The 57,671-nt window shown below is 45.4% G+C and carries 56 protein-coding genes (2 of these 56 running past the window's edge); 24 read left to right on the top strand and 32 right to left on the bottom strand.

The window, feature by feature from the left end; all coding sequences use genetic code 11:
* Positions 1-309, bottom strand: the 5' end (the start) of a protein-coding gene (locus DFP75_RS13250) for a hypothetical protein (RefSeq protein WP_110576441.1). 756 nt of this gene lie to the left of the window's left edge; only the first 309 of its 1,065 coding nucleotides appear in the window; its start codon is at positions 307-309; the stop codon falls past the left edge of the window.
* Between the two features lie 259 nt (positions 310-568).
* On the opposite strand from DFP75_RS13250, the gene DFP75_RS13245 reads away from it, so the two are divergent.
* Together DFP75_RS13245 and DFP75_RS13240 are read left to right on the top strand one after the other, a co-directional pair.
* Complete coding sequence (locus DFP75_RS13245) at positions 569-841, top strand: type II toxin-antitoxin system Phd/YefM family antitoxin (RefSeq protein ID WP_110576439.1); 273 nt, start codon at positions 569-571, stop codon at positions 839-841.
* On the top strand, positions 822-1,094 hold the full coding sequence (locus DFP75_RS13240) for a Txe/YoeB family addiction module toxin (protein ID WP_110576437.1): 273 nt from the start codon (positions 822-824) through the stop codon (positions 1,092-1,094). Before DFP75_RS13245 ends, DFP75_RS13240 begins: the two co-directional genes overlap by 20 nt.
* Here the strand turns inward: DFP75_RS13240 and DFP75_RS13235 are convergent.
* Both DFP75_RS13235 and DFP75_RS13230 read right to left on the bottom strand, forming a co-directional pair.
* Positions 1,091-1,429, bottom strand: coding sequence for an antibiotic biosynthesis monooxygenase (locus tag DFP75_RS13235; protein WP_245927057.1), 339 nt, complete (start codon positions 1,427-1,429; stop codon positions 1,091-1,093). The two genes, DFP75_RS13240 and DFP75_RS13235, sit on opposite strands and share 4 nt — an antisense overlap.
* A gap of 25 nt (positions 1,430-1,454) precedes the next feature.
* On the bottom strand, positions 1,455-1,913 hold the full coding sequence (locus DFP75_RS13230; protein ID WP_110576435.1) for a YehS family protein: 459 nt from the start codon (positions 1,911-1,913) through the stop codon (positions 1,455-1,457).
* 240 nt (positions 1,914-2,153) lie between these two features.
* On the opposite strand from DFP75_RS13230, the gene DFP75_RS13225 reads away from it, so the two are divergent.
* Both DFP75_RS13225 and DFP75_RS13220 read left to right on the top strand, forming a co-directional pair.
* Complete coding sequence (locus tag DFP75_RS13225; RefSeq protein WP_110576433.1) at positions 2,154-2,771, top strand: LysE family translocator; 618 nt, start codon at positions 2,154-2,156, stop codon at positions 2,769-2,771.
* 164 nt (positions 2,772-2,935) lie between these two features.
* Positions 2,936-4,069: an acyltransferase family protein gene (locus DFP75_RS13220; RefSeq protein WP_110576431.1), complete on the top strand. Its 1,134-nt coding sequence runs from the start codon at positions 2,936-2,938 to the stop codon at positions 4,067-4,069.
* Between the two features lie 81 nt (positions 4,070-4,150).
* Here DFP75_RS13220 and DFP75_RS13215 read toward each other — a convergent pair whose 3' ends face one another.
* The 5 genes from DFP75_RS13215 to DFP75_RS13195 all read right to left on the bottom strand — a co-directional run bounded on the left by DFP75_RS13215 (position 4,151) and on the right by DFP75_RS13195 (position 9,036).
* Positions 4,151-5,212, bottom strand: coding sequence for a class I SAM-dependent methyltransferase (locus DFP75_RS13215; protein WP_110576429.1), 1,062 nt, complete (start codon positions 5,210-5,212; stop codon positions 4,151-4,153).
* Complete coding sequence (locus DFP75_RS13210; RefSeq protein ID WP_110576427.1) at positions 5,202-5,810, bottom strand: gamma-glutamylcyclotransferase family protein; 609 nt, start codon at positions 5,808-5,810, stop codon at positions 5,202-5,204. The genes DFP75_RS13215 and DFP75_RS13210 overlap by 11 nt, the downstream gene beginning before the upstream one ends.
* Positions 5,811-5,980: 170 nt before the next feature.
* Positions 5,981-7,507, bottom strand: a complete 1,527-nt coding sequence (locus DFP75_RS13205; protein ID WP_110576425.1) for a DHA2 family efflux MFS transporter permease subunit — start codon at positions 7,505-7,507, stop codon at positions 5,981-5,983.
* A gap of 10 nt (positions 7,508-7,517) precedes the next feature.
* Positions 7,518-8,582, bottom strand: a complete 1,065-nt coding sequence (locus tag DFP75_RS13200; RefSeq protein ID WP_110576423.1) for an HlyD family secretion protein — start codon at positions 8,580-8,582, stop codon at positions 7,518-7,520.
* A gap of 22 nt (positions 8,583-8,604) precedes the next feature.
* Complete coding sequence (locus DFP75_RS13195; protein ID WP_110576421.1) at positions 8,605-9,036, bottom strand: MarR family winged helix-turn-helix transcriptional regulator; 432 nt, start codon at positions 9,034-9,036, stop codon at positions 8,605-8,607.
* Positions 9,037-9,240: 204 nt separating this feature from the next.
* Here DFP75_RS13195 and DFP75_RS13190 point away from each other — a divergent pair, with 204 nt between their 5' ends.
* Complete coding sequence (locus DFP75_RS13190) at positions 9,241-9,990, top strand: SDR family oxidoreductase (RefSeq protein ID WP_110576419.1); 750 nt, start codon at positions 9,241-9,243, stop codon at positions 9,988-9,990.
* A gap of 13 nt (positions 9,991-10,003) precedes the next feature.
* On the opposite strand, the gene DFP75_RS13185 is transcribed toward DFP75_RS13190, so the two are convergent.
* The 7 genes from DFP75_RS13185 to pdxR all read right to left on the bottom strand — a co-directional run bounded on the left by DFP75_RS13185 (position 10,004) and on the right by pdxR (position 19,032).
* A complete protein-coding gene (locus DFP75_RS13185) occupies positions 10,004-11,668 on the bottom strand; it encodes a tannase/feruloyl esterase family alpha/beta hydrolase (RefSeq protein ID WP_110576417.1) in 1,665 nt (554 codons plus the stop codon).
* 166 nt (positions 11,669-11,834) lie between these two features.
* Positions 11,835-12,725, bottom strand: a complete 891-nt coding sequence (gene cyoE, locus DFP75_RS13180; RefSeq protein ID WP_110576415.1) for a heme o synthase — start codon at positions 12,723-12,725, stop codon at positions 11,835-11,837.
* A gap of 71 nt (positions 12,726-12,796) precedes the next feature.
* A complete protein-coding gene (gene cyoD, locus DFP75_RS13175; protein ID WP_110576413.1) occupies positions 12,797-13,117 on the bottom strand; it encodes a cytochrome o ubiquinol oxidase subunit IV in 321 nt (106 codons plus the stop codon).
* Complete coding sequence (gene cyoC / locus DFP75_RS13170; protein WP_110576411.1) at positions 13,117-13,740, bottom strand: cytochrome o ubiquinol oxidase subunit III; 624 nt, start codon at positions 13,738-13,740, stop codon at positions 13,117-13,119. Before cyoC ends, cyoD begins: the two co-directional genes overlap by 1 nt.
* Positions 13,741-13,742: 2 nt before the next feature.
* Positions 13,743-15,722 carry a cytochrome o ubiquinol oxidase subunit I gene (cyoB, locus tag DFP75_RS13165; RefSeq protein WP_110576409.1) on the bottom strand — a complete coding sequence of 660 codons (1,980 nt, stop codon included), beginning with the start codon at positions 15,720-15,722 and terminating at the stop codon, positions 13,743-13,745.
* Entirely contained in the window at positions 15,722-16,780 is a 1,059-nt protein-coding gene (gene cyoA, locus DFP75_RS13160; RefSeq protein WP_110576407.1) for a ubiquinol oxidase subunit II, read from the bottom strand. Before cyoA ends, cyoB begins: the two co-directional genes overlap by 1 nt.
* A gap of 776 nt (positions 16,781-17,556) precedes the next feature.
* Positions 17,557-19,032, bottom strand: a complete 1,476-nt coding sequence (gene pdxR / locus DFP75_RS13150; RefSeq protein WP_110576402.1) for a MocR-like pyridoxine biosynthesis transcription factor PdxR — start codon at positions 19,030-19,032, stop codon at positions 17,557-17,559.
* 105 nt (positions 19,033-19,137) lie between these two features.
* On the opposite strand from pdxR, the gene DFP75_RS13145 reads away from it, so the two are divergent.
* The 3 genes from DFP75_RS13145 to DFP75_RS13135 all read left to right on the top strand — a co-directional run bounded on the left by DFP75_RS13145 (position 19,138) and on the right by DFP75_RS13135 (position 22,785).
* Complete coding sequence (locus DFP75_RS13145; protein WP_110576400.1) at positions 19,138-19,788, top strand: pyridoxamine 5'-phosphate oxidase family protein; 651 nt, start codon at positions 19,138-19,140, stop codon at positions 19,786-19,788.
* Positions 19,789-20,033: 245 nt separating this feature from the next.
* Entirely contained in the window at positions 20,034-21,155 is a 1,122-nt protein-coding gene (gene srmL / locus DFP75_RS13140; RefSeq protein ID WP_110576398.1) for a PheS-related mystery ligase SrmL, read from the top strand.
* A 223-nt stretch (positions 21,156-21,378) separates the two neighbouring features.
* Positions 21,379-22,785 carry an alanine/glycine:cation symporter family protein gene (locus DFP75_RS13135; protein WP_110576396.1) on the top strand — a complete coding sequence of 469 codons (1,407 nt, stop codon included), beginning with the start codon at positions 21,379-21,381 and terminating at the stop codon, positions 22,783-22,785.
* A 109-nt stretch (positions 22,786-22,894) separates the two neighbouring features.
* Here DFP75_RS13135 and DFP75_RS13130 read toward each other — a convergent pair whose 3' ends face one another.
* On the bottom strand, positions 22,895-23,110 hold the full coding sequence (locus tag DFP75_RS13130; protein ID WP_110576395.1) for a DUF2798 domain-containing protein: 216 nt from the start codon (positions 23,108-23,110) through the stop codon (positions 22,895-22,897).
* A gap of 149 nt (positions 23,111-23,259) precedes the next feature.
* Between DFP75_RS13130 and DFP75_RS13125 the strand changes: the two genes are divergently transcribed.
* Together DFP75_RS13125 and DFP75_RS13120 are read left to right on the top strand one after the other, a co-directional pair.
* A complete protein-coding gene (locus DFP75_RS13125) occupies positions 23,260-24,150 on the top strand; it encodes a LysR family transcriptional regulator (protein WP_110576393.1) in 891 nt (296 codons plus the stop codon).
* A gap of 83 nt (positions 24,151-24,233) precedes the next feature.
* A complete protein-coding gene (locus tag DFP75_RS13120) occupies positions 24,234-25,040 on the top strand; it encodes a TSUP family transporter (RefSeq protein WP_110576391.1) in 807 nt (268 codons plus the stop codon).
* 270 nt (positions 25,041-25,310) lie between these two features.
* Here DFP75_RS13120 and DFP75_RS13115 read toward each other — a convergent pair whose 3' ends face one another.
* The gene (locus DFP75_RS13115; RefSeq protein ID WP_110576389.1) at positions 25,311-28,220 is read right to left on the bottom strand and encodes an FAD-binding and (Fe-S)-binding domain-containing protein; all 2,910 of its coding nucleotides are present in this window, start codon (positions 28,218-28,220) and stop codon (positions 25,311-25,313) included.
* A gap of 246 nt (positions 28,221-28,466) precedes the next feature.
* Between DFP75_RS13115 and DFP75_RS13110 the strand changes: the two genes are divergently transcribed.
* Complete coding sequence (locus DFP75_RS13110; RefSeq protein WP_110576387.1) at positions 28,467-29,246, top strand: FCD domain-containing protein; 780 nt, start codon at positions 28,467-28,469, stop codon at positions 29,244-29,246.
* A gap of 5 nt (positions 29,247-29,251) precedes the next feature.
* Here DFP75_RS13110 and DFP75_RS13105 read toward each other — a convergent pair whose 3' ends face one another.
* A complete protein-coding gene (locus tag DFP75_RS13105; RefSeq protein WP_110576573.1) occupies positions 29,252-30,541 on the bottom strand; it encodes an MATE family efflux transporter in 1,290 nt (429 codons plus the stop codon).
* Between the two features lie 406 nt (positions 30,542-30,947).
* On the opposite strand from DFP75_RS13105, the gene DFP75_RS13100 reads away from it, so the two are divergent.
* On the top strand, positions 30,948-31,151 hold the full coding sequence (locus DFP75_RS13100) for a hypothetical protein (RefSeq protein ID WP_110576385.1): 204 nt from the start codon (positions 30,948-30,950) through the stop codon (positions 31,149-31,151).
* A 1-nt stretch (position 31,152) separates the two neighbouring features.
* The gene (locus tag DFP75_RS13095; RefSeq protein ID WP_110576383.1) at positions 31,153-31,578 is read left to right on the top strand and encodes a group II truncated hemoglobin; all 426 of its coding nucleotides are present in this window, start codon (positions 31,153-31,155) and stop codon (positions 31,576-31,578) included.
* 145 nt (positions 31,579-31,723) lie between these two features.
* On the opposite strand, the gene norR is transcribed toward DFP75_RS13095, so the two are convergent.
* Positions 31,724-33,304: a nitric oxide reductase transcriptional regulator NorR gene (norR, locus tag DFP75_RS13090; RefSeq protein ID WP_181417030.1), complete on the bottom strand. Its 1,581-nt coding sequence runs from the start codon at positions 33,302-33,304 to the stop codon at positions 31,724-31,726.
* A gap of 205 nt (positions 33,305-33,509) precedes the next feature.
* On the opposite strand from norR, the gene hmpA reads away from it, so the two are divergent.
* The gene (gene hmpA, locus DFP75_RS13085) at positions 33,510-34,700 is read left to right on the top strand and encodes an NO-inducible flavohemoprotein (RefSeq protein WP_110576378.1); all 1,191 of its coding nucleotides are present in this window, start codon (positions 33,510-33,512) and stop codon (positions 34,698-34,700) included.
* 26 nt (positions 34,701-34,726) lie between these two features.
* On the opposite strand, the gene DFP75_RS13080 is transcribed toward hmpA, so the two are convergent.
* On the bottom strand, positions 34,727-35,464 hold the full coding sequence (locus DFP75_RS13080) for a sulfite exporter TauE/SafE family protein (protein WP_245927060.1): 738 nt from the start codon (positions 35,462-35,464) through the stop codon (positions 34,727-34,729).
* Between DFP75_RS13080 and DFP75_RS18620 the strand changes: the two genes are divergently transcribed.
* Entirely contained in the window at positions 35,370-35,600 is a 231-nt protein-coding gene (locus DFP75_RS18620) for a hypothetical protein (RefSeq protein WP_245927061.1), read from the top strand. The genes DFP75_RS13080 and DFP75_RS18620 overlap by 95 nt on opposite strands.
* 66 nt (positions 35,601-35,666) lie before the next feature.
* On the top strand, positions 35,667-36,569 hold the full coding sequence (locus DFP75_RS13075) for a LysR family transcriptional regulator (protein WP_110576376.1): 903 nt from the start codon (positions 35,667-35,669) through the stop codon (positions 36,567-36,569).
* A 90-nt stretch (positions 36,570-36,659) separates the two neighbouring features.
* Here the strand turns inward: DFP75_RS13075 and DFP75_RS13070 are convergent, their stop codons facing one another.
* On the bottom strand, positions 36,660-37,301 hold the full coding sequence (locus tag DFP75_RS13070) for a glutathione S-transferase family protein (protein WP_110576374.1): 642 nt from the start codon (positions 37,299-37,301) through the stop codon (positions 36,660-36,662).
* Positions 37,302-37,480: 179 nt separating this feature from the next.
* Here DFP75_RS13070 and DFP75_RS13065 point away from each other — a divergent pair, with 179 nt between their 5' ends.
* Positions 37,481-38,458, top strand: coding sequence for a helix-turn-helix transcriptional regulator (locus DFP75_RS13065; protein ID WP_110576372.1), 978 nt, complete (start codon positions 37,481-37,483; stop codon positions 38,456-38,458).
* A gap of 30 nt (positions 38,459-38,488) precedes the next feature.
* Here DFP75_RS13065 and DFP75_RS13060 read toward each other — a convergent pair whose 3' ends face one another.
* The 5 genes from DFP75_RS13060 to DFP75_RS13040 form a co-directional block, all read right to left on the bottom strand.
* The gene (locus tag DFP75_RS13060) at positions 38,489-39,649 is read right to left on the bottom strand and encodes a GNAT family N-acetyltransferase (RefSeq protein WP_110576370.1); all 1,161 of its coding nucleotides are present in this window, start codon (positions 39,647-39,649) and stop codon (positions 38,489-38,491) included.
* 40 nt (positions 39,650-39,689) lie between these two features.
* Positions 39,690-40,490 (bottom strand): shikimate dehydrogenase, encoded by an 801-nt coding sequence (aroE, locus tag DFP75_RS13055; protein WP_110576369.1) that lies wholly within the window; start codon positions 40,488-40,490, stop codon positions 39,690-39,692.
* Positions 40,491-40,530: 40 nt separating this feature from the next.
* Positions 40,531-41,475, bottom strand: a complete 945-nt coding sequence (gene hemF / locus DFP75_RS13050; protein ID WP_110576367.1) for an oxygen-dependent coproporphyrinogen oxidase — start codon at positions 41,473-41,475, stop codon at positions 40,531-40,533.
* Positions 41,476-41,579: 104 nt separating this feature from the next.
* On the bottom strand, positions 41,580-42,518 hold the full coding sequence (lpxM, locus tag DFP75_RS13045; RefSeq protein WP_110576365.1) for a lauroyl-Kdo(2)-lipid IV(A) myristoyltransferase: 939 nt from the start codon (positions 42,516-42,518) through the stop codon (positions 41,580-41,582).
* 81 nt (positions 42,519-42,599) lie between these two features.
* Positions 42,600-43,163 (bottom strand): TetR/AcrR family transcriptional regulator, encoded by a 564-nt coding sequence (locus DFP75_RS13040; RefSeq protein WP_110576363.1) that lies wholly within the window; start codon positions 43,161-43,163, stop codon positions 42,600-42,602.
* Positions 43,164-43,303: 140 nt separating this feature from the next.
* On the opposite strand from DFP75_RS13040, the gene lpdA reads away from it, so the two are divergent.
* Complete coding sequence (lpdA, locus tag DFP75_RS13035; RefSeq protein ID WP_110576361.1) at positions 43,304-44,707, top strand: dihydrolipoyl dehydrogenase; 1,404 nt, start codon at positions 43,304-43,306, stop codon at positions 44,705-44,707.
* 68 nt (positions 44,708-44,775) lie between these two features.
* Here lpdA and DFP75_RS13030 read toward each other — a convergent pair whose 3' ends face one another.
* Positions 44,776-45,129 (bottom strand): hypothetical protein, encoded by a 354-nt coding sequence (locus DFP75_RS13030; RefSeq protein WP_110576359.1) that lies wholly within the window; start codon positions 45,127-45,129, stop codon positions 44,776-44,778.
* A gap of 214 nt (positions 45,130-45,343) precedes the next feature.
* Between DFP75_RS13030 and DFP75_RS13025 the strand changes: the two genes are divergently transcribed.
* Genes DFP75_RS13025 through DFP75_RS13010 form a run of 4 tightly spaced genes read left to right on the top strand, consistent with a single transcriptional unit; the run spans position 45,344 to position 49,576 of the window.
* Positions 45,344-46,318, top strand: coding sequence for a dihydrodipicolinate synthase family protein (locus DFP75_RS13025; RefSeq protein ID WP_110576357.1), 975 nt, complete (start codon positions 45,344-45,346; stop codon positions 46,316-46,318).
* A gap of 4 nt (positions 46,319-46,322) precedes the next feature.
* Positions 46,323-47,273, top strand: coding sequence for a 4-hydroxyproline epimerase (locus tag DFP75_RS13020; protein ID WP_281270076.1), 951 nt, complete (start codon positions 46,323-46,325; stop codon positions 47,271-47,273).
* Positions 47,270-48,517 (top strand): NAD(P)/FAD-dependent oxidoreductase, encoded by a 1,248-nt coding sequence (locus DFP75_RS13015; RefSeq protein ID WP_110576355.1) that lies wholly within the window; start codon positions 47,270-47,272, stop codon positions 48,515-48,517. The genes DFP75_RS13020 and DFP75_RS13015 overlap by 4 nt, the downstream gene beginning before the upstream one ends.
* 39 nt (positions 48,518-48,556) lie before the next feature.
* Entirely contained in the window at positions 48,557-49,576 is a 1,020-nt protein-coding gene (locus DFP75_RS13010; protein ID WP_110576353.1) for an Ldh family oxidoreductase, read from the top strand.
* Positions 49,577-49,597: 21 nt separating this feature from the next.
* On the opposite strand, the gene DFP75_RS13005 is transcribed toward DFP75_RS13010, so the two are convergent.
* Together DFP75_RS13005 and DFP75_RS13000 are read right to left on the bottom strand one after the other, a co-directional pair.
* Positions 49,598-50,269 (bottom strand): GntR family transcriptional regulator, encoded by a 672-nt coding sequence (locus tag DFP75_RS13005; protein WP_110576350.1) that lies wholly within the window; start codon positions 50,267-50,269, stop codon positions 49,598-49,600.
* A gap of 140 nt (positions 50,270-50,409) precedes the next feature.
* On the bottom strand, positions 50,410-50,826 hold the full coding sequence (locus DFP75_RS13000) for a TonB-dependent receptor (protein ID WP_281270075.1): 417 nt from the start codon (positions 50,824-50,826) through the stop codon (positions 50,410-50,412).
* Between the two features lie 241 nt (positions 50,827-51,067).
* Between DFP75_RS13000 and DFP75_RS12995 the strand changes: the two genes are divergently transcribed.
* The gene (locus DFP75_RS12995; protein ID WP_110576348.1) at positions 51,068-52,534 is read left to right on the top strand and encodes an NAD-dependent succinate-semialdehyde dehydrogenase; all 1,467 of its coding nucleotides are present in this window, start codon (positions 51,068-51,070) and stop codon (positions 52,532-52,534) included.
* A gap of 91 nt (positions 52,535-52,625) precedes the next feature.
* Positions 52,626-53,903, top strand: a complete 1,278-nt coding sequence (gene gabT / locus DFP75_RS12990; RefSeq protein WP_110576346.1) for a 4-aminobutyrate--2-oxoglutarate transaminase — start codon at positions 52,626-52,628, stop codon at positions 53,901-53,903.
* Between the two features lie 80 nt (positions 53,904-53,983).
* Here gabT and DFP75_RS12985 read toward each other — a convergent pair whose 3' ends face one another.
* The 3 genes from DFP75_RS12985 to DFP75_RS12975 all read right to left on the bottom strand — a co-directional run.
* Positions 53,984-54,967, bottom strand: a complete 984-nt coding sequence (locus DFP75_RS12985) for a TRAP transporter substrate-binding protein (protein WP_110576344.1) — start codon at positions 54,965-54,967, stop codon at positions 53,984-53,986.
* Between the two features lie 216 nt (positions 54,968-55,183).
* Entirely contained in the window at positions 55,184-56,641 is a 1,458-nt protein-coding gene (locus DFP75_RS12980) for a mannitol dehydrogenase family protein (protein ID WP_245927056.1), read from the bottom strand.
* A 17-nt stretch (positions 56,642-56,658) separates the two neighbouring features.
* Positions 56,659-57,671, bottom strand: partial view of a TRAP transporter large permease gene (locus DFP75_RS12975; RefSeq protein WP_110576340.1) — the 3' portion only. The gene runs 262 nt beyond the window's last position; only the last 1,013 of its 1,275 coding nucleotides appear in the window; its start codon lies beyond the right edge, outside the window; its stop codon occupies positions 56,659-56,661.

Raw genomic sequence — 57,671 nt, 5'->3', positions numbered from 1 at the left:
ATGATCAACCGTCAATGTTGCATGACGTAAACGAAATACTGAAGAAGCGCCTCTGAAGTCACCTTCAATAAAGCCTTTCAGTTTATGGTCGCCTTCTTGGCGGCTAGTGGTAAAGTTCAAGCGTGACTGGCTAGCACTACTTTCAAACGTGCTACGGCTCTCATCGGGATTGTTGAAAACACCCTCAGCTTTAATATAACCACCTACACTAAATTGAGTACCGTTAAAATCACCCAATTCAAGCGCAAAACCTTGAGAAGATAAGCCTGCAATAATGACCGCTTGTGCGACTTTATTTTTCATCAACATATGGATACCACCCTGTTCATTCACAGTTATATTTATAATTAGAGGGTCAATATCGCAAAACAATGCGTATCCAGATATCCATATAGTGCAATCTTTGTACACTGGGAGTAGTAACATTAAAAAGAAGCAACTTAACTAGGTAGGCCGGTTTTTAAGGTTACAATTTCGAAGCACTCTCTTTCCGATTCAATTTCAGAGTTCATATTTTAATCAATTTGATATATTATTGTACGGAATTACCGTACTTAATGGTGGAACCATGGACTCTATTAGCGTAAACAAATTCAGAGACAATTTAAAAAGTGTTGTCGAAAATGTCATTAATCAGCATGAGCCAGTAAAAGTCACTCGTCGTTCAGGTGAAGATTTTGTAGTGATAAGCGCAGAGGACTGGGAACGTGAACAAGAGAGCTTGTATGTACTACAAAACAAAGGTTTGACTCAGCAAATTAGTGAATCAATTGAGACTCATGCCCAAGGAAAGGGTCGCCAAGCAACAGATGGAGAGCTTAATGAGATCCTTGGTCTTTGAAGGTAATACATGGCATGCGTATGAAAAAATGCGCGAACAGGATAAGAAACTACACAAATCTCTATGCAAACTCTTAAAAGAGATGCTCAGATTTAATGATCCCAGCTCTGGGCTAGGCAAACCAGAAGCGCTAAAGCATAACCTGTCTGGATTATGGTCAAAGCGTATCTCTCAGAAAGACCGACTCATCTATCGCTTCGATGACAAATCGATCTATATCTTCGCCATTGGTGGGCATTATGATCAGGGTTAAACCCATTGATTCTCTATCACATCGTAATGACGGACAAAGGTATCCGGATCTAACTCATATTCAGCATCTTCAGGATAAAGTTTGGCAACGTCAATATCCTGACCAGCAAACGCAATAATTGACTCACGAGTCGGCCAATATGTAATTAAAGTCACTTCGAAGGTTAACTCATCCACTTCTCGCCCAAAAATTTGCGCGCCTTTAAAGCCTTCTGTAGCCGATGTATCTTTCACACCCGTTTCATATAAGTAGGCAATGAAACCGTCTTTTTTAGACATTGGGCAACGGGCTTTCCATTCTCTTGCGATCATCGTCATGAATCCAATTTTTGCCATATTTATCTTTGTGTTAAAAACTGCTTCAAGCCCTAAATTGCTTTTGCAATCCCATTAAGAAATTACGCAAGATTTGGTCTTTGCATTCACAGTAGTGGCGGTTATCTGGTTTACGAAAGAAAGAACTTAGCTCATGTTTGCTAAGGTTGAATTCCGCTAGCGACATAATATCGAGGATTTCCTCTGCCTGCAGGTTCAAAGCAATACGTAATTTCATGAATACCGCGTTGTTGGTCAAACGCTTCTCAGGCACGGGTTGTGGGCCTTCTCGTTTGCCACGTTTAGTATTAATAAAGCCGTTCAAAAACGTCGCCATTTCGACATCAACCATTTCCACATAGCCAGCATCGTCTTCTTTCTTTAACCAGCTAGTCACTTGCTCTTGTGATGCCATGCCATCCGCTGCAGCAAAGATATCTACTATCTCTAGCTCCTTTAGGTCAAAAGTGTAGCGAAGGCGGCGTAAAATATCGTTATTGTTCAAAATGATTTCCTAGTGTTAGGGGTGCGAATATGACTAAGGCGTGACTCTAGCAGAAGTCGTGAGATATACCTATCGATGTCACTAGATCTGCAAAGATATCAGCAATTTTATACAGGTATCTGTCTTCTATTTTCGTTACCTTAGGTGGACATCAAGCAAATTACGGCATAAATTTTAAGGTCGTTTTTGATGTAACAACAGCCCACCAAACTCACGACTCTTATTAAAAGGATATTAGTTATGGTTAGTATGGAGTTTTTACTTACGTCTTTAATTTTAGTACTTATTCCTGGTACTGGTGTTATTTACACCATTTCTACTGGGATTTTTCTGGGTGTTCGTGCCTCATTCGCGGCAGCACTTGGTTGTACCTTGGGTATATTACCTTCGATGCTGGCCAGTATTTTTGGTCTTGCTGTAATTCTTCATACCAGCGCTTTGGCTTTTCAGGTGATTAAGTTTATCGGCGTTGCTTACTTATTGTATCTCGCTTGGAGTATCTGGAAGGACAGCGGAGAAATGCAACTAGAGAATAAACAAGAGCTGAAAGTAAACTTGCTACAAGTTGCTTTGAAAGGCTGTTTAATCAATGTCTTAAACCCAAAACTAACCATCTTCTTCTTAGCATTCTTGCCTCAATTTATTTCTTCTAGTGTGGGCTCAGTAACCAGCCAGATGCTACTTCTTGGTGGTATTTTTATGGCCATGACATTCTTTATTTTTATTCTGTACGGAATGCTCGCGAGTAAAGTCCGCCAATACCTAATCGGCTCTTCAAAAATCACCAAATACTTACAACAGACCTTTGCAGCAAGCTTCGCGCTTTTAGGCGTAAAGCTCGCACTTACCGACCGCTAGACTACACAGAGGATTTCACCTCGATCTACCGATAAAATCGTAATAATTTCGTCGAAAATGCATGTTTAACGTAAAATTTTAGATTCTGCCTGCTGGCTATATTGATTAGTAATGGAACTGGCGACTTAATAGCTTATATTTCTCAATTTCATGGATGTAAGCCAGTGAACATTACCCAAAAACCTACACTGATGGATATCGAGGTTTCCAAGAAGCCTTCGGTTGATGAATCAAGTCCAGTCAAAGCAAAAAAATCGACTCGGATCATTGAATTTGATTATCTGCGCGGATTGGCCATTGTGCTCATTGTAATGGGGCATTCTGTGACCAATACCAATGACGGTTTCCCTGTCTGGTTAGAAAATTTAATACGTGGTGGCACAGGCGTCTTTGTATTTATTTCGGGGTTTTTCTTTCACCATATTTTCGCCCAACGCTTTGATTATAAAAACTTTATGTCAAAGAAAGTGAAGAATGTGTTGGTGCCATTCCTGTCTGTTTCAGCGTTTGCTCTTGTAGCCAATTTCTTCGTTTTTCTGTTCGTAGATCACGCAAATGTGATGGAAGCTTTATCAATGTGTTGGGAGCTCATACAGCAAGGTTTTGTGCTGTTTCCCCATTGGTACATCCCTTTTATTATGGTGACTTTTCTTTGCTCTGGGCTGCATTTTCGTTATTTAAAATTGCCCTTATTCACTCAGTTGTCTATCTTGGCATTATTTTCACTCACTGCCGTCGTTATTCATCGACCAGATGGCAACATCAATGTGCTGCAGTCTGTTGTGTATTTTACCCCTTTCTATTTAGTGGGCATGCTTTACTCGCAATATTTAGATTGGATGAAAAAACACTATCGCTACTTTTTGATCGCTGCGATTATCGCTGTGGTCACAACAGTTTGGTTGCAAACTAGTGTGTTATTCCATGCCGGTGGCTATCACAAACCAGCATTTGAATGGGCAGGCATCGATTTACAATTTATTCAAAAAATGGGCCTGTGCGTGTTATTTGTTGGATTTTGCTCGCATCTTGTCTGGCCAGCACTTGGCAAGCATTTAATAATGCTCGCCTCTATTAGCTTTGCGATTTTCTTTTTGCACCCCTTGCTCAGTATGATCTGGGGTAATACCAAATACATATTACTCAATGCTGGGTATATCGAGCCCAACACCACTCTGGCTTATAGCCTAATTTCATCCGTGTGTTTATTCGTTTTTCAGTTCTATGGATCGGTGTGGTTGATAGGAAAGCTGAAACGCTTATTTGGCTCAAAAAGCCGATTATTGATTGGCGCTTAATGAATGAACGCAACCTTCTAAACACAAAAAAACGCCCATTTTCACAAATGGGCGTTTTTTGTTGTGCAAAAGCCTATAACGTTATTTTTTCTTTGGTTGGCGGCCATGGTAAATAGCAAAGCCTTTGTCTCGATACAGACGAGTATGAGACCCCAGCGCCGCATCTAAAATTGGCGGGTAACGCAAGAAATCGTTGGCAACCACAAATAATTCACCATTTAAGGTAAGGTGCTGCTTAACCGTCATAAAGAAGCTTTCCGCTATGCTGTAGTCGGTATTGACCCCCGTATGAAACGGCGGATTTGTCACAACATAGTTAAAGCGGCCTTTTACTTCACTCAAGCCATTTGAAGCGATCAAAGTCACTGCGTCGCTGATTTGGTTAGCAGCAAAAGTCAGTTCGGTCGCTTTCAAGGCTAATACACTGTCATCTAGAGCGGTAATGCGTGCGCCTGTTTTGTTATGCAACCAAAGTGAAATGATGCCATCACCACAGCCGAAGTCGAGTATACGCGCACTGGCGACATCGCTCATGAAACGATGTTCATTTAATTGGTTCAACAAAATCCCCGTGCCTTTATCAAGCTTGCCATGGCCAAAAACGCCCGGCAAACTGCACAAAGTTAACGTTTGTCCTGCGACGTCTTGTTGCCAAGTCACAATCCAATCTTCGAATACAAATGGCTTCGCAGGGCGACGCTTGTAGCCGGTGTAAAGCAAACAATGTTTGGCCCCGTCAACCTTACCTACTTCATCTAAACCAGCCTCTAAACGCTTCATAGAGGATTTCACGCCACTCTTATTGTCGCCCACCAGCCAAATCTGACCACCCTCTTTTAGTACAGGCAAAACCGCTGCAATCAGGTAATCAAGCAACTCTTTGGCTTTTGGCTGATAAATCACGACATGATCAAAATCACTGCCATTTTCCAATGCCCATTGAGCAGACAGGAATAACTTTTCCTCTACAAAGCCGACTCGCAACAGAGCATCGTAAAAAGTTTTAGATTGGCACCAAGCAGATACATCCGCCTTTCTGCTCAGTTCCAATGGGTAAGTGTCTTCAGGGTTAGCAAATAAAATCTTGCCAACCAATTCTTCTTCGTTGCGCGCCAGTAATTGGCTCGTCGAGTTAAGATTCATAAGTTACAGATAGCTCTTTAATAGAAAGGGTGGTTACAGGTGCGAGTAAATTATTTAAGCGCTCTGTAGGAAGATCGGGTTGTACTCTTGGGTAACGTGGCGCTTGTCGGTCATTTAGCAAAGGCGACGTCCAACCTTGAGTTAAGACTAAAAAGTCCTGTGTAAACGCATCACCATGCTCCAAACAGCCAGACAGAATAACATCCAGATAGCTCAAAGCAATTGGGCATTCCTGATGCGGTTCTACCACATCATGGGTGTGATAAACCCAATAAGTGCCCGCTGGAAGTGGCTCATCTTGGTAGGTGGTAAGTTGCTCAGCATCAATCTGTGCTCGCTGATAACCTCGTTCACGTTCATCGAACAAGGGAAATTGATCAAAAGGCACTTCAACCAAAACCCCATTGCAGGCTTTTTCTGGAGCATGAACAACAGCCACTGAACTCATTCCGTAATCGACAGACATCACTGACCAATGGCGTTCAAAACCATGAAGTTTCACTGGCCATACGTTACCAGTTTCTCCTGTTTTTGCGCGGCTTTCTCCATTGATTAGGCTGCCATAGCCCAAAATAAAATGTCGATCTAATGAGCTCATATTCACCTCCATACAGAACCAGTTATCGCATGATAACGTGTGCCTCTAGACAGTGCTAGCTTATGTCCAAATTGATCAATATGACGCCATACTAAAAGGCGCTAGTGAGAATAAAAAAGCCCTGAAAAATCAGGGCTATTTAGGTGCGATCTAGAGTTGTTGCTGTCTATTTAAGCGGGTGACTTTTTCGCAGGGCTTTTCAGTAGAAAAACCAAAGGTACTGCCGCAACGGTTACCCACATCATTAAACGAAAATCTTGCAAGTACGCCAGCGTCGTCGCCTGAACGGTCACAACTTGATTTAACGCCGCCAAGCCCGCTGTCGTGGCAGTATTATATGCCCCACTTTCTTGAGCCATTTGCAGCCCAAGGTTAAATGGGTTGATATAGTCTGCAAATGCCGCATGGTTAATTTGCGAACGTTGCGCTAAATAGGTTGTTACCACCGAGATGCCAATGCTGCTACCAATGTTACGCAACAAGCTAAACATAGCCGTACCTTCATTTCGGTATTTAGGATTTAATGTGGCAAAGCTAATGGTGGATAACGGCACAAAAATAAAGCCTAAACCAACCCCCTGAACCATACCTGTACGTATGATGTCCCATGCGGTGATTTCTGTCGTAAACAGGGTCATTTCCCACATAGACAAGGTGATCAGAGCCAAACCTAAGGTGATGAAATAACGTGCATCCACTTTGTTTGCTAAACGCCCGACAATTATCATCGCCCCCATAGTACCAAAGCCACGCGGTGCTAAAATGGCCCCTATGTCGACCACAGGGTAGCCCATCAAAGAACTCATAAAGGGCGGCAATAATGCCATTGATGACAATAGGATTACCCCAACGATAAAGATAAACACCATGCCAACACTGAAGTTTCGATCATGGAACATCTTAGGGTCAATAAACGGATGATCATGGGTAAAAATATGCACCAAAAACATATAACCACAAACAACAGCCAGCATACCCTCTATGATCACTTCTAGGCTTTCAAACCAGCTTTGAGATTCCCCTCTATCAAGCATCATCTGCAAACTGCCGATGGCAATGCCAAGTAACACAAAACCATAAAGGTCAAAGCTGCGTTTTTTATCCAAAGGAGACTCTTCTAAGAAGCCAGCCAACCCCAGCCATGCAACGATGCCGAACGGCACATTGATATAAAACACCCAGCGCCAACTGTAATATTCCGTCAGAAGACCGCCAAGGTACGGGCCTAATATTGGCCCAACCATAACACCGACACCCCACATAGCCATTGCTGAGCCGTGCTTCTCTTTAGGATAAGTATCCAGTAATACGGATTGTGACAAAGGCACTAAGCTTGCCCCAAAGACCCCTTGTAACAACCGAAAGAAGACGATTTGATCTAAAGATTGTGCTGCACCACATAAGATTGAAGCCACGGTAAAGCCAACCACAGACCACATAAACAATCGCTTACGACCAATCTTGGCAGACACAATACCTGTCAGAGGCATACAAATCGCAGCCGCAACAATGTAAGACGTTAAAACCCAAGAAATCTGATCTTGAGTCGTTCCCATTGCCCCTTTCATGTTCGGCAATGCAACGTTAGCAATCGTGGTGTCTAACGCTTGCATGATGGTTGCCAGCATGACGGATATCGTAATCATGATACGAGTTGTGCCAGCGTCTCTAGGTTGTACGCTTTGTGTTGCCGCCATAACTATCGCCTCACAAAGCTACACCGAGCAAACGTCGATGATGTTCTGTATCTATGGTGACATTTGCACTAAAGCCTGTACGCAACACGGGAGTGTCTTGTGTCTCATCCACGGATACTTTCACCGTGAGTCGCTGCACTATTTTCACCCAATTACCCGTGGCATTTTCGGCAGGAATAACGGAAAAACTCGCACCTGTTGCAGGACTAATGCTTTCAACCTTGCCATGCAAGGACACCCCAGGATAGGCATCTACTTCGATTTCTACTTCTTGACCAGGCTGAACATAGGTCAGATCTTTTTCGGTAAAGTTCGCAGCGATCCATTGCTGTTGATCAGACACCAATACCATAGAGGTGGAACCTGCCGTTACATACTCTCCGCTATTAGGAACCTTAGCGACCACGCCAGATGCTGGCGCTCTAACATTAACGTGACCAAGGTTGATTCTTGCTTCATCTAGTGCCGCTTGAGCAGCTTGATAACTTGGATGGTCTTCCAGTGGCGCACTAGGGTCTCCGCCCAACGCTTCTTTCAAACGGAATAAATCTTTTTTCAATGTCGCGACCTTAAGCTCGCTGACTTCTGCCGCTTGTTTCGCTTGGTCAAACTGAGTATCAGAAATGAACTTTTGCTTTAGCAGATTTGCCTGACGTTTTTCTTCTCGTTGGTTAAAAGCGAACTCGTTCTCAGCTTGATTAATCTCCGCTTTTTTCTCTTCGTATGCGGCTTTTTGTTCCAAGATATTCAATCTGACTTGCTGAAGCTGAGCTTGTGCTTTGGCTTCCGCAACTTTGAATGGCGTGGCATCAATACTAAATAACAACTGGCCTTTGGAAACTTTTTCGTTTTCTTTAACAGCAATGAACTGAATAGGCCCAGATACTTCGGTGTTTATCGTCGTTATATCGGACTGAATATAGGCATTATCAGTCTCTACATAGCGGCCACCTTTCATATAAACATAGGCCGATGCCACAACGACAACCAAAGGTAATACCACTAACAAAGCTCGGCGCGTTTTATGCTTTGCAACATGCTTTGGTAATGGTGGGGTTGTTTCTTGCTCACTCATAGTGGGTATTTCTCCGGGTACATTAGTCTATATTAGGCAAATCGGTTGATAAATTTGTGTGCACAATGAGTAAAGCGTTCAACATAGCGCTGGCTTGTTCTTCTGTTAAACCTTGCAAGGCTTTCTCTTGAACTCGCTTAACTTCCTCGTCAATTTTCTCTAACAACGGACAAGCTTGATCCGTTAAATACAAACCATAGGCTCGTCTATCAGTTGGATCAGGTCGACGCTCAACGAGGTTATCCTCCGCTAATTGATCGATAAGACGAGCAAGCGTAATTGGCTGGATATCTAACATTTCAGCTAAAGCAACCTGTCGAATACCTTCGCTACGGGCAACATAAACCAATGCTCTTGCCTGCATAGGCGTCATTTCTAAATTGCTTTTTGTGTATTCCCGACGCATCAGCCGAATGATATCTGTCAAAAGAAAACCGAGATTTTGTGTCTGCATTTATATCACCAAAATTAATACCCTATAATTATTATATACATTACTTATTATATTCAACGCCGCCTAATCAATCTGACAAATGATTCCTTAATCTAACTATAACGCCATGGACTGCTTCCTTAATTCATAGGCAAGGACCAACTGGTTTCGACCAGAGGAGCATAGTATCGTTAACGGATGATCGGATAATAAAAAGGACATTTCATGAAAAAACCAACCCTCTTAGTAACAGGTGGCGGCAGAGGTATTGGAGCAGCCAGCGCAATACTGGCAGCTAAGCAAGGCTATCGAGTCGTGATCAACTATAGAAAAGACGTAGACGCAGCTGAGCAAGTGGCAGCGGATATTCTTGCCTTAGGAGGTGAAGCGTATTGTATTCAGGCTGATATCAGTAAGGAGGAAGAAGTTCGTGCAATGTTTTCTTTGATCAAAGGAAAATGGGGAAGGATTGATGCTTTAGTGAATAGTGCGGGCATACTCGATAAGCAAGCACGCTTTGTTGATACTCAAGCAGAGCGCTGGCAACGCATCTTCGAAACGAATGTGTTTGGCACCATGCATTGTTGCAAAGCGGCGTTTCAGGACATGGCTGTGAGCTGTGGCGGTCAAGGCGGGGCTATCGTCAATGTGTCGTCGCTTGCCTCTGTTTATGGGTCACCCAATGAGTACGTAGACTACGCTGCCAGCAAAGGGGCTATCGATTCATTTTCGAAAGGCTTTGCCTTAGAAGTGGCAGGAGATGGCATACGCGTCAACGTCGTTCGACCAGGCTTGATTTATACAGACATGCACGCCGACGGAGGCGAAGCTGCCCGTGTTGACCGCATAGGCCCTACATTGCCTTTGCAGCGTGGCGGTCAGCCAGAGGAAGTCGCAGAGGCCATTTTATGGCTACTAAGCGACAAATCCAGCTACACCACAGGTGGTTTTATTGATGTCGGTGGTGGCCGCTAAACAGCGGCATAGTTTATTTACTCACGACACACTGAAAGGAACTCGCCTTCTGCAAACTGCCTTGTCGATATCTCGCATAGGATGGGTAAGGACAAAGAGGGCGAGTTAATCCAGCCATACGCGCTGTTATTTCTGGGTTATCCAAACGCGTTGCCGCCACGATACTTTGAGGCGCATTTTTACGCTCTACCCACGAAATAAGCGGTTGAAGCATATCAAACTGATCGACAGATAAACCACCTTGTCCATGAGGCATTCCTGGAACACGATATAAACGTACGAACTCAGAGGCTCGCCCTTCAAGAGCAAAGTCCAAGAAATCATACCAGCGTACAGTGTCTTTTACAGAGAAAACAGGGTCACTATTGCCATGGAAAATAATCATTTTCCCACCGTGGTTGCGAAACCCTGTTAGTTTTGGCTTAGCGGCATCAGGCGGAGTCATGAACGACATCGCAGATTCTTTAAATTGACTATTCGTCGAAAAGATTTTCGGTGCATCTTTATCAAAATCAAAGTTCAATAAATAGTTTTCCAAAGAATACACATCGCCGGCCACATTGGCGTAAGGAGTCGTGAAAATATGCGCTAGGGAAGCACCGCCCATGACTAAACTAATTGGCTTATTGCTCCACGCGGAAATATTACTTTCCAGCCTCCACATACGCCAATTATTAGAACGAATACCGCTGTCATAAACCCAATCAGTATACAGCGCTTGGTTTTTAGAATTATGTGGGCCCATATGCATACGCATCAATGCCGCAACTTTATTTAATGGCAGGCAATCTCTATCTAGATCACTCTTACAAACCAATGCCTTTGGATTAAATATTTTTTGACAAGCATCCACTGCGAAAATCAAATCATCGTTAACACCGTCTAATTTATCGCATTGAGTGAGTAGCTGATTAGTAAAAAACTCTAAATCCCGCTGACTCAAAGCCTGACTGATATCATCGTCGACACGACGTAAAGCCTGAATGTCCCAAGCATGCTGTAAAGCGGCTTTGGGTAAATTAAAGCCGGGATAGCCAACTAGCAATCCATCAAACATCTCAGGAAACCGAGACGCGGCCACCATCGCCATACGACCACCGTTAGACTGCCCAAGCCCGTAAGCATATCGAATCGGAGATTGGTAATAACTTTCAACTAAGGATCGCGCTACAGGGTTGAGCTTTTGCACAGCACTATAGCCGTAATCTCGACGAGCCTCAGGATCATGACCAAACGCCGCACCGCCAGCTAGCCCCATTTCAGGGTAAGCTTGTGCATCGTGGCCACCATTGCTTGAAACCACCGCAAAACCTTGGTTAATAGCATATTGAGCGTTAACCAGACCTGTAATTTTACCTAATGCAGGCTTTACCACTCCGTCGTTGCCACCATTAAATTGATAAGCAAAGCGGCCTTGCCAGAAGCTCGGCAAACGTAACTCAAATTTGATCGAATAAAATTTGTTATCGACACCCATACGACGAGCCATAACGCCAGAGACTAAACAATAAGGACTTCGAACATCCCTATCAGCCCTTATCATTGCTGTCTTAATGTCTACATTTTTAGGTGCTTTTGTGACGAGCGCTTGGCAATTCTCTACATTCGCATAAATAGGGTTTGCCGCAAAAATAAGCCAAACAGCAATAGATGTCGTCAAAGCAGAAAGCAATTTCATTCAAATCGTCCTTTTTGATACTAGGTGCCAAACCGAAAAGTCACACTTAACGATGAGATGCCATAGGCAAGTATTCAAAATAACCAATAATGAAAAAAATAGAAAGTTATCAAGATGGGGAAGAGAAATAAAAAACGGGCTAAAAGCCCGTTTTGATAAGCGTGAATTAATGAGCGCTGAACACCAATAAGTTAGGTGAAACTTCATTAAAATCCACTGCCATAGTCACACTTAGCGCAGTTACCGTAATGATAGAAAAGAAGAACACTTGTCGTGCCCAACCATTCACATCTATACCAGGACGGTAGCCTCGTAACGCCATTGCAAGCCACCAAAGGCTAGTCGCCAGAGCAACCACCATAAAGCCTATCCCGACATATCCTGTTAGCGGTAATAAGGCCGCAACAACCGCAAAGGCGGCGATATGAAGAATAATATGGCGTTTTGCCTTTGCAATGCCTTGTGACACTGGCAAAACAGGAATACCTGCTGCTTCGTAATCTTTATAGCGAAAGATAGCAATCGCGTAAGAATGTGGCATTTGCCAAATACAAAACATAGTTAACAAAATAGCAGCACCAGCATCAAACTGACCTGCTGCAGCGCAATACCCTACAACTGGAGGAACCGCGCCTGATAAACTACCAACAAACGTGCCATAAACGGACTTACGCTTGAAGTACAATGTATATAAGCCGACGTAAACTACGTAACCAAATACCGCGAAAGCAACCGCGACCCAGTTCGTAAAATACGACAATAAAGCCAAACCAATTACACCTAATACAACGCCATGGAAGAATGCCGCTTTACCTGACATTTCACCATTCACCGTCACACGGTTACGCGTGCGCTGCATTTTTGCATCAATATCTCTATCAACATAGTTGTTAATGGCACAGCCAGAAGCAACGACCAACGACAAGCCAATGACTGTCGCTAGCATAAGAATCCAGTCAATCTCGCCACGAGAGGCTAAAAAGAAGCCCCCCGCAACAGAGATGAGGTTGCCCATAATGATGCCAGGCTTAGTCACCTGAAGATAACGCTTAAACATTTTTATGGGCTCCCATCGGACACGTATCACTTATCATGAAAGAAGTCCGCATAATCATCAAACAACTCTGCTTACATCATCATTGCGTTGGAAGCGTAGATAATCCATACGGACAACGCGACAACCATCACAATAATTACTGCAGAAAAGATGAATGAATAAGTGTCCAACTTGCCTTGTTCAGAGAAGTCCAAATGAAGGAAGTACTTCAAGTGAACAAAGATCTGAATAACAGCCAACACAACGATTGTGATATAAGTTGGACCTTTATCAAACGCTTCTGTCATAACCATCCAAAACGGAATACCAGTCAAAATAACGGACCAGATAAACCCAATGATATAAGACTTAACACTACCGTGTGAGTGCGCTTCAGAAGAATGATCGCTCATTAGATCGCCCCCATCAGATAAACAACGGTGAAAACACAAATCCAGATAATATCCAAAAAGTGCCAGAACAAGCTTAGGCAAGACAAACGAGTCAATGATCGGCTTGTTAATCCTGTAACTATGATTTCGACAGCTAGAATAACCATCCAAATCAAACCAGCTGTAACGTGCAAACCATGTAATCCAACAAGGCTAAAAAACGCTGACAAGAATGCACTGGCTTGAGGGCCGTTACCATTATGGATCAAATGCTGAAATTCATATATTTCTAGGGCTATAAACACACCACCAAAAATAAAGGTCGCCAGCAACCACATTAACGTGCCTGAACGATTTTTGTTATGAGCACAAATCATCGCAAAACCGAATGTGATACTTGAAACAAGTAACGCAGCCGTTCCTGCTAGGATTAGCTCAAGATCAAAAATCTCTTTACCAGAGACACCACCTGCTGTGTTCATAAAGAGCACAGCGTAGGTAGCGAAGACTGATGCAAAAAGCAAGCAGTCTGTCATTAGGTATAACCAGAACCCGAATACGGTGTTGCCACCAGTATCGTGGTGCTCGTCGTGGTGTGCACCAGCTTCGTGAGCGTCGTGCGTATTCATATGTGTAGTGCTCATGATTACCCCTTAGCCACGTTATCTAGATGCTCATTTTCGATCTGAGCGATTTCATCAGGCTGAACATAGTAATCAACATCTTTGGTGTAGGCGCGAGCAATAAAGGTCACGATAGAACCTACCAAGCCAACGATTGCTAACCACCAAATATGCCAGATCATTGCAAAACCAAATGCTGTAATAAGAGCACCGATGATAATCCCAGCCTTAGTATTCTTAGGCATGTGGATAGGGGCATAGCTTGCTTTACGAACGTAAGCAGTGCCTTTCTCTTTCATATCAGTGAAAGCATCGATATCAGACACAACTGGAAGTTCAGCAAAGTTGTAGAACTGTGGCGGAGAAGCCGTAGACCACTCTAGCGTATGACCATTCCATGGATCACCAGTCGTATCCAAGTTTTGCTTGCGATCGCGGAAGCTGACGTACAATTGTAGCAACTGGCAAATAATACCCGCCATGATAACAAAAGCACCAACAAGAGCGATGTACAACCAAATGTTCCAATCTGGGTTATCCGTGTGGTTAAGACGACGAGTCATACCTAGGAAGCCCAAAACGTACAATGGCATGAAGGCTAAGAAGAAACCAACTAACCAGCACCAGAACGCCGCTTTACCCAATTTCACATTTAGGTGGAAGCCCATTGCTTTAGGGAACCAGAACGTGAAACCAGCTAGATAGCCGAATACCGCGCCACCAATGATGGTGTTGTGGAAGTGAGCAATCAAGAATAGGCTGTTGTGCAATACATAGTCAGCGCCAGGTACAGCAAGTAGAACGCCTGTCATACCACCAACGGTGAAGGTCACCATGAAACCAAGAGTCCAAAGAACCGGCACAGTCACACGAAGGCGACCACGGTACATAGTGAACAACCAGTTAAATAGTTTCACACCTGTCGGTACGGCAATGATCATAGTCATAATACCGAAGAAGGCATTAACGTTCGCGCTGGAACCCATGGTAAAGAAGTGGTGAAGCCATACGATGAAACCAAGAATGGAAATCGAAGCTGTCGCCCAAACCATAGATTTGTAGCCGAACAAACGCTTACCAGTGAAGGTAGACACAATTTCAGAGAAGATACCAAATGCTGGAAGTACAAGAATGTACACCTCAGGGTGACCCCAAGCCCAGAACAAGTTGATATACATCATTGAGTTACCGCCGCCATCATTCGTAAAGAAGTGGAAGTCTAAGTAACGGTCAAGCGTTAGCATTGCTAGTACAGCAGTCAAAATTGGGAAAGATGCTGCGATCAAAATGTTGGCCCAAGTACAGGTCCAAGTGAAGATCGGCATATCCATCAATTTCATGCCTGGAGTACGCATTTTGAATACTGTCGCCAAAAAGTTAACAGCCGTTAATGTCGTACCAATACCGGATATCTGGAGTGCCCATATATAGTAGTCAACACCAACCCCCGGACTGTATTGCAAGCCAGCCAATGGCGGATAAGCCACCCAACCAGTTTTAGCAAACTCACCAAGACCCAAAGAGATGTTGATCAATACCGCACCAGAAACCGCTAGCCAGAAACTAAGGTTGTTCAAGAACGGGAAGGCAACGTCACGAGCACCAATCTGTAGCGGTACAATGATGTTCATCAAGCCGATCATAAATGGCATAGCCATAAAGATGATCATGATGACGCCGTGTGCCGTAAAGATTTGGTCGTAGTGACTTGGAGGTAGATAACCAGGGTCACCGTTCGTTGCAAGTGCAAGCTGCAAACGCATCATGATTGCATCCGCAAAACCACGCAGCAACATCACAAATGCTAGAACGATGTACATAATACCCAGTTTTTTATGGTCAACTGACGTCAACCAATCATTCCAGAGTACACCAAGCAATTTGTTTTTAATAACTAGGAAGGCGACCACGCAACCCAAAACCGCAACCACACACAAAGTGGTGATAACGATCGGATCGTATGGAAGAGCGTCCCACGATAGTTTGCCTAAGAGTGCAGACATTATTTTTCAGCCTCCATATGCATATCATGCGATGAGTCTTGAGACTCGCCATGATTCATATCACTTTGATTCATATCACTTTGATTCATTTCGCCATGGTTCATTTCACCGTGAGCTGAATTATCGTGAATCATTTTAGAATCAAAAACAGTTCCTTCAAGCAACTCAACTTTGCCGTGATCTTTCATGAACTTCATAACATTGTCCATAAAGATGCTTGATTCAATCGAGTTGTAATATTGAACAGGTGTTGGCTCAACGTGATGCGCATCGATTTCATGTTCAGCAAGTTTCTCATAGGATGCTTGATTCAAGACGCCATTATTGATGACATCATGAGTTCCAGCTTTAACGCCCTCAACCCAAGCATCGAAATCTGCTTCTGTTGGTGTAGCGATTGCTTTGAACTTCATTCCAGAGAAGCCGGCACCACTGTAGTTTGCTGACATACCGTCAAATGAACCAGGCTCATTTGCAATCAAATGAAGCTTAGTCACCATTCCCGCCATTGAGTAAATTTGGCTACCCAATTGAGGAATGAAGAACGAGTTCATCGTGCCTTCAGATGAAATTTGGAACGCAACAGGAACGTTTGCAGGGAATCGCAATTCATTCACGGTAGCAATGCCAAGATCCGGATAGATAAACAACCACTTCCAGTTCATCGAAACGACCTGAACGTTGATATGATCTTTATCCGACTTCAAAGGTTTGTAAGGATCCAATGAATGGGTTGATTTCCATGTAATCACACCAAGGATGATGACGATCACAATTGGAATAGACCAAACAATAGTTTCAATTTTTGTGGAGTGTGACCATTTTGGTTCGTAGATCTCGTCACGACCTTCACGGTATTTCCAAGCGAAATACAGTGTCATGAAGATGACAGGAATTACTACAAGCAGCATCAACAAAGTCGCAACTATAATTAGCTGCTTCTCTTCAATACCAACTTGCCCTTTAGGATCGAGCACACCACCCTGACAACCGGCGAGCAAGCCCACCATTAGCGCCAAAGCGACTTTACTTAGGATACGAGTTAACAAGAGAATCATCCTCTAACCCCGAGGTTCACAAAACTGCCACTTGAATATCAAGCAACAGAACGAAAATCCGGCTAATGCCGGGTATTTCAGTAAAGATCACCATACTGAGAACAGCACAAAAACCATTACTAAGTTAATACTATTAACGCAGTAATGATTTTTTTGGATCACCTAAATCTGAAAAAGGGAGCTCTACATCTCAACATGCGTCGGGCCTCAGCACGACTTGCTTGCTCATTAGGAGCAACATGAACTAAAGAGAAGGCCATTTTCTGGCGAGCAGGGTTGATATTGGTCATAACGGGCCAATAACTAACCAATAATAGAGTGATAAAAACAAGGCTAAAAAGTAGCCCTGCTTTAAAAATAAGGTCAGAACTGATAACGCTTAGGTTATCTGCAAAGGAAGGAGCGGCTGTAAATATAAAGAAACACACGAACAAGCAAGACACAGCTATCACAGGGCGTAAAGAATCCGCCAAGACGCTGGATACTGTATGCATAAAATGATGCAAAATGTCTTGAAAATTGTTCAATTTATCCATCCGATTCATAAAAACAAAAGTGCAAATGCCGTCTTTACTCGCTTCATACGAATTCAAGTGGGCGAAATATAGCAAAATTTAAGCAACCACACAAAGCGTAGTTTAGCCTTTGTTCTTCTTTGCTTCACTGTCTTTTTATAAAAATTCACATTCTAAGCAAAGGAAAATCCCTGCTTTTTGCTCTCATCCCAAGAGCAACGCCCTTAAAAGACGATTTCTTTACAATGTGCAAATCCTACTTTATCCCAGTTTTTTCTTAAACCAATGCTCCAATGCGACAACAATGTGCACCATAGTTTCATCTTTCGCACCACTAAAGCCCAATAAAAAGCCCAAACGTGAAGCACAATGAGCGTCACTATAATGTGAGGACAGAGGCGAAAGCTCGATGCCTTGTTGCGCAAGATCCTGCGCTATATGTTGATCCAATGCCGTCTTCGAAGACAAAGCAGATACAACAGAGGATTTCAGTATTATTAAGACATGCATCCCCCCTCGCGGCTTTCTCCATTCAAACCAAGCGCCTAACTGTCTCTCAAGCAGCTGAATTAGGAAATCCCGTTTAAAGCGATAATGGCGACGCATCTTATTTACATGGCGATTAAAGTGACCTTGTTGCATAAAATCCGCGACAGCAGGCTGCATAGGTAACGAAGCAGACGTCCCCAGCACTCGCTGACTTTTATGCAATGCCGCAACATGCCTTGTCGGAGCGACAATAAAACCAAGCCGCAAGCCACGAAACAGCACTTTCGAAAAACTCCCCACGAAGAACACGCGATCACGAGCCTGTTCATGCATACTCGCCGTTTGCATAAAAGGTACATTACTGCGGCCTTGGTAAATAAACTCATTATCGTAATCGTCTTCTACCAACCACCAGCTTGAAGAGTCATTGTGCAGCGCTTGCAACCATTGCTGACGTCGCGCCACACTGATATTAACGCCAAGAGGGTATTGCCGATTTGGCGTGACAATCGCCACATTTGAAATTTGTTCACTTTCTGGTAAGCATGGCCCATCGTCATCAATATAGAGATCGCCCGTTTTGACCGATGCAGAAATGGCTTGGCGAATCGGCGGGTAAGTAGGCTCTTCAAACCACCATTTCATTGACGAGCCAGCAGCCCCTTCCAACGCGGTAATGGCATGCTGTAATAAAAACAGCGAATCCCGACTGCCAGCCGTGACAATAATTTGCTCTGCCGAGCAATCAAGGCCGCGAACACGATACAAATAATCGGCTATTTCGGCTTTTAAATCCGGGTACCCTGTCGCATAACCACCTTGCAATACAGTCATGTCTGGATTTAGCCAACTGCGTCGCATACTGGCCGCCCATTCCTTAGTAGGAAAAACAGACACATCAGCACCAGAATCAAACGCCCATTTTGTAGATAATGTACTACGTGATAAGAAATCCGCTCTGAATTGTTTTGTCACACTCTGATTCACCATGGGCAACGCAGCAACAAACACACCACGCTTTTCTTCGCTGGTTAAAATGCCTTCCGCAATTAACTGATCATAAGCTCGCGACGTAGTACTGCGTGAAACACCCAACGAACCAGCGAGCAAACGCGAGGAGGGTAACTTGTCACCCACAGATAACGCTCCCGAAACAATGCCTTGCTGGATTTGCTCAATCAACTGTTGGTAATAAGGAGCGCCTTCGTCATCAAGTGAAAAGCGCACACTGCCTATACCGTGCTTCATATCTGGCCTGCTTTTTTATATTGATTCTGGCTATTTTTATAACGGCCAGATTTTCTTAAAGTCTTGTTATAGCCAACACCTCAACAAGACTCAAGGGAAGAATGCATGGGCCAGTCACTCGAAGAAACAGCATTAAGCAAAGTGAAAAGAGGGCCGAACAGAGCCTCCTATGATAAAGACCTAGCGCTAGACATTATTGATGCCGCGCTAATGTGTCACGTCGGGCAAACCAAAGATGGCCAAGTTTTTGTTACGCCAACGAGCCATTGGCGCGAAGGCGACTACTTCTACTGGCACGCACACTCTAAAGCGCGCAATGTGAAAGGCCCAATCGACAAGCCGGAAAAGGTCTGCATTAACGTGAGCTTATTAGATGGCTTGGTTTTAGCTCGTTCCGCCATGCACCATTCGGTGAATTATCGCTCTGTGACCTTATTTGGGGTGCCGGAATTGATCGACGATAAAGATGAAAAAGTGCGCCAGTTCAAACTTTTCTTGGACAAAGTCAGCCCTGGACGCTGGGAAACTCTACGCCCGGTCAACGATCAAGAGATCAAAGCCACTGGCGTCGTGCGCATCAAGATCGACGAAGCCTCGGTCAAATTCCGAGCAGAACCACCAATCGATGATCCAGCCGATAACAACTGGCCTGTGTGGGCAGGTGTTATGCCTCTAGAAAGACGCTGGGGTGACGTTGAACAAGATCCTATTCAAACGGCGCACTATCCAGCACCCAAGGCTCCCGATGCTTTTTAACCTCAGGGACAAGATCTGCACCAAAGGATCTTGTCCCTCCTAATCGAGCCTGCTAGTATCAAAATCATGACGTATCTTATTGCACGATCACATCGATTTATCAGCCTCCGAGTCCCTAAACTGGACGCGGCGGCTTTGCTCTTTCTGAAATAACCTTTCAAAGACAAGCTCTCTCCGAGTCCTGACTCGGAGGAATCCAAAAAGATTGCATTGAATTTTTTATCTTGGATTTATGGAGCTTTATTATGTCTACGCACAACTATCTAACCCACGAACAATTACTTCACGCACTGTCTCTACGTGACCTGAGCAACCCTTGTCACGGCATGCATGCCATGCAGCAACTCATTAGCGAAGCTGAAACCGCAGTTTCATCACTTTGGCCTTGTTACTTACAACGTGTAAATGCTAATCCTATCGTGCCAGTCTACGAAAACTACGACGCCCTCGGTTATCCGACCGATGGAGCATCAAGAGACGCTCGCTACAGTCGCTATATTTCAAATAGCTTAATGCTACGCACGCAAACATCCAGTACTGTGCCAACCTGGTTAAAAAGTTGGCAAAGTCTGCGACCGGAGTCTGTCGGGATAATCAGTCACGGATTGGTTTATCGTCGCGACTGCATTGATCGCTGGCATTGCGCAGAACCTCATCAACTGGACATCTGGATTGTATTGCCAAAACATCAAGCAGAAGACAATCAGATATTGAAAGAATCCATTTCAGCGCTGATGAAAACCTTGTTACCGAATCATGTCGTACAACAATCCAAATCGCCGCATCCTTACACCATGAATGGCACTCAGCTAGACGCTGTAGAAGATCAAAATCTAATTGAAGTAGGCGAGTGCGGCTATATAGATCCAGACTTATTAACCAGAAATGGTTGGCCAGAAAATGACTATACTGGCGTCGCCATTGGGTTAGGATTGGATAGAATACTGATGCTGCGCAAAGGCATTCCCGACATTCGATTGCTTCGAGATGCAGATCCACGGATTGAGCAACAAATGCTCGATTTATCCCCTTGGCGGCCCGTCTCGCGACAACCGAAAGCCGAGCGAGATATTTCGATTGTGGTGGACCAAAATTGCGATATGGACATTATCGGCGATCAAGTTCGTATCGCCTTAGGAGAACAAGCCCATTGGCTAGAAGAGCTTAAACTTTTATCTCGAACACAATACCAACAGTTACCAAAATCAGCGGTAGAAAGGCTAGGAATGACGCCTTCACATGTCAATTTACTGTTACGAATTAGTTTGCGTCATCCAACCAAAAGCGTACCAACTCGTCTCGCTAACGAACTGAGAAATGAAATTTATTTATCGCTAAATCAAGGACATAACTACTTAGCAAACTAATTCAAACAGCAAACACCTACAACCCCCCAACCACTTTTATGCACTTTTTATGTGCATGGAAGTGGTTTTTTTCTTGCGGTTTTCCGTAAAATCGCTACCCTTGCACACTTTTTTACGACTCCGCGCGTTTCTTGGAAAGGTCTTTTTATCAAAAAAATCTTTCCAATATTCAACCCACGAACAATAAAACAATCGATATTATCGAATAAAGGGAGTGCCCTACATGGCAGCCATCATCAATTTTTTAAATGACATTTTCTGGGGTTATATCCTCATTTACGGACTACTGGCCGTTGGCGTTTATTTTACATTGCGCCTTGGCTTTATTCAGGTTCGACGCTTTCCCGAATTCATTCGCACCGTCCTTAAAGCACCACAAACTGACCGTGGCGGTATCTCTCCTTTCCAAGCACTTTGTACCAGTTTGGCTTCCCGAGTAGGCACTGGCAACATGACAGGTGTTGCTGTTGCTCTTTATCTAGGTGGCCCTGGCGCTATTTTCTGGATGTGGGTTGTCGCTGTTATTGGTATGGCTACCGCTTACGCAGAGAGTACCTTGGCTCAGCTTTACAAAGTACGCGACCAAAATGGACAATTGCGCGGCGGTCCAGCGTTTTACATCAGCAAAGGCTTGAAAGCGCCTTGGGCTGGCGCTGTCTTTTCGCTTGCGCTTATCTTGGCATTCGGTTTGGTATTTAATGCGGTTCAAGCCAACTCAATTGCGGGTGCAATGGAAGGCGCATTTGGCATCGATACTAATGTTACTGGCATCGTCATCATGTTGTTGGCAGCGATTGTTATCTTCGGCGGCATCAAAAAGATTGCACGTTTTGCTGAAGTCGTTGTGCCATTCATGGCCGTTTTATACCTACTGCTTGCCTTGTATGTCATCTTCACCAATATCTCTGACGTCCCTGCGGCCTTCGCGTTGATCTTCAAAAGCGCATTTGGTATTGAACAAGCGGCTGGCGGTGTTTTAGGTGCTATGCTAAACGGTGTTAAACGCGGCTTGTTTTCTAACGAAGCGGGTATGGGTTCTGCACCAAACATTGCAGCGGTTGCTACGCCAAACCCTCATCACCCAGCATCTCAAGGCATGGTTCAATCATTAGGTGTTTTCATTGATACGCTACTGATTTGTACAGCAACAGCCTTGATGATTCTATTGTCTGGTGCCTTGGGTAACGGTCAAACTGGTATTATGTTGACGCAAACCGCCCTAACAACTCACATTGGTAGTGCAGGTCATTACTTTGTTGCTATTGCGATTTTCTTCTTCGCTTTCACGTCCATCATCGGTAACTACAGCTACGCAGAAAATGCGCTGACTTACCTAAAATGGGCGAACAAACCAGGCATTTTTATCCTTCGCATCTTAGCGCTTGGCATGATCCCATGGGGCGCTTATGAAAGTGTGGCAATGGTATTCAATGCCGCGGATGCAGCAATGGGTCTAATGGCAACGATCAACTTAATCGCCATCATGATGCTATCTGGTTTAGTCGTGAAGTTAACCAAAGACTATTTCAATCAATTGAAAACGCATACACCAGTTTTCAATTCCGAAGACTACCCAGAAATTCGTGATGATATCGACTTAACCGTTTGGGATGAAAAGCCAAGCAAATAAGTTCTACTGATGTAAAACAGGCTTAGCCTTGTTTCAAACACAAAAAACCCGCTGACCAAGCGGGTTTTTCGTTTCTGGCTCTATACTTAAGGAAGCCTTATCTTGAATACTAGATTTTAGCCGCTAATTTATGCGCTAAACCATGCAAAAACGGCCCAGCAATAAAAGAAATAATGCCAGCAGCTGGCCAAGCGAGCACCCAAGAATGCATCCATAATTCAATAAAATCAGCTCTAGCGCCAATATTCAAAAAGGTAATCCACGCTGACATCACCAATGACAAAGTAAACGACATTAAGATGGCAAACAGTATTCTGTGTTTCATTTTTCTCTCCTGATTAACTTATCGCCTTCTCTAAATAGAGTGCCCCAGACGAAAAGTAAGTAAACGACTCAAACTCTTAGTTCATACTAGCAAACAACAATATTTGTAAATATACTGATTTTTTAAAATCAAATTTACGAAAATGCAAAATGCTTGATGACCTAAAGATTTTTATCACTGCCGCCAATAAACATAGTCTGACGGCTGCTGCCCAGCACCTTGATATGACCATAGCCACCGTATCTCGCCGTATCAGCGCTCTTGAGCAAAAACTTGGCTGTGAGTTACTACATCGTTCTACCAAAGGCCTCAAACTCACGCCGGTAGGAGAAAGTTACTACGAAGAATGCGCCGAGTTTATCGATGCATTAGACCAGCGTATTTCTAATTTAGATCAAACACTAAACAGCCTAAAAGGTGACTTAAAGGTATTAGCGCCAGTGAATTTAGGCAGTGGACCACTGGACGCCTTTTGGCAAAATTTTGTTCGGCGATATCCTGATATCGAATTAAATATCGAGCTTAGCAATTCCCTTCAAGACATCAGAGACACAAGAGCTGACATAGCTCTACGTTCAGGCAATCAGCCCAGCTCGTCATTGATCCAAAAGAAACTAGGCCACATTATTCCAATCTTAGTCGCTTCACCAGAAGCCTCCTTCTTACTCCCTAAAACGATAGAAGACTTGCAGCAAGCGCCGAGTATTGCATCGCATATTTTTTCTGACTGGTTACTGATGAATAAGCAAGGCGATCTTCATCCACTCAACAAAGAGCATCGACACCTTAGTAACGATATGACCATCACCCTAAATCTTGCTAAAGCGGGTGCAGGCATTGCCTTAATGCCTATGAGTATGGTGATGAATGCCCTTGAAACGGGCGAACTGGTTCGAGTATTACCTGAATGGCGTGGTCAAAATCGAGAGATTTTTCTTGTCTGGCCTTATCGACGCAGCTTATCGGCCAGAGCCAAATTATTGCGCGACGAATTAACTCAGTTTCTCGAGCAGCAAACATGGTTTCACTCAAGCCCTTAGCCTAAAAAGCAAGAGTTTAAAAAGACAACTTTGGTTACACTAACGTTCGAATAACGACAGACCCGCTCTAAACAAGGATCAACATGGAACACTTACTCTGGTGGCAATACGCCTTAATCGGCGCCATTTTTATATGGAGCGGCTTTGTTCGCAGTGGCTTAGGATTTGGCGGGGCGGTGCTCGCGTTACCTTTTCTTTTATTAGTGAAAAACGATCCGCTGTTATTCTTGCCGATTATTTCCATTCATCTTTTAGTGTTTTCCAGCTGGATTGCTTGGCAAGGATCAAGAACCCTAAAGAAAGAAACGAAATCTGCAACAGATAATAGTGACATACCAAAAGAGGCACAAAGCAACATCGCTTGGGGTTATTTAAAAAAAGCCCTTGGCATCATGATAGTTCCGAAACTCATCGGCGTATTTGGCTTATTAACTTTACCGGGCAACATAGTCACTGGCGTAATTTTTGTCATCGTTGCTGTCTTCGCTGTGTCTTATATCCTGAATAAACCCTTTTACACCAACAACAAATTCCTCGACACGGTTTTCCTTATGCTGGGCGGTTACGTGAGCGGTACTTCCTTAATTGGCGCACCGCTTATCGTCTCTGTCTTCGCTACCAAAGTTCCCCGCCATCAACTGCGCGATACCTTATTTGTACTTTGGTTTATCCTCGTGATGATCAAAATGGTGTCATTCCTCATCGCAGACATCGACCTACAACTGATCCATCAACTTTGGTTACTGCCTTGCGCCTTAATTGGCCACGTCTTCGGACAAAAACTCCATAACCGCATTCAAAAAGCCGAAACACCCGTCTTCTTCCAATTCGTCGGCTGGGCGCTGCTCATCGTCTGCGGATTTGGCTTGTATTCGACGTTTATGCTTTAGTCTGTGGTTTCACTGTTACAAGATCAACTCTCGCTCCGGCGCTAAAGCGCAAACATCCGCGAGATGTTGATCTTGTAACCGCTATATCAGAGTCAATTGCTCAAAAACATTTATGTGCAAACATCCGCGAGATGTTGATCTGGTAACTCAGAGCCTTTGACCAGACAATTTTGTAGGCCGGATGAACCGAGGGACGAGGTGTAATCCGGCATTACCACATATCAAAAAACACATGGCGTAATCCTTTTCTTCGGTCAAAACAACGCCGGATTACGGTCGTTCCTCCCTCATCCGGCCTACAGATTGAGTTAATTGATCCACCAGATAGACGATGGATTGATACTCAATGCCGCTGTGTTCCGATAAGCCAATCTCGCAGGTGCGGCTGTTGGAGTAACCCACTTCGCAGTCTTCTACCGCTTTGGCTAGGGTTTTCAAGGCGCTGGCGTTGAGCTCTGGAGTGGAGAAGCCTTTGTCGCCAGCAAAGCCACAGCAGGTAATGTCTGGCGGAATCACGACTTCATCGGCAAGTTGGTGAGCCAGTTGCACGAAGCTGTCGGCGAGTCCCATACGGGTTGTGCTGCACGTTACATGCAGCGCAATTTTACCAAGCTTCTCTTTTACCATTAGGTTTGGCATCAAATAAGTCGAGACAAAGCCTACTTGCTCATGCAGTTCCAAACAAGGATCAAGGCTTTCTTGCATTCGTAACAGGCAAGGGCTCACATCACAAACGATAGGGATTCGTCCGTTATCGCTGGCGTCGAGCAGTAAACGATTGAGGTCATTGGCTTTTTGGTTGGCTACGTCGAATTGCCCTTTGGACTGAAACGCCATACCGCAGCATTGACTGTCGATATTATTAGGTACAGTGACTTTGTAGCCTGCTTTTTGCAATACAGAGAACATCACCTCCATGACGGAGCGTTTATCGTCGGCATTTGGCCCCGCGCCCATGACACGAGTCGCACAGCTAGGGAAGTAGATGACTTCTTTTTGTAGGTCATTGCTTTGCATATCATCACATTGCAAGACAGGAATAGACTTCAATGATGACGCAGCATTGGGCATCTGTTTATGCCACTTAGGCACAGCACCATTGGAGACTTTATTCATCGCCGAACTAATGGTTGTCATGCCTGAGTCACCCATAACTCGACGGGCACCACAGGCAAGGTTGAGGCCGACTCTTGCTGTTTTGGTCACGCCTTCAAAATGATCAGCAACCCAATACCCGACTTTGCTGTTTGGATGGCGATCATGACGTAATTCGCGGGTTAAATCGCCGGTATTGATGCCTACGGGACACTGCATCGAACACAAGCCACAGCCAGCACAGGCATCAACCCCTTGATAATCATAGTCTTTTTTTAACTCCGCTAAGCGTTGCGGATCTGTACCCATTGCGGTTAATCGCTGAATCTCACGCCAAATCACTATGCGCTGACGCGGCGTTAAGGTAATGGATTTAGACGGACAAGAGGATTCACAAAAGCCACATTCGATGCAGGTATCGACTTTGTCATTGGCCCTTGGCAAGGGTTTGAGATTCTGGACATGCAAGTTGGCATTGTGCGACAAGATCACATCTGGGTTCAGCAAGCCTTGCGGATCAAACGCACGCTTGATTTCCCACATGATGTCGTAGGCTTCTTTACCCCACTCCAACTCCACATAAGGCGCCATGTTACGGCCTGTGCCGTGTTCCGCTTTTAACGAGCCCTTGTATTTCACTGCAACGAGTTGCGCTACTTCGTCCATCAGTTGTTCATAGCGCTTTACTTCGTGCGGGTCATCGAAGCCTTGGGTAAAGACAAAGTGTAAGTTGCCTTCTAAAGCATGACCGAACAAAATTGCTTCACGGTAACCATGTTTTTGAAACACGCCTTGCAACTCTAAAACACCTTCGGCGAGTTGTTCAACAGGGAAGGCGACATCTTCAATGATGACTGTCGTGCCAACTGGACGCACTGCACCAACGGCAGGGAACAAGCCTTTGCGGATCTTCCAATAGGAATCGTAAGTGACTTTGTCTTGGGTAAATTCAATCGGGTTCAGCGTTGCTTGGTCGCTTAATGCTTGTCTCACCAAGGCCAAATTGGCGTCTAATTCTTCGGCATCTGCGGCGCGTACGTCGACCAATAAACCGGCCGCTTGCGTGCCAAGAGACGACAACAGTTCCGGCATCCCAGGCTTGCCTTCCACCGCACGTAAGCCAGCACGGTCAATCAATTCTACCGCAGAAACCGGTGAGCTTTTTAACGCCGTCACCGCTCGGCAGGTGATTTCCATATCTTCAAAGAAGATCATCGCCGCGGCTTTAATAGGGTGATCGACCACGGTTTCGTAGGTAACTTCGCTGATAAAGCCCAAAGTCCCTTCGGAACCGATCATCAAATGCAACAAGATATCAAACGGATCATGGTAATCGGTTAGGCTGTTTAAGCTGTATCCTGTCGTGTTTTTTAAACGGTATTTGTGTCTAATTCTTTCAGCCAGTTCGCTATTGGCTTGCACGCTTTTAGACAAACGAACCAGCGTATCAAGCAAGTCTGCATGACGATTGCCAAACGCCAATCGGCTAGCGCCGTCAGCGGTATCCAGTAACGAGCCATCGGCAAAAATTAAACGCGCACTTTGGATAGTATGATAGCTATTTTGCGCTGTGCCACAGCACATGCCGCTGGCGTTGTTGGCGGCAATACCGCCAATCATACAAGCATTGATAGAGGCGGGATCTGGGCCGATTTTACGCTGAAAAGGCGCCAATAGTTGATTCGCGCGCGCACCGATAATGCCTGGTTGAAGTGAAATATGATGGCCGTGTTCGTGGATCCGATGGCCTTTCCAGTTATCAGACAATTGCATCAAAATGGAGTCGGTGACCGCCTGCCCAGACAAACTCGTTCCTGCCGCTCGAAATGTCACTGGCAAATTACGTTTTCTGGCTTCTTTCAGCACCAACTGCACTTCCGCTTCGTTATCGACTCGCACTACCAGCTGCGGAATCAGCCGATAAAAGCTCGCATCTGTGCCATACGCCAAGGTGCGCAGTGGATCGCGGATCAATCGAGTCTCATCAATCGCGCCACTTTTCGCGTTTTTCAGCGCCAAGTAAAAGTCGTGATATTGAGCTGCTTTATCAGCAAGTGAGTCGATAGCAGTTGTAACTGTGTTCATCAGAAGTCCCACGGCGAGTCGCCTGTTTTTATTATTTATACTAAAAATTAGTGCTAGACAAATTGGTCATACCAATTTACCTTTAAAATATAAAGCACATTAAAAACCCTGAGATACTTTGTCAACTGATAGTTTAGTCGATATTTCGTGAATTTTAGCTGCAATATCAATTGGTTTTACCACTTTTAAACTTATACACAGCAAGCGCGAAAGCCAACTTTATAGAATACATTTTTAGGAAAAGTCATGGAATCCAATCACTTTGGTCGCGTTAAACAGCCGAAAATTTCCGACATCATCATGAAAGAGTTAGAAAGCATGATTTTGGAAGGCAGTTTTACGGCGGGGCAAAAACTGCCACCAGAAAGGGAGTTAGCCGCACGCTTTGAGGTATCTAGACCTTCGTTACGGGAAGCCATTCAAAAGCTGATCGCGCGCGGCGTGTTATTCAGTCGTCATGGCGGCGGCACTTATGTGTCAGAACAGCTCGGCAGTTCCTTCGCCGATCCCCTGCAAGATTTGCTCAGTTCCCACGATGAATTTTTATACGACCAATTGGAATTTCGCGATGCGCTAGAAAGTCTCGCTGCTTACTACGCGGCGTTGCGCAGTACCGATGCAGACAAGACCAAACTTACGCATTGCTTTAATCAGCTGATAGAAGCCAACCAAAACAAAGCTTTCGCCTTGGAAGCCAAGTTAGACGTGGAATTTCACATGATCATTGCGGAAGCGGCGCACAATGTGGTGTTGCTGCACACACTTCGCAGCCTACACGCCATGTTGGCGAAAAGCATTTCGAGTAACCTTAGGAATCTATTCGAGAAACAAGCCGCTCGTCAGCGCGTAATGGAACAACACACCAACCTTTATCAAGCCATCATGGCTGGCGACGCCGAAGCCGCTCGCACGGCGGCACATACGCATTTGGTGTTTGTGGAAGACAACTTATTAAAAATGCGCCAAGAGGAAACACGGATACTACGCTCGCTACGTAGAAACGAGCACCAGAAATCAGATAATTAAAGAGGTTAAAGGTTCTCGAACCAAACACCTTTTTTCATGTTTTGCAGATAACACCAATAAAGCGTAATCGCTCTTGCGATAAACAACATGGCTTGGCTAAACCATAAGCCATGATTACCCAACCCTTGAGTCATAAACCAAACAGGAAAAAACACGCAGACCACACAAATGATCATGGTGTTTTGCATTTGCTTTACGCTGGTTGTGCCGATGAAAATGCCATCCAGCATAAAAGACCAAATACCCAACAGAGGGAAGAAGATAAGCCAAGGTAGGTACAGAGCCGCATCATCTCGCACGGTTTGTACGTTGGTTAGTAAGGCGATGATTTGATTACCAAAAAGCCAAAATACCAGCATCAAAATAACCGCTGCAAACAGCGCCCAATAGGTAGAAAGCTGAATCACTTTTTGAAAATTGGCTTTGTCTTTGCGGCCATAATATTCACCACATAAGGCTTCTACCGAAAAAGCAAAACCATCCAAGGCGTTAGAAATGATCATCAAGAAAGTTAGTAACACCGCGTTGGCGGCAAGAATAGAATCTCCTTGGCGCGCACCTTGTGCGGTAAAAAACAACATCACTAACAACAAGAGGATGGTCCGCACAAACAGGTAGCGGTTCACTTTTACCAAGGCCATGTATTCGCGCCATTTTGCTAACACACTTAGCGGCACATGACCGGAAAAGCCTTTTAGCTTATGCCAAGCCAATACGCCAGCAACAGTGACGCCAATATAATGCGCAAACACGGTCGCCCATGCCACACCGTCACTCGCCATGCCTAATCCATAAACCGCGACATAATCGAGCACCATATTGGCAACGTTGATCACCAACAGCATCCACAGTGGGCCCTTGGAATATTGCACACCAAAGAACCAGCCCATTAAGGCATAACCCGCTAGTACGGCTGGCGCACTAAGTATGCGCGCTTCGCAATACAAGCGTGCCCAAGGTTCAACCTCAGCACTGGGTTCCATTAAGGTGATCGCCAAATCAATCAAAGGCGCTCGGAACAAAATCAGCATTAAACCGATGAATACACCCATCAAGATTGATTGCAAAAGCAGTTCACGAACGCGTCGTTCGTCACCTTGTCCCAGGGCTTGTGCGGTCAATCCGGTTGAGCCCATGCGCAAAAAACCAAATGCCCAAAAGATAAAGCTGAAAATACTTGCGCCAATTGCCACTGCAGCAAGGTGCGTTGCCGTACCCAAGTGTCCGACGACGGCGGTATCCACTAAACCCAACAAAGGCGTGGTGATGTTCGACACCATTGGCGGCCACGCCATGCGCCAAATTTTCTGGTTCAAAACGGCATTTGCACGAAACGAGCAAAAAATAGAACTGGGGGATAACTTTGACACACGGGTCTCACTTGTGAGTATTTAAAATTCTGTGGATAAAAAATAGTCAAAACGGAAAAACAGGAACACACTGATCTGTGGAAAATAATATCAGTTATTCACAATTCAGGGCAGTTCTTAATGACTTTGTGCAATAATTGGTCAAAAAACGGTAGTTAACAGGTATAATTCTCGTTTATCACCTACTTACCCACAAAAATAGGCCGAACACATTCGCTAAAATTCAATGTTTCTAATATTGGATAAGTGATGCTTTTTTCCACAATCGTGCTCACATCGTCGCGGAAATTTGCTAGACTCGCGTTTATTTTTTATCGTTTGGAGAACTGTTATGCCCAAGAAACTCAAACCCTTTATTGAAGGTTTAGCCGTAGGGTGTGTCTTCATCAGTATTACTATGCTGTTTCAAATTCCACTTTACATGAGTTTCATCATTGGCGCGTTGGCGGCACTGGGCGGTTATCGCAACTCGATCAAAATGGACAAAGAGAAAGAAGCGAAAAAAGCACAAAACCAACCAAAAGACGCCGAATAACATGACGGTGTCTAACCCTCCCGTTTATGGCGAAGGCGATGCGACTCTACAAGCTGTCGGCGGATTACCGGGCTTGCAAAAATTAGTCGAAACCTTCTATCGCATCATGGAGAGCACGCCAGAGTTTCGTCCGCTGTTTGATATGCATCCAAGTGATATCGAACTGACCATCGACAAGTTGGTGTCATTTTTATCCGGTTGGATGGGCGGCGAGAAATTGTTCTCGAAAAAGTATGGCCCCATCAGTTTACCTCAAGCTCATGCCCACCTAATCGTCACTGAAAAAGAAAAAGCCATGTGGCTAAACTGCATGGCAGCGGCACTCGACGAACTGGGTTACGCAGACGAATTAAAAGCGTATTTGCTGCCTAAACTCGAATTTCCTGCTGAACGCATTCGCCAAGTAAGTGCAGCGAGGCATGGCTAAGAACTTGCAACCCCTCCCAACCCTCCCCTTGAAGATAAGGGGAGGGGACAAAAAGTCTTAGCTCCTCCCTACTTGTGTATTGAAAAGGGAGGGAACAAAGCGGTACTGCTCCTCCCCCTGCTAAGGGGGAGGCTGGGAGGGGGTTTTAACTTCTTACCTCCTTAGCAACGACAACACCTAGGCGTTTTGCCAAGCGGGCTAGGTTGGCGCGGTCCATAGACAGCTGTTGAGCAGCTTTAGTCCAGTTCCCTTCGTTCGTTTCCAATGCTTTACGAATCATATTTCGTTGGTAAGCTTCTGTTTCTAAACGCAAATCTATTGTTTCTTGATGGCCTGTAATGGGCCGTAATGTTTCATTGCTCTGTATCTTTTCTTGAATGCTGTTATCAATTTGTAGCCCTGTTAAATGTGCTGGAGAGATAATAGTGATGCCATTTGTCTGTCCTGTCTTAACAGCTTCGGCCTTAGAAAAGAGCGCCGCACGGGAAATGACATGCTCTAATTCACGTACATTTCCTGGCCAGTGATACGCTTCAAGCATGTAGATAGCTGACGCAGATAACGTCAGTTGCTGAAGCCCTAATTTACGTCGGAAACGCTCAGCGAAGAATCCAGCCAACACAGGAACATCGCCTTGTCGTTCTCGTAATGGCGGTACGTGAATCGGGAAGACGCTGAGGCGATGGAATAAATCCGCACGAAAGCGATTTTCTGCGACTTCAGCTTCTAAATGTCGATTAGTCGCCGCGATAATACGAACGTTTACTTTGCGAATTTGATCTTTGCCAACCGCCTGAATCTCTTGATTCTGAATGGCTCGGAGTAACGTTCCTTGCACTTCCAACGGTAATTCACCAATTTCATCCAGCAATAAGGTTCCGCCGTCTGCCAACAAGAACTTACCATCTCGGTCTCGGTCAGCTCCCGTAAACGCTCCTTTTACATGGCCAAACAGCTCACTTTCGATGAGGTGGTGCGGAATCGCGGCGCAGTTGACATAAACCATAGGCGCTTCAGCGCGAGAAGAATGCTCATGCAGCGCTCTTGCCACCAGCTCTTTGCCTACGCCCGTTTCACCTTCGATCAGAATAGAAAAATCCGACGAGGCAACCAGATTAATCGACTGTTTAAGGTCTTGCATCGCTTTGCTTTGGCCGATCATTTCACTACTTTGCTCGCCAATTACCTTCAATACATTTTGGGCATGTTGCGACTGGTTTTCTAATTGTTCCATCAAGATGGCGGTATTTAGTGTCATGGCTGCCATGGTGCCGATGATTTCTAACGCACGCGCGTCGATATCATCAAAAACGCCCGGTTGGATACTGTCTAAGGTGACAACTCCGATTAATTTCCCTTCCAAATACAAAGGCACGCCCATGCAGGAATGCACAGGCAAATTCTCGTCATGGCCTAACACCATGCCATCGTAAGGGTCGGGAAGAGGTGAGTCTGTTGGAAAACGAACCGGATAATGGTCACTGCTAATCGCTTTCAAACGTGGGTGTTCATCGATGATAAATCGGCGTCCCATCAGGTCTTCTGATAAACCGCGCTGGGCAAGCGGTGTCAGTACGCCATTGCTGTGAGAAAGCAGCACAACAGCATCGCAGTTGATCGTTGCCCGCACAGCATAAACCAATTGTTCGAAGCGATTCGGCTGCGTCACCGCGCTAGCAAGATCGAGGGCAAAACTCAGTAAAGCGTTGTTAGAAACCTGATTCATAGTTATCAGCTCAAAAGGCGAATTGGTTTTCGTGTCAATTTGACTCAAAGATATCATATGGACTTTTTTATTAGCGAGTCTTATTGACTCTTAATTTAACGAATAAAATACAAACCATTGATTTTCAATGCCATTTTTTAGTTGGCACACACTTCGCAATATAAGAGTTAACACGCTTTATTCACCCCTTTAAAAGGATACAAACATGTTAACTCAACATCATATAGATACAGTAAAAGCCACTATCCCACTTCTTGCTTCTGCAGGGACCGCGATTACTGAGCATTTCTATCAACGCATGTTTTCTCATAACCCAGAACTAAAAGATGTGTTCAACATGACGCATCAAAGAACCGGTGGTCAGCCTGCGGCTTTGTTCAATGCCATCGCGGCCTACGCGACACATATCGATAACCTCGAAGTGCTGACCAGCGCCGTGATGCGAATTGCTCATAAGCACACCAGTTTTAATATCCAACCAAATCAATACGATATCGTTGGTCACCACCTTATTGAAACCTTACGTGAGCTGGCTCCAGAAGCGTTCACCAAAGACGTAGAAGAAGCTTGGGCGGCTGCGTACACTCAACTCGCGGATATCTTTATCAAGGTCGAAGGCGATCTGTATAAAGAGCGTGCCGCGCAACAAGGTGGCTGGAAAGATTTTCGTCGCTTCCGTGTTGCCTCCAAAACGCCCGAATCCGATTTGGTCACCAGCTTTGTGTTTGAGCCAGTCGATGGTGGCGCAGTGATCGACTACCAACCCGGCCAATACTTGGGTGTAAAGTTACATCCAAAAGGCAATGAGTTCGATGAGATACGTCAATACTCTCTATCAACCGCGCCAAATGGTAAAAATTATCGTATCAGCGTCAAACGCGAAGGGGCTGGCGATATCAAAGGGGTTATGTCGAATTACCTGCACGATCACCTAAATATTGGCGATGAGATAGAAGCCATGCCACCAGCGGGTGACTTTGTTTTCCAAGACAAGCAAACACCTGTTGTGCTGATTTCTGGTGGCGTAGGTTTAACGCCAATGCAAGCCATGCTAAACACGCTCGCAAAGCAAGAGTACAGCCACCCGGTGAGCTATTTACACGCTTGCGCTCACCAAGGTCAGCATTCTTTTAAAGAGCACGTAAACGGTCTGAAAAACCAACTAAACTTGTCTGTTCATACTTGGTACGAACAAGCTGACAATGAAGAAGAAGGCGTGTCAAAAGGCATGATGCAGCTAGATGCGATAAAAGACAGCTTACCGCTGACAAATGGCGAGTTTTACTTATGCGGACCTGTTGGTTTCATGATGTTTGTGAAACAGCAATTGCTAACCCTTGGCGTGGAAGCCGACCGCGTTCACTACGAGTTGTTCGGCCCGCATCAAGAGGTGTGATAGTTAACCCATCCCGACCCCTCCCCTTAGGAAACAAAAAGGGAGGGAGTTAATACAGCAAGACTAGCTCCTCCCCCTGCTAAGGGGGAGGAGCCTAATAGATTAAGCCCCATACGCCCAATTAAAAAAATCAGTAAGATTAAAAACAACACTCGAATGAAGCCGCTGCCAAATCGAAGTGCTAGAAACACACCAACAAATGCGCCAAGAATATTACAAACAGCAATGACTCCACCTATCTGCCACAATACATTTCCACTGGGTATGAAAAACAACAAAGCAGAGGTAAATGTCCCTAGATTAATGAGCTTGGCCGAGGCGGAGGCATTTAAAAAATCAAAGCCAAAGCCTCGAATAAAAAGAAATATTAAAAAGCTTCCGCTTCCTGGACCAAACATACCATCGTAAAACCCAATTAAACCTCCAAACATTATTCCTTTGAATAGCTCGATTCTTTTGCCTTCAAGAACCGTGTGATTTAGGCCAAGATCTTTTTGTCTAAACGTATAAACAGCCATACTGATTAACAACAAAAACACCAAATACTGCATTAATTCTTCTGGTATTTTGGAAATAGATTTAGCGCCTAAATATGCAAAGACAAACGCAGAGATAGCGGTTGGAATCATAATGCGCCAAACAATGTTGATACGCTTCATGTAAGAGTGAATGGACGATAAAGTTCCAGCCCAAACGGCTAATTTATTGGTACCAAACACCGTTGATAATGCCTGCTCAGGCAACGCATGCAGCAAAGCCGGTATTAAAATTAACCCACCACCGCCAACAGCGGCATCGATCAAGCCACCAAAAAATGAAAATACGCCAAGCGTAATAATGTCTATTGTAATCTCCTTATATAAGTTACCAATGTTTACTACCAATACTTTGGAACTTTAAGAGACTCGATAAATGAATAAAAGTGACTTATATTGAACTTATAATTCACTTAAAGTGAGCATCTGAATGGAACTTCAACAATTACGAATGTTCAAAGCCATTGCCGATTTAGGCAGCATCGCAAAGGCTGCAGAAAAACTTCATTGCGTCCCCTCCAACATCACCACCCGTATAAAACATCTAGAGGATGAACTAGGTGAACCATTACTCATTCGTCAGGGAAGAGGGGTAATACTGAGCCCGTCGGGAAACTTATTTTTGGAGTACACAAACAAGATTCTTATGCTGGCTCAGGAGTCTAAAAGAGCAATAGCGAGAGACAGCACCCCAGCAGGAAAGCTCAGCATTGGTGCTATTGAATCGTCTGCAACCAGTCGATTACCTAAGCTTTTATCGAAATACCATCAGCTGCATCCTAGCGTCGACATAGAATTCTCAACCAGTACATGGGAAAACTTAGAAGAAGCCGTCGCAAAGCATGAGCTAGACAGCGCTATCATTGCCGTGAAATCTGTAAACCCAAACATCGAATGTATCGAAATTTATCATGAGGAATTGGTGCTCATTGCATCGCCTTCTTTTGAGCCCATCACATCGCCAACCAGCCTAATTGGCAGAAATATCTACATGTGGCCGACAGGATGCCCTTATCGAAAAGCGCTTGAAAACTGGCTAGAAAAGAATAGCGTATCGGTGCCAATAACCAGCATTGCGAGTTATGGCACTATTTTAGGATGTGTAAGTGCTGGCGCTGGCGTATCTTTGGTGCCAAGGGGACTTTACGAGCAATTCAAGCAAATAGGCGGGATAAAAGGATATGTTTTTGATCAATTACACCCTGTTGCAAATTACTTTATTTGGAATAAAAACACTGGATACCACAGCGCAAAAGAAGCGTTTTTAGAGCTGATTTGCACAGAATTAACTACACTGAATGTAAACACTTCAGCACATAACATGACACCGTAATTTCCAGTCATATTGGTAAATCGTCTTTTAAAAAAACAAAAAACTTGAGTATATGGTGATACTCAAGCTCTGTTTTATTTAGACAATTGATTATGACTGGGCAAGCAACAACACTTGCTCTTGTTTCTCCACGCTTGTGAAGGTAGTACGAGAGGTGACACGGTCAATATAGGCGTCGACCACAGGGTTCGTCGTAATTAATCCAAACATGCGACACCACTTCAAACTCAATCCCCAAAGAATATCGACAGCGTAAAACTCTTCTCCCAGTAAATAAGGGCCTTTTGCTATCTGATCGAATAGCGTTTTTAGCATCTTATCAAAACTACCATAAGATGATTGTGAAGCCTCAACGGGAGGACGATTAAAGGCTTTATCAATCACAGCTGGCTCAAAACTGCTACCTTGGTAGGCCATCCAGCGTAAATACGCTCCACGTTTGGGGTCATTTAAGGCTGGCGCCAAGCCCTTTTCGGGAAATAAATCGGCTAAATACAGATAGCAGGCAACTTGTTCCGTTACCACGGTGCCGTTATGAACAAGCGTTGGAAATTTCCCCAAAGGGTTGATAGCGAGAAACTCCGGTTGTTGATTTTCACCGATTTTGAAATTCAGCACTTTCATATCATAGGGAATCCCCAACTCTTCCAGCAATACCCAAACGCCAGTGCCTCGGGTTTGTGGAGCATGGTACAGAGTGATGGTGTCTTGGTTGCTTTGAATCTCGCTCATATCCGTTACCTCATTAGGTTGTTAGATCATTTTTGGTTGTTACATGAGCTATATTAGTGACTAAACCTGACATCTAGTGTCAGGTTTATACTTTATACTGACGAAAAAACATTCGCTTAGTGCTGTTAGTTGGCAAGATGACTTAGCTCGACGACAAAGAACAGTGAAAGGAGAGCCTCATGCGAGCCAGCCGAATACTCAAAATACTAATGATGTTGCAAACCCACGAGAAGGTCACGGCCGCAGAATTGGCTGACGCCTGTGAAACCTCTATTCGTACGGTTTATCGAGATATCGAGGCGCTTAGTGCTATTGGCGTACCCGTCTACAGCGAACAAGGAGTGCAAGGTGGCTATCGGTTGTTGCAAGGCTACCGTACCCGTTTGAACGGACTTTCCGCCAAAGAAGCAGAAACACTGTTTTTGGCCGGGTTGTCTGGCCCAGCCCAAAAGATGGGATTGGAGGCAACGCTGGCTGACGCACAACTGAAGCTAAAATCCGCCTTACCAGACACGGTTCGGCACGAAGCAGAACGCCTACAAAGTCGATTTTTACTGGACACGCCAAATTGGTTTTCTGACGATGAACAAGTCACCTACTTGCCAACATTGATGACAGCCGTATTGGAGCAACGGCTTATTACCATGCGCTATCAGAGTTGGAAAGGCGAAATACAACGTCAGACCCAACCTCTAGGCATCGTTTTAAAAGGTGGACAGTGGTATTTAATGGCGAAGGTCGATACAGACGTTCGAACATATCGCGTATCTCGTATTGAATCGCTGACCTTACTGGGTGAGACATTCGAGCGGCCTAAAGACTTCAATTTAGCCGCGTTTTGGCAAGCCAGTTTACGCCGTATGGAAGCGCTTCAATTTCCAATTATCGCCGAAGTACGTTTAACCGCGTTGGGTGTTAAAATCATGGAGTACGTGTGTTCTTCTTATGTGATGAAACAGGCGACGATTGAGCCGATGGATGATTCAGGCTGGCACCGAGCTAGATTTCCAGTGGGCGAATCGTCACATGGCTGTGCTGAACTGTTGCGCTTTGGTGCCGAACTAGAAGTCATTGACCCACCAGAACTGCGTTTAGCAATGGAAGAGCTGGTGTCGTCCTTGGCAGTGCTATATCAGAGAAATGATTCTCCAAATTAAGCAAATTTCCTCCCGAGCCATTGGCAGTAATCAGCTTTCCTGCTTAAACGGCAGCATTTCATGGGTATCTTGATGATACTCACGCACGGCTTCAGCTTCTTCTTCACAGAAGTTACCGATGGCTTCACGGAAACCTTCGTGGGCGATGTAGTGAACGCTGTGGCTGAACACAGGTTCGAAGCCGCGGGCGATTTTGTGTTCCCCTTGAGTGCCCGGATCAAAATGCTGTAACCCTTTTTCTAGGCAAAACTCAATGCCTTGGTAGTAGCAGGCTTCAAAGTGCAGGCAATCAACTTCTTCCATACAGCCCCAGTAGCGGCCATACAAAGAATGATCATCAAAGAAACACCAAGACGCAGCGATGGCTTCGTCACCTCTGAAAGCTTGCACCAAGAGGATTTGCTCGCCCATATTTGCCGCTAGTTGACCAAAAAATTCTCGAGTTAAATAGCCTTGTTGACCACGTTTGGCGTAAGTGGATTGATAGCACAGATAAAAGAAGTCGATGTCTGCAGTAGTTAGGTCGCTGCCGATGGTTCTAGTCAGTGTAATGCCTTCCTTAGCGACTTTCTCTCGTTCCTTGCGCGCGGTTTTACGCTTACGGCTGGAGAAGTGCGAGAAGTAATCTTCCATGTCTTTATAACCGCGGTTAAACCAATGGAACTGACAGGAAATTCGGTGCAGTAGGTCTTTATTTGGTGCAAATAGAGCCGCGTGTTCTGGCTTAGCAAATAACAGATGCCAGCTTGAAAATGCTCGCTCTTGGTTGGCACTTGTCATGAGTTCGGCAAGCGCTGGGTACAGATGGGAAAATGCGGCATCATCGCCTTTCGGATCAAGGTGCGAAAAAAGCCGCACACCGGTTACTGGTGAGAAGGGAATCGCCCAAATACGCTTAGGAAAGTAGCGCATGCCGTAACGTTGGTAAGCGTCCGCCCATGACCAGTCGAAAACAAACTCACCCTGAGAGTGGGTTTTCAAATAGGTTGGGGCGATGGCCAGCGGGCTGTCATCGTCGTCTATCACCAGCAAATATTCTGGGTACCAGCCGGTACCGTCGCCAATACTTTTGCTTTGCTCTAAGGCATGATGAAAGGCAAATTGCGCAAACGGATATCGCGTTTCTCCAATAGCCTCTTGCCATTTGGCTTCGCCTATTTGATCAACCGAACTGAACCATTGCGCTTTCATACTGCTTTCCTTTCTCCGCTTATTGCTCATACCGCTAGATTTACATCTGTTGGCGCATTGCCTCAACTAAGCTGGCTGTTTCAGGACGAACTTGGCGCCACAAATAGAAAGCTTCTGCGGCTTGTCCCACCAACATGCCTAGACCATCGGCTCCTTCGGCACCACGCTCGTATGCCCACTGTAAAAACACCGTTCGCTCTTTGCCATACATCATGTCGTAACACCATGTTGCTGCATTTATTAGCTCATCTTTCAATGGCGGTAAACTGCCAGACAAGCTCGCTGAAGTACCATTGATGATGATATCAAAAGGGCCTTCTAGCGCTTCGAAAGACGACGCCAGACAATCAAATTGATCCGCCAGAGATTGTGCTTTTTCAAGGGTGCGATTCGCAATGGTGACCGATTCAGGATTTTCTGACAAAACAGGCTCAAGTACCCCTCGAACAGCACCACCCGCACCCAAAATCAGGATGCGTTTGTCGGTTAAACTTTGCCCGTGGTTTTTAATAATGTCACTAACCATGCCAATTCCGTCGGTATTGTCGCCGAAAAGGTCGCCATTTTTACCCATGAGCAAAGTATTCACCGCGCCGGCTTGTTTGGCGCGTTGGCTTAAAATATCGCACATGGCATAAGCACGTTCTTTGAACGGCACCGTAATATTTAAACCTTTGCCGCCTTTTTCAAAAAAGTCTCTGACTTGATTTTCAAATGCAATCTCGTCACCAAGTAAGGTCGAATAGACTAACTCTTGTTTCGTTTGCTCTGCAAAATGCGCATGAATGCTTGGCGATTTACTGTGAGCAATTGGGTTACCTACAACAGCGTATTGATCCACAATGTATCCTCTTCATTGTTGTTCTATTCGTAAGCAGCGGTTAGCTCGCAGCCAACCAATCTTTTGATGTTAGGTAGTAGTCGGTTAATTTGGCTTCTTCACTGTTTGGCTCTATTTGATACTCGTAGGTCCAGCGAACTTCTGGCGGCAATGACATCAGAATCGATTCCGTGCGGCCTAAACCACTTTGCAGGCCAAAATGCGTTCCGCGGTCAAACACTAAGTTAAATTCAACATAACGTCCGCGACGATGCAATTGAAAGTCTCGCTGTTGTTCGGTGAATGGTAGGTCTTTACGACGCTCTAGAATTGGTAAATACGCTTCAGTATAAGCGTTACCTACCGATTGCATCATGCCGAAACAATGCTCAAAGCTGCCTTCGTTAAAATCATCATAGAACAAACCACCGATACCACGTGGTTCGCCACGGTGCTTCAAATAAAAGTATTCATCGCACCATTTTTTAAAGCGCGAATAATACCCTTCACCGAATGGCTCAACTGCATCGTGAGACGCTTGGTGCCAATGGATACAGTCTTCTTCAAAGCCATAATAAGGCGTCAGATCAAAACCACCACCAAACCACCAGACTGGCGCCATATCGTCTTTATAAACGATGAACAAACGCACATTAGCATGAGACGTCGGAGCCATGGGATTATTAGGATGAATAACCAAAGACACGCCCATGGCTTCAAATCGGCCACCCGCTAATTCAGGACGATCAACCGTCGCCGAGGGTGGTAAGTTATCACCCATGACATGAGAAAAGTTAACGCCACCTTTTTCAATCACCTCACCACCCGCGATAACACGCGTGCGTCCGCCACCACCATTTGGGCGGTCCCAAGCATCTTCTTTGAAGCGCATAGACGGCTCAATACTTTCTAACGTCGCGCAAATATGATCTTGAAGAGACAGGAGATAGTCTTTAACGGCTTGTACATCAAGGTTCGTTACCGTAGCAGGTGAGCTTGTTGACATGAAATGCTCCATCTTGTGGTGTCGATTGTAGGATAAATAAAAAAACGGCCTAATCATTTAGGCCGTAGTTTATCACTTAATAGACTGTTTTCGTGAGCATATCGCTAATAAAGGCGGGAACCATCAGGACGGGTTCGCAACAAGTTAAGCACCCACATGTATTGCTCAGGGTGCTTGGCAATCATCGCCTCTAGCGCTTGATTCATGATTAATGCATCCGTTGTCTCATCGCCACTTGGAAAGTTTTCCAAAGGAGGAGAGATAAACAATTCGTATCGACCTGTTTTGGCGTTATAAGCTGGTAGCATAGGTACTACTTTCGCATTACTTAATTTTGCCAATTTCCCCAAGCCCTTCATGGTTGCTTTGTTTGATGCAAAAAAAGGCGTGAACACCGAGTGCTGGGCACCCAAATCTTCATCCGGTAAGTAATACCCTAAATAGCCCTCTTTGATCGACATCATGAAGGGTTTGATTCCCGCACTGCGGCTATATACACGCGCCCCATAGCGGATGCGTTGTAAATGAATCAGCCAATTCAATATTGGGTTCTTCTGAGTACGAATCATGGCAACCGTTTTGTGACCTTTTGCCGTCAACATCACGCCCGCGTAATCAATGGCCCAACAATGCGGGACTAACGCAATCACATTTTGATCACTTTCCAAAAGAGGGAACAAATGCTCTTGCCCAGACATGATACAGCGGTTTTCACAATACCGTTTACTGCGGACAATCAGCTCACCGTACGCAATGAAAAATTGCGCCGCAGTTTGAAAACTTCTCTTTAATATGTCTTCGCGCTCCTCCAGAGACTTTTCTGGAAAGCATTGCTCTAAGTTAATGCGTGCCCTTTTTAACGCTTTGCTTTTTGTGTGCAGCAATCGACGCGCAATCCAACTGGCTAAACTGTCTCGCAAACGCTGAGGCAAAAAGGCAACTAACAGAGAGCAAAATACACCAAGCCACGTTAACCAAAAACGAGGATGAAGAAATCGCCACTCAAAAGTAGGGTTGTACAAATGCTTTTCGACTGGACTCATTAAGCAAACTTTTCGCATAAAATATGAAAGCTTTATGATACCTCAATCATGCCATGCCTGAAATTAGTATCTCGTAGGTTTTTATAGATAACGGCTGCGCCATTCAGATAATGCGTGATCGAAAAATTCAGACTGATTCGTGCCTTGCACTAAAATAGAAGCACCATGCAAACAAGCCAATAACTGACTCGCTAGTATCAACCCTGAATCCTTATTAATAGGATCTAAACGCACAAAAACCTGTGAGAGCCAGTCCAAAATAAGCTGGTAAAATGCCGCTAATTCCGCACCAACAGATTCTGGCAAAATGGCTTTATTCGATGTCAGCATAGTACATAAACTCATATCTCGCTGATCTACCACCTTATCTTTGAATCCCTTGATAAAGCCATCTAACAACATTTTAGGATCAAACTTGTCATCATTTGGATTAGGTAACAACTCAGAAAAATCACGGGTATAACGTCCCATCACTGCCGACACTAAGTCTCCTTTAGTCGGATAATGATAGTGAACACTCGCACTCTTGATACCCACTGCGTCAGCAATGTCTCGGAAGCTAAACGCGTTATAGCCACCTTTCACAATAAAGCCTTCGGCGATGTCCAGAATTTTATTTTTGGTATCGTTCCTCTCAACGGTCATTCTGTGTCTCTTCATTATGTTGTCTATCAGGTGATAGGTATTTTATTGACCAAGCCTAAATACTCAAGCTATATTCTACCTACCTAGTGATAGATAGAATATAGCTTGAGCTTTGTTAAACAATTTAGGAGAGTAACGTGATGTACGATCTAGTGGTTTTGGGTAGTGGTCCTGGCGGTTATGCAGCCGCATTTCGAGCTGCAGACTTGGGCTTAAATGTTGCCATGATAGAACGCCACGACACCTTAGGTGGCGTTTGTCTAAATGTTGGCTGTATTCCATCAAAAGCCTTATTGCATGTGGCGGGAAAAATCCTGATGGCAGAAGAACCTGCTCATGGCGTGACATTTACCAAGCCGACCATCGATCTTGAAGCCATTCGACATCACAGACAATCCACCGTCGACACATTAACAGGTGGCCTAACAATGATGGCTAAAGGTAGGAAAGTCACCGTTATTCATGGCGAAGGCAAGTTTGACTCCACTAACTCCATCACTGTCACGAAAGACGGTTCAGAGAAAAAAGTCGACTTTAAAAACGCCATCATTGCTGTCGGCTCTCGTGCGATTAAACTGCCATTTGTGCCTTATGACGACCCGCGAATTTTAGATTCAACCAGTGCCCTACAGCTCGAACGTATTCCAGAACACTTATTAGTTCTCGGCGGCGGCATTATCGGTTTAGAAATGGCTACGGTTTACCAAGCACTTGGCGCGAAAATTACCGTCGCAGAACTTGGCGAACAAATCATGACGGGCGCAGACAAAGACCTAGTGCGTGTCTTCGAGCAAGTAAACAAAGACCGTATGAGCTTTTTAACCAACACCCAAGTCACCGATATAGAAGCCACCCCGGAAGCGTTAAACGTTACCTTGAAGGACAAAGATGGTGAACGCCAGCTCGCTGTCGATGCCGTACTGGTTGCCGTTGGCCGCTCGCCGAATGGCAAAACCGCGGGCATTTTAGAGATTGGCGTCACGTTGGACGAGCGTGGTTTTGTATTAACGAATAATAAGTGCCAAACATCTGTACCCAATATTTACGCCATTGGCGATGTTACTCATGGCCCGATGCTGGCGCATAAAGCCTCTCACCAAGGCCATACCGCCGCCGAAGTTGTTGCAGGTCATAAAGTCGACTTCTTACCTCTCGCTATTCCGTCTATCGCCTACACCTTCCCAGAAGTGGCTTGGGTTGGCTTGACCGAAACCGAAGCGAAAAAGCAGGATATCCCTGTTAAAACCGCCGTTTTTCCATGGACAGCAAGCGGGCGAGCGATTGCTTCTGGCGTGACGCAAGGTAAGACTAAACTTATCTATGATGAAGCAACAGAACGCGTCTTAGGTGCTGGCATCGTTGGTTCTCATGCAGGGGAATTACTCGGTGAACTGACCCTAGCCATCGAGTTCGGTGCAACATTGGAAGACATCGCCTTAACCATCCACGCCCACCCAAGCCTCCACGAAACCGTTGGCCTAGCGGCCGAGCTTGGCGCAGGGACGATTACCGACTTGCCGAATAAGAAGGCAAAGAAAGCTTAATGATTACAGAACGCTTTACGTGAGCAACCTATGGTTGTTCACGCACCGTCATTTCCTCACAGAGGAACTCAACTCACGTAGACGATATGTTGCTCGTCATCATAGCTAAAATTGAGATGGATCTGGATTTGGCTTTCTTCAAGGTGCAGCTTAGAAACAAGATCAAATGTGCCGTTTTCGGCTTTATTCGCCAGAGCTTTTAATTGCTTTTCCAACATCACCCAAGCAACACTATCCCTCTCCTCATCAATTCCAGCAAGCTCGATAGAATGCGTCCTCAACCAAGCAAAATACGCCAATGAATTGGCTTTGATATCAAGGCTGCCACCAGCGTCAGAGGCGACGTAACTCAACCCACATAGAGAAAGCTGCTGCATTAAATACGCTTTCCATTGCAGCATAAACTGATCTAAATACGGCAAACAAACCTCTTTCAACTTATTAAACGTTATAGGCAAACATATAGAACACACTTCTGTAAAAGCCAGCAAGTAGAACAGTATAAATCTTTGTAGAAATCGCACCTATGCAGATAATTCATTGACTACTTTTCAGACTAGGTATATTTTGGATACAAAATCCATTTTTATTATTGGGTAGCAAAATCCTTCAACTTCTTTGAAAAGGTATCGATTTATGAGCAGTTCTGTTTTAGATGCAAGTGTTTTCAATGGCATTATGCCGGCGTTGATGACGCCTTGTAAGGCGGATCGCACGCCAGATTTCGATGCCTTGGTAAAGAAGGGTAAGGAGATGATCGCGGCGGGCATGTCGGCGGTGGTGTATTGCGGTTCTATGGGCGATTGGCCTTTGTTGACAGATGCAGAACGGATGGAAGGCGTGGAGCGTTTAGTAAACGCTGGCATTCCTGTCGTTGTTGGTACAGGGGCGATTAACACGAAATCCGCTGTGGCACTGGCCGCTCACGCTCAAAAAGTCGGTGCGGCAGGCTTAATGGTGATTCCTCGTGTGTTGTCTCGCGGCTCCGTCATTGCGGCACAAAAGAACCATTTCAAAGCGATATTGGCGGCCGCTCCCGATGTGCCAGCGATTATTTACAATAGCCCAGTGTATGGTTTCGCAACGCGCGCCGATTTGTTTTTTAGCTTACGCGCTGAGCATTCGAATTTGGTTGGTTTTAAAGAGTTTGGTGGGGAAGACGACCTTCGTTATGCCGCGGAGAATATCACCTCGAAGGACGACAGTGTCTTGCTCATGGTTGGCGTCGATACCGCGGTTTTCCATGGCTTCGTCAATTGTGGCGCAGTCGGTGCGATCACAGGCATAGGGACAGCATTACCAAAAGAGGTGCTGTTGCTGGCGAATTTGTCACGCAAAGCGGCCGCCGGCAATGCCGAAGCGCGAGTAAGAGCAAAAGAATTAGAAGAAGCCTTTAGCGTATTAGCCAGCTTTGATGAAGGGCCAGAATTAGTGCTTTTCTTCAAATATTTGTTGGTGTTGAATGGGGAAGAGGAATACCGCTTACATTTCAATGAAACGGACGAGTTGAATGACGCCCAACGACATTATTGCGAACAGCAATATGCCTTGTTCAAGGCGTGGTTTGCCGATTGGTCTAAACAAGGTGGAGTAATTACAGAATGCAGGTAACACAATGATAGTTGTTGTCGATAGCCATACGGAAGGCGAACCAACCCGCGTAGTACTCGAAGGTGGCCCTGATCTTGGGTCTGGCCCTTTGGCTGAACGCGCCAAACGCCTTGCCACAGAACATAAAGACTTTTATCGCTCTTTGGTGGTGGAACCTTACGGCCAAGAAGCCATGGTTGGCGCACTGTTGGTCGAGCCAACAAACCCTGAGTGTGTGACTGGAGTGATTTACTTTGATGCTGCAGCGGTAATTGGCATGTGCGGTCACGGCACCATTGGTCTTGCGGCGACCCTCGCTCACATCGGCAAGATAGGAGTAGGCACCCATAAGATAGAAACGCCCGTGGGGATAGTCGAAGTTACTTTGAGCGACAGCAATACTGTTACGGTGCAAAACATCGACAGTTATCGCTTCAAAAAAGCCGTTACTCTGGAAGTAGAAGGCGTTGGTACGGTTACTGGGGATATCGCTTATGGCGGTAATTGGTTTTTTATTGTCGATGAAAGCCCAACCCCCGTATTACCCAGCAACATTCGGACATTGACCGAAGTGGGGATCAAGGTACGAGAAACCATTTATGCCAATGGCATTGAAGGCGAAAACGGCGGCATTATTGATCATATTATTTTTTATGGTCCAGCCCTGACAGACAAAGGGCACAGTCGTAATTTTGTTTTGTGCCCAGACAATGCGTATGACCGCTCGCCTTGTGGCACTGGTAGCTCAGCCCGCTTATCCTGTTTGGCGGCGGATCAGCGTCTTGCTCCTGGGGAATCAATCTATCAGGAGAGCACCATCGGCAGCGGTTATACGCTGAGTTACCAGCGATCCACGTCCGCGCAAGCGCCTGCTGGCGCTATCGTGCCGTCCATCACAGGGCAAGCCTTTGTGACCAGAGAGGCTAAGATAATGACAAACGCTACGGATCCACTGCGTCACGGAGTGTCTCTATGAACGCCCAACATGATGTCATCGTCATTGGAGCAGGCATCATTGGCATAAGTACGGCTCTAAAACTACAGCAACAAGGCAAGCAAGTGCTTGTGTTAGACAGCAAAGGGGTCGCAGCAGAAACCTCCTCTGGCAATGCAGGTGCATTCGCGTTTGCCGATGTGATTCCACTGGCAACACCAGGCATTATGCGCAAAGCACCAAAATGGTTGATCGATCCGCTCGGCCCTTTGTCTTTGCGTCCCGCCTACGTACTCAAAATTCTCCCTTGGATGCTGCGTTTCTGGCGCGCGAGTTGGAAAGACAAATACCAAGCCGCTTTGGCAGCGCAAGCCAGCTTAATGGACTTTTCAAAAGCCGCGTTAGAACGCCAGATAAAGGCCGTTAATGGCGAAGCCATGATTCGTCGAGAAGGGCAGCTACAGCTTTATGAAGGCCAAGCAGAATTTAATGCCAGCCTTGCTGGTTGGCAAACTCGCCAAGAACACGGCGTGGTGTACGAGTTCCTACTAACGCCAGAGGCGATCGCCAAAGTCCAGCCTGGTATTCACCCTAGGTTTACTCATGCCGCTTTTACCCCAGAATGGAAAAATGTCGTCGATCCAAAAATATGGACTGAGCATTTGGCCAATGAGTTTGAAAAACTCGGCGGTAAAGTCGCTATTGCAGACGTTCATGCCATTGATTTAAAAGAGGATTCGGTGAGCTTAAAATGCGATTCAGCGGACTATGAAGCCAATCAAATAGTACTGGCAGCAGGGGCTTGGTCAAAAGCTTTAGCGCACTCCATTGGAGACAGTTTGCCATTGGATACTGAGCGAGGGTACAACACAACCTTGCCCGCTGGTGCCTTTGATTTAAAAACCCACCTCACTTTTAGTAATCATGGTTTTGTGGTCACCAAGGCGGGCGGTGGCGTACGAGTTGGAGGGGCTGTCGAGTTAGGTGGCTTATCATTAGCGCCAAACTTCAAGCGTTCCGAAATTTTACTCAATAAAGCCGCTCAGTTTTTACCGAATCTGAATGTTGAAAATGGCAAGCAATGGATGGGCTTTCGGCCTTCTATGCCTGACAGCCTGCCGGTCATCGGCTATTCCAGCCAATCTAAGCGGGTGATATATGCATTTGGGCATGGTCATTTAGGCTTAACTCAATCGGCAGGCACCGCGGAATTGGTCGCAGAGCTGATACATCATCAGCCTTCAAGTATTCCGCTTGATGCCTATTCTGCTCTGCGTTTTAAGTGATTTAAAACGCCTTTTATCGAATCTTGGAGACGCCACACCATGAGCGACAATATTACTCTTAGCTTAAGCCAAGTACGTGAACTCAGTGAATCTGTTCTCTTCAGCAATGGCTTTAATGCTGAGCACGCCAGCGCTATTAGCGACATTATTTACACGAACCAGCTAGGAGATTGCCACTCCCATGGTTTGTATCGCTTGTTTATGTGCGTTGAAAGCATTCGCTCTGGTCGCGCCAGCGGCACGGCAACACCAACCATTAGCGATGCGGGCCCAGCGGTTGTTCGCGCCGATGCAAACGATGGCATTTCACTCTTGGCAATGAAGGCAGCGATGCCGCTATTAATCGAAAAGGCGAAGCAGAACGGTGTTGCAGCATTAGCAATAAATCGCTGTTTTCATTTTTCAGCACTGTGGCCAGAAGTGGAAATGTTGTCAGCGGCAGGTCTTGCAGGTATGGCCATGCTACCAAGTCATGCATGGGTAGCACCAGCTGGCGGTAAACGCGGCTTACTAGGAACCAATCCTTTTGCTTTCAGTTGGCCACGTCATGGCAAAGCGCCATTTACTTTTGATTTTGCCACCAGCCAATTCGCTCGCGGTGAAATTGAGCTGTACCGACGCGCAGGCAACCCACTACCAGAAGGGGTCGCAATTGACAGTGAAGGCAATCCGACGACGGATGCCAAAGCCGCCATGAATGGCGCAATGCTGACGTTTGGAGGACACAAAGGCTCGGCTTTATCCTTGATGATTGAATTAATGGCAGGGCCATTGATAGACGACCTGACCAGCAAAGAAAGTATGGCTGCAGCTGGCGGCAAGCCAGAAGCGCCATATCATGGTGAAATCATTCTGGCGTTCGATCCTAATATGCTCAGCGGTGGTCGTGTCGCCGAGAACAACGACCGCGCAGAACGTCTGTTTGCCGATGTCATCGAGCAAGGCGCGCGCTTGCCATCACAACGACGCCAAGCGGCTCAAGTGTTTAATCTTGAACGTAATGAATTAGAAATTCCACGCGCGCTTTACGAGGATTTATTAAAGCTAAAGAAAGGATAATAAGAATAGGGCACAGTGCGTTTACTGGGCCCTAGTGTGTTTAACAAATTCTATTACTTGGTTTTTAGTGTTTACCAGATGACGGCGAAGTTGCTCTGTCGCCCCAAGCACATCACCTTGGCGCGCCAGTTCCAGTAATTCATGGTGATCATGGCTGGCGCTTTCACGCTTATTTTGCTTATCGATATGCATGCTGACATAGCGGTTAGCCTGCAAAGTCACTCTTACTAATAGCGCTTCTGTTAAATGACGGCCAGCTGCTTCATACAATTTCGCGTGATACTGTCCATTAAGCGGCCCCCATTCGGCGACGTTACCGGCTTGATAGGAAGCATCCATCGCGTCTAATAACACTTCGCACTCAGCCACCTGCTGCGCAGTTATATTTGGGATCGCACGCTGAAACAAATCGACTTCCAGTAAAATACGAACATCAAAAATTTCGGCGATTTCTTCCAGTGAATGCTGAGTCACCGTCGCGCCGCGATTATTCTGGAACACCACTAAACCTTCGGCATCAAGACGCTTCAAGGCTTCACGAATAGGCATTCGAGACACATCGTATTCTTCTGCTAATAATTCCTGACGAATCAACTCGCCTTCAGCAAGGTCGCCAGACAAAATACGCTGACGTAAGTCTTCGGTAATCACATCGGGTAAGCTCTGACGAACAACCGCTCTTTTTTGCGCCAATCTACTACTCCTTCGCGAGCTGAAACTTCAGAATCAAAAGTGTCGAATATTGGCCTATTATACGCAAAAGCGCCGCTAACGTGAGATTAGCGGCGCTTTTTTTAGTGCATTAATTTTATCGTTTTAAGCAGTCAAAACCGTTAGAACGTAAGATTACCTGTCACGCTGTAGGTACGACCCAAGGCTGGATAACGACCCACAGGGCTGGTATCAACACCGCGGAAGTAGTATTCCTTGTCAAAGAGGTTATTTACCGCCACATCAATACTCAACTTAGTGTTACCTTGTTCATAAAGATCTTTACTAACATTAAGATTCCACACCGTATAAGAAGGTATTTTCCCTAACGAGCCGCTCGCGTTTTCCTCTTTGGTATTAGCCGAATCCGAGAAAGCGTCGCTGTAGTAGTAACCCGAGATCGTTGATTGGTAACCAGCTAGGTTGTAACTCGCATCCCAAGAGATCTGATGTTTAGACGCATCAACCAGAGTATTGCCTTTATCATCGCCTTCTTCATAAGTCGCATCGAGGTAGGTATAAGCCAAACCTAAGCTCAAGTCAGGTAAAGACTCATCTGCTCTTTCCAGTTGGTTATTTTTTATCGCCCTACAAAGCTTTATTTCCCCTTGCGTGATGAACTCTCTATTACCTAGCCTCTAATGTTTGAAGGGCATCAAACATTGAATTGATAGCTTCTCATTTTTCAAACTCTGACCATTGCCTACTATCGATAGACATTAAAAGTGCGGCATTGTGATGTCCACTCACCATCCTCCGCAATATAGTCTGGAGTGTTTTATGACAGCAATACTATCTCAGCCTTCTTTACTTAAAAGTCACTCATACATTGGTGGCGAATGGGTAGAAGCCAAATCTGGCAAGACCTTCGCCATTACTAATCCGGCGAATGGTGAACACATTATCGATGTTGCGGATTTAGGCGCAGACGATACAACACAAGCTGTTGAAGCGGCTGAAAAAGCACAGAAAGAATGGCAAAACCGCACAGCGAAAGAGCGCGCGACCTTATTGCGCCGTTGGAACCAGCTTATTCTGGACAACCAAGACGACCTAGCGACATTGATGACCTTGGAGCAAGGCAAACCATTTGCCGAAGCGAAAGGCGAAGTGGCTTATGGCGCGTCTTTTATTGATTGGTTTGCCGACGAAGCACGTCGTCTGAATGGTGATGTGATTCCTACTTTTGCCAAAGACAAGCGCGTATTAACTATTAAACAGCCAATTGGTGTGGTGGCAGCTATTACGCCTTGGAACTTCCCAATTGCCATGATCACGCGTAAAGCAGGCCCTGCATTGGCCGCAGGTTGTGCGATTGTCATCAAACCCTCTGACGAAACCCCTTTGTGTGCCTTGGCATTAGCAGAATTGGCGCATCAAGCAGGCATTCCAGCTGGTGTATTGAACGTGGTTGTCGGTAAAGACGCGAAAGCGATTGGTGGCGTATTAACGGGCCATCCAACGGTACGCAAATTGTCTTTCACAGGCTCAACGCCAGTGGGCAAATTGTTGCTTTCTCAGTGCGCACAAACCGTAAAACGTACGTCCATGGAATTGGGCGGCAACGCACCGTTCATCGTATTTGACGATGCCGACCTAGACGCGGCGGTCGAAGGCGCCATTGCATCTAAATACCGTAACGCTGGCCAAACTTGTGTTTGCGCAAACCGCATCTTGGTACAAGAGGGTGTATACGATGCTTTTGCAGAGAAACTCGCCAAGCGTGTTGCAACCTTCAAAACAGGCGATGGCTTTGCCGAAGGCGTCAACATTGGTCCACTGATCAACCCAGCGGCGATCAGTAAAGTGGAACAGCTTGTTGGCGACGCCATGGCAAAAGGTGCGAAAGCGCTCATCGGTGGTGCAAAAGCCACAACCGCTGGCACGCAGTTCTTCGAGCCAACTATTTTGACCGGTGTGACGGAAGAGATGGACATTTTCTCTAACGAAATCTTTGGTCCAGTCGCGCCATTGTTCAAATTTAAAACCGAAGACGAAGCCGTTGCCATGGCAAACAATACCCCATTTGGTTTGGCATCTTACTTCTATTCCCAAAATATCGCCCGTATCTGGCGTGTATCTGAAGCATTGGAATACGGCATGGTGGGCATCAACGAAGGCATTATTTCCAGTGAAGTCGCGCCTTTCGGTGGTGTTAAAGAGTCTGGCAGTGGCCGTGAAGGTTCCCAGTACGGCATCGATGAATACGTTGAAATCAAATACTTGTGCATGGGCGGTTTGGCGTAAGGGCATTCTTACCAAATCACTCTATCCCGATTAACTGAGCGGTATTGAAACCGCTCCATGTACAGAGCTTGCTCTAAAGGTGAAAGACGATATGAACAACGCAGATCTACAAAAACGCAAAGAAAGCGCCATTGCTCGTGGGCAAGGCAACATGGCTCCAGTGTATGTTGACCGTGCTCTGAATGCAGAAATCTGGGACGTGGAAGGCAAGCGTCACATCGATTTTGGTGCGGGCATCGCAGTGGTTAACACAGGTCATAACCATCCAAAAGTAAAAGCTGCGGTTCAAGCACAACTTGAGCGCTTCACTCACACTTGTGTGATGGTTAGCCCATACGAATCCGCGGTCGCATTGGCAGAGAAGCTAAACGCAGCGGCACCAGGTAACACGCCGAAAAAATCTATCTTCGTCACAACGGGTGCCGAGGCGGTAGAAAACTGTGTCAAAATCGCTCGTGCCTACACAGGCCGCCCAGGCATTATTGCCTTCAACGGTGGCTTCCATGGCCGTACCAACATGACCATGGGTCTAACGGGTAAAGTGAACCCTTACAAAATTGGTTTTGGTCCTTTCCCAAGCGATATTTTCCATATCCCTTACCCAAATGACTATTTAGGCATTACTGAAGAGCAAGCACTTGCTGACCTTCAAATGCGCTTCACTTGCGACATCGAGCCTTCTCGCGTGGCTGCAATCATCATCGAGCCAGTACAAGGCGAGGGTGGTTTCTATATCGCATCTGCAAGCTTCCTACAGAAACTTCGTAAGCTATGTGACGATCACGGTATTCTATTAATTCTTGATGAGATCCAAGCAGGTTTCGCGCGTACTGGTACTATGTTCTGCCACGAACAAGCAGGCATTGAAGCGGATCTTATGACAGCGGCAAAAGGCATTGCTGGCGGCTTCCCAATCGCAGCGGTGGTGGGTAAAGCAGACATTATGGACGCACCGATTCCTGGCGGCTTAGGCGGCACTTACGGTGGTTCTCCAGTAGGTTGTGCAGCAGGTCTTGCAGTATTCGATGTGATCGAAGAGGAACAACTGTGTGACCGCGCAGTGAAAGTAGGTGCTCACTTCGTTAAACACCTAAATGCTATGCAAGCTGAGTACCCACAGATTATTGGTGAAGTACGTAATGCAGGCGCGATGATCGCGGTGGAGTTTGTACACGACGGCGATGTAAACAAACCTTACCCAGAACTTGCTAAGAAGCTGTCTGCAAAAGCGGCAGAAAATGGTCTAGTTCTACTTTCTTGTGGTATTCGCGGTAACGTAATTCGTTTCCTACCTGCTTTGACCATCGAAATGGACATCATTGATGAAGGTATGGAAATCTTCAAACGCTGCTTTAAAGAACTTGTTTAAGTTTTAGCGTGACAACAAAAATGCGGTTCTGAATCATCAGAACCGCATTTTTTATACCAATCAAACGTGCCCAATAACAGTCACTCCGTTCTATAGTCACTAATCATCTTCTGCAGCTGTACCACACGCTCAAAAGGCACACCATTTACTTGCTGATTCATTGTCGCTACTGACGCCTTAAACGTTAATAGCTCCTCTTCTGTTGGTTTATAGACCGTTATACCAGCATCAACCAGTGCTTTGTGATAATTGTCTTCTGATACTTTCACCCATTCAAACACCTCTTTCTGTGCGGCAAGCGACAGGGTCGTGAACTGTTCTTTTTCGGCTTGGGTTAAATTATCCCACCAATATTGGGAAGCCAACACCAAACGGGCAGACATAATCACCTTGGCATCAGTAAAATATTTTAACAGGCCTGTATGGTTGAAAATAATCGGCACAGACGATGCGTTTAAATACCCATCCGCAATGCCGACACGCAACGCATTAGGCACCTCTGAAAAGGGAATTAATACGCCATTCGCACCCATCTTTTGAAAAATAGTAAGCTGATTCTCATCTAACGCCCTCATACGCAAGCCGGACATATCTTTGACCGTTCTAATGGTTTTCTCATCATTAAAAATGCCTAAAAAGCCACCCGTTGGTACAACCGCTAATATCCGCAGCCCTTCACCTGATAAGCGTCTATTCACACTATCAAGATAATGGCTGTTTACAAAAAAGTTATATTGATGATCTGTGTCTTTGAATATATAAGGAAGCTGCAAGACCCGCATTTCAGGAACAAACTGCGCCGCTGAAGAATATTGGGACATAGATATGTCTAAGGTCCCTGTACGCACCATAGAAAGGCGTTCGTTTTCCCCTCCTATACTGTTACGAGGGAACGACTCAGTCTCCCAACCCGCTTCATTCAAAGAGAGCAATAAGTTGTCGACGTATCGATATGTGCCAGAACCTTCTCGATTAGGAGCGGCATCTAAAGCGATACTCACAGAAGCAGCATGAGCGGTAAACGCCATTAACAAAGTGGAGGTCAGTATCATGATTTTTTTCATATCGCTGCCCTAAATGTCTGTCCTAAAAATAACAAAAAAGTAAAAATTGCTTTTACCAATATGTAATTAACAATACACCCTTCATCTCAGAAAAACTTTTCGAAATGTCAGCTTTTGGTTAAAAATTGTATCCTGCCACTGCATAAGTTCAACCGATAAAAAAGGCGCTCTTATTAAAATAAGAGCGCCTAGTAATCATGCTTTGCCATTCACCTATCAAGCTTGTTGGTATATTTTCTCCATCAAGCTCTGAACCTTAACGCCCGCTAACAGGTCATCTAATAAGTGCACAAGACGTGACAATACTGCCTCGTTTGTAGCCAGAGCCGCAGGGAAAATATCGTTACGCTGCAATAGAGAGGCAACTAAGCTGACCGAATCACCTCGATAACGCTTCACCAACTCAAACAAAACACCTTCAAGCGGATCATTAATACTCTGCTGATTCTGCTCCGCATTACAAAGAAAGGCCATCCAACCAGCAATACCAAGCTCAATCCCTGGTGCCGCCAGTGTTTTTGCCTGCAATTCCGTTAAGCCACTCAACCAGCGTTGTGGTAGTTTTTGGCTGCCGTCCATCGCAATTTGCTTGAGTTGGTGCTGCAAACTGTCGTTTTCAAACCGTGCTAACAGCAGCTGGCAATACGTCGATAATTCCGCTAGATCGAAGCTAGGTAAAGTCGGCGCGACTTCTTGCATCATATAATGTTCAAGAAAGGCACGAATTTTCTTGTCTTGCATCGCATCAGCGACCGTTTTTAAGCCAGCAATAGAGCCCAAATAAGCTAATAATGAATGGCTACCGTTGAGCATCCGCAACTTCATCATTTCGTAACTGGACACATCAGCCACCATCTGCACACCTGCAGATTCCCACTGCGGACGACCAGCAGGGAAGTTATCCTCTATTACCCACTGACTAAATTGTTCACACTTCACCACCGTAGGCTCAGTGATGCCTGTGTCTGCTTTTATCATCGCAAGATCTTGCTCTGATACCGCAGGAACAATGCGATCTACCATGGAATTTGGAAATGCAACGTTGCCTTCAATCCATTGGGCGAATTCATCATCCTGCGTCTTGGCTAACGCCACTACGGCGCCTTTAGCACGAGCACCGTTATGTGGCATATTGTCACAAGACAACACAGTAAAGGCAGCAAGGCCTTTAGCACGACGTTGTTTTAATGATTCTAGGATCAACCCCAAAGCCGTTTTAGGTTGTGATGGCGACGCCATGTCGTGTTGAATCTCAGGCGCATCTAGCAACAACTCGCCAGTAGAAGGCGATAAATAATAGCCTTTTTCTGTAATCGTTAGCGTCACAATCTTGGTCGCAGGTGCATTCATTTGCGCAAGCAGTGCTTCTCTACCTTCATCTGAGCCACAGAAAAACGTGTTTTTAATTGCCTTAATTTCTCTTAGAGTTGCATGGCTCGTATCAGCATATTCCACCACATGATAACAATGCTGCGCCGCATGCATTTGCTCAACCAGACTATAATTGGAGCGAATGTTGGCACTGGCAATCATCCAATCACCGCCATGCACAGCAAGCGTTTGCTCTACATAGACGGCTTGATGAGCGCGATGAAAAGCCCCTAAACCAATGTGGACGATGCCGATATCATGCTTACTAACGTCGATCTGGCTCTTTATATCTTGTACTTTCATTATTTATATAATCCTAATTAACCCAACAGCGAAGGCAGCCATAATGAAATAGCTGGGACATAAGAAACCAGTAAAAGCACAACAAGGTTACATAACAAGAAAGGCCAAATCGCTTTTACAATTGCCGTCATAGGCAATTCACTGATACCTGCGGCCACAAACAAACACACCCCAACAGGCGGCGTTGTTAAGCCGATAATCAAGTTAAGCACAGCCATCACACCAAAGTGAATGGGATCCATGCCTATGCCTTCCGCCACTTTTAATAACGTAGGGAATAGGATAATCAGTGCCGCGATGGTTTCCATAAAACCACCAACAATCAATAATACGATGTTGATAATTAGGATGACGACCAATGGGTTCTCGCTGATGCTAAAAATAGCACTCGCCAGCATTTGTGGAATTTGCTCACTGGTTAGAATCCAACCGAATAAATTCGCCATCCCAACCAATAACAGCAAGCTGGTAGAACTTAAAACAGTATCAACTAATAATTTAGGAAGATTTTTCCAAGTCAGGCCTTTGTAGACAAACATGCCGACAACAAAAGCATAAAGGCTAGCCATAATCGAAGCTTCAGTTGGCGTAAAGAGCCCACCTATGATCCCGTAAAGGATGATAAAGGTCATCAAAAGTGCCCAGAAAGCCCCTTTACCTACCGTAAAGATTTCCTTTAAGGTTGCGCGCTTTTCACGAGGGTATTGACGCTTCACGGCAATAATATACGCCGTCACCATCATAGCTAAACCCAGCATGATACCGGGGACGACACCCGCTAAAAACATTTTGCCAACGGAAATACCGCTTAATGAACCCACAATAATCATCGGGACGCTAGGTGGAATAATCGGTCCAATCGTCGAAGACGCCGCTGTAACGGCGGCGGCAAAAGGTTTGTCATAACCACTTTTCGCCATACCAGGAATCATCACAGCACCAATACTTGCCGTATCGGCAACGGCCGTACCGGAAATACCGCCAAAGATCATTGAGCCACCAACATTCGCTAGACCAAGACCACCACGAA

This window comes from Marinomonas alcarazii (assembly GCF_003208215.1).
Taxonomy (GTDB): Bacteria; Pseudomonadota; Gammaproteobacteria; order Pseudomonadales; family Marinomonadaceae; genus Marinomonas; species Marinomonas alcarazii.
Note: the sequence above shows the minus strand (reverse complement) of the source record. Positions and strands in the feature narration are given on the sequence as shown.

Bases quoted from the DNA above. Each gene is read 5' to 3' on its own strand.
- DFP75_RS13245 (WP_110576439.1), top strand. From the start codon at position 569: ATGGACTCTATTAGCGTAAACAAATTCAGAGACAATTTAAAAAGTGTT.
- DFP75_RS13240 (WP_110576437.1), top strand. From the start codon at position 822: ATGAGATCCTTGGTCTTTGAAGGTAATACATGGCATGCGTATGAAAAA.
- DFP75_RS13235 (WP_245927057.1), bottom strand. From the start codon at position 1,429: ATGGCAAAAATTGGATTCATGACGATGATCGCAAGAGAATGGAAAGCC.
- DFP75_RS13225 (WP_110576433.1), top strand. From the start codon at position 2,154: ATGGTTAGTATGGAGTTTTTACTTACGTCTTTAATTTTAGTACTTATT.
- DFP75_RS13215 (WP_110576429.1), bottom strand. From the start codon at position 5,212: ATGAATCTTAACTCGACGAGCCAATTACTGGCGCGCAACGAAGAAGAA.
- DFP75_RS13210 (WP_110576427.1), bottom strand. From the start codon at position 5,810: ATGAGCTCATTAGATCGACATTTTATTTTGGGCTATGGCAGCCTAATC.
- DFP75_RS13205 (WP_110576425.1), bottom strand. From the start codon at position 7,507: ATGGCGGCAACACAAAGCGTACAACCTAGAGACGCTGGCACAACTCGT.
- DFP75_RS13200 (WP_110576423.1), bottom strand. From the start codon at position 8,582: ATGAGTGAGCAAGAAACAACCCCACCATTACCAAAGCATGTTGCAAAG.
- DFP75_RS13195 (WP_110576421.1), bottom strand. From the start codon at position 9,036: ATGCAGACACAAAATCTCGGTTTTCTTTTGACAGATATCATTCGGCTG.
- DFP75_RS13190 (WP_110576419.1), top strand. From the start codon at position 9,241: ATGAAAAAACCAACCCTCTTAGTAACAGGTGGCGGCAGAGGTATTGGA.
- DFP75_RS13185 (WP_110576417.1), bottom strand. From the start codon at position 11,668: ATGAAATTGCTTTCTGCTTTGACGACATCTATTGCTGTTTGGCTTATT.
- cyoE (WP_110576415.1), bottom strand. From the start codon at position 12,725: ATGTTTAAGCGTTATCTTCAGGTGACTAAGCCTGGCATCATTATGGGC.
- cyoD (WP_110576413.1), bottom strand. From the start codon at position 13,117: ATGAGCGATCATTCTTCTGAAGCGCACTCACACGGTAGTGTTAAGTCT.
- cyoC (WP_110576411.1), bottom strand. From the start codon at position 13,740: ATGAGCACTACACATATGAATACGCACGACGCTCACGAAGCTGGTGCA.
- cyoB (WP_110576409.1), bottom strand. From the start codon at position 15,722: ATGTCTGCACTCTTAGGCAAACTATCGTGGGACGCTCTTCCATACGAT.
- cyoA (WP_110576407.1), bottom strand. From the start codon at position 16,780: ATGATTCTCTTGTTAACTCGTATCCTAAGTAAAGTCGCTTTGGCGCTA.
- pdxR (WP_110576402.1), bottom strand. From the start codon at position 19,032: ATGAAGCACGGTATAGGCAGTGTGCGCTTTTCACTTGATGACGAAGGC.
- DFP75_RS13145 (WP_110576400.1), top strand. From the start codon at position 19,138: ATGGGCCAGTCACTCGAAGAAACAGCATTAAGCAAAGTGAAAAGAGGG.
- srmL (WP_110576398.1), top strand. From the start codon at position 20,034: ATGTCTACGCACAACTATCTAACCCACGAACAATTACTTCACGCACTG.
- DFP75_RS13135 (WP_110576396.1), top strand. From the start codon at position 21,379: ATGGCAGCCATCATCAATTTTTTAAATGACATTTTCTGGGGTTATATC.
- DFP75_RS13130 (WP_110576395.1), bottom strand. From the start codon at position 23,110: ATGAAACACAGAATACTGTTTGCCATCTTAATGTCGTTTACTTTGTCA.
- DFP75_RS13125 (WP_110576393.1), top strand. From the start codon at position 23,260: ATGCTTGATGACCTAAAGATTTTTATCACTGCCGCCAATAAACATAGT.
- DFP75_RS13120 (WP_110576391.1), top strand. From the start codon at position 24,234: ATGGAACACTTACTCTGGTGGCAATACGCCTTAATCGGCGCCATTTTT.
- DFP75_RS13115 (WP_110576389.1), bottom strand. From the start codon at position 28,220: ATGAACACAGTTACAACTGCTATCGACTCACTTGCTGATAAAGCAGCT.
- DFP75_RS13110 (WP_110576387.1), top strand. From the start codon at position 28,467: ATGGAATCCAATCACTTTGGTCGCGTTAAACAGCCGAAAATTTCCGAC.
- DFP75_RS13105 (WP_110576573.1), bottom strand. From the start codon at position 30,541: ATGGCGTGGCCGCCAATGGTGTCGAACATCACCACGCCTTTGTTGGGT.
- DFP75_RS13100 (WP_110576385.1), top strand. From the start codon at position 30,948: ATGCCCAAGAAACTCAAACCCTTTATTGAAGGTTTAGCCGTAGGGTGT.
- DFP75_RS13095 (WP_110576383.1), top strand. From the start codon at position 31,153: ATGACGGTGTCTAACCCTCCCGTTTATGGCGAAGGCGATGCGACTCTA.
- norR (WP_181417030.1), bottom strand. From the start codon at position 33,304: ATGAATCAGGTTTCTAACAACGCTTTACTGAGTTTTGCCCTCGATCTT.
- hmpA (WP_110576378.1), top strand. From the start codon at position 33,510: ATGTTAACTCAACATCATATAGATACAGTAAAAGCCACTATCCCACTT.
- DFP75_RS18620 (WP_245927061.1), top strand. From the start codon at position 35,370: ATGGACGATAAAGTTCCAGCCCAAACGGCTAATTTATTGGTACCAAAC.
- DFP75_RS13075 (WP_110576376.1), top strand. From the start codon at position 35,667: ATGGAACTTCAACAATTACGAATGTTCAAAGCCATTGCCGATTTAGGC.
- DFP75_RS13070 (WP_110576374.1), bottom strand. From the start codon at position 37,301: ATGAGCGAGATTCAAAGCAACCAAGACACCATCACTCTGTACCATGCT.
- DFP75_RS13065 (WP_110576372.1), top strand. From the start codon at position 37,481: ATGCGAGCCAGCCGAATACTCAAAATACTAATGATGTTGCAAACCCAC.
- DFP75_RS13060 (WP_110576370.1), bottom strand. From the start codon at position 39,649: ATGAAAGCGCAATGGTTCAGTTCGGTTGATCAAATAGGCGAAGCCAAA.
- hemF (WP_110576367.1), bottom strand. From the start codon at position 41,475: ATGTCAACAAGCTCACCTGCTACGGTAACGAACCTTGATGTACAAGCC.
- lpxM (WP_110576365.1), bottom strand. From the start codon at position 42,518: ATGAGTCCAGTCGAAAAGCATTTGTACAACCCTACTTTTGAGTGGCGA.
- DFP75_RS13040 (WP_110576363.1), bottom strand. From the start codon at position 43,163: ATGACCGTTGAGAGGAACGATACCAAAAATAAAATTCTGGACATCGCC.
- lpdA (WP_110576361.1), top strand. From the start codon at position 43,304: ATGTACGATCTAGTGGTTTTGGGTAGTGGTCCTGGCGGTTATGCAGCC.
- DFP75_RS13025 (WP_110576357.1), top strand. From the start codon at position 45,344: ATGAGCAGTTCTGTTTTAGATGCAAGTGTTTTCAATGGCATTATGCCG.
- DFP75_RS13020 (WP_281270076.1), top strand. From the start codon at position 46,323: ATGATAGTTGTTGTCGATAGCCATACGGAAGGCGAACCAACCCGCGTA.
- DFP75_RS13015 (WP_110576355.1), top strand. From the start codon at position 47,270: ATGAACGCCCAACATGATGTCATCGTCATTGGAGCAGGCATCATTGGC.
- DFP75_RS13010 (WP_110576353.1), top strand. From the start codon at position 48,557: ATGAGCGACAATATTACTCTTAGCTTAAGCCAAGTACGTGAACTCAGT.
- DFP75_RS12995 (WP_110576348.1), top strand. From the start codon at position 51,068: ATGACAGCAATACTATCTCAGCCTTCTTTACTTAAAAGTCACTCATAC.
- gabT (WP_110576346.1), top strand. From the start codon at position 52,626: ATGAACAACGCAGATCTACAAAAACGCAAAGAAAGCGCCATTGCTCGT.
- DFP75_RS12985 (WP_110576344.1), bottom strand. From the start codon at position 54,967: ATGAAAAAAATCATGATACTGACCTCCACTTTGTTAATGGCGTTTACC.
- DFP75_RS12980 (WP_245927056.1), bottom strand. From the start codon at position 56,641: ATGAAAGTACAAGATATAAAGAGCCAGATCGACGTTAGTAAGCATGAT.